At 48.4% G+C, this 57671-nt stretch carries 53 protein-coding genes (2 of these 53 cut by a window edge); 29 read left to right on the forward strand and 24 right to left on the reverse strand.

What is annotated here, in order from left to right:
- The 11 genes from ACFOET_RS19575 to ACFOET_RS19625 form a co-directional block, all read left to right on the forward strand.
- A protein-coding gene (locus ACFOET_RS19575; RefSeq protein WP_379025864.1) for a SusC/RagA family TonB-linked outer membrane protein crosses the window boundary here: on the forward strand, positions 1-3068 show its 3' portion. Its footprint begins 265 nt before the window's first position; 3068 of the gene's 3333 nt are visible here — the last part of the coding sequence; its start codon lies beyond the left edge, outside the window; its stop codon occupies positions 3066-3068.
- A gap of 12 nt (positions 3069-3080) precedes the next feature.
- On the forward strand, positions 3081-4475 hold the full coding sequence (locus ACFOET_RS19580) for a RagB/SusD family nutrient uptake outer membrane protein (protein ID WP_379025866.1): 1395 nt from the start codon (positions 3081-3083) through the stop codon (positions 4473-4475).
- Between the two features lie 3 nt (positions 4476-4478).
- The gene (locus ACFOET_RS19585) at positions 4479-5543 is read left to right on the forward strand and encodes a cyanophycinase (protein WP_379025868.1); all 1065 of its coding nucleotides are present in this window, start codon (positions 4479-4481) and stop codon (positions 5541-5543) included.
- Positions 5540-6538, forward strand: coding sequence for an isoaspartyl peptidase/L-asparaginase family protein (locus ACFOET_RS19590; protein WP_379025870.1), 999 nt, complete (start codon positions 5540-5542; stop codon positions 6536-6538). The genes ACFOET_RS19585 and ACFOET_RS19590 overlap by 4 nt, the downstream gene beginning before the upstream one ends.
- A gap of 5 nt (positions 6539-6543) precedes the next feature.
- Positions 6544-7407, forward strand: a complete 864-nt coding sequence (locus ACFOET_RS19595; protein WP_379025872.1) for a cyanophycinase — start codon at positions 6544-6546, stop codon at positions 7405-7407.
- 187 nt (positions 7408-7594) lie between these two features.
- Positions 7595-8296: a type 1 glutamine amidotransferase domain-containing protein gene (locus ACFOET_RS19600; RefSeq protein ID WP_379025874.1), complete on the forward strand. Its 702-nt coding sequence runs from the start codon at positions 7595-7597 to the stop codon at positions 8294-8296.
- Positions 8297-8443: 147 nt separating this feature from the next.
- Positions 8444-9874, forward strand: a complete 1431-nt coding sequence (locus ACFOET_RS19605) for a Gfo/Idh/MocA family protein (RefSeq protein WP_379025876.1) — start codon at positions 8444-8446, stop codon at positions 9872-9874.
- Between the two features lie 17 nt (positions 9875-9891).
- Complete coding sequence (locus ACFOET_RS19610; RefSeq protein ID WP_379025878.1) at positions 9892-10032, forward strand: hypothetical protein; 141 nt, start codon at positions 9892-9894, stop codon at positions 10030-10032.
- Between the two features lie 124 nt (positions 10033-10156).
- Positions 10157-10447 carry a Smr/MutS family protein gene (locus tag ACFOET_RS19615; RefSeq protein ID WP_379025880.1) on the forward strand — a complete coding sequence of 97 codons (291 nt, stop codon included), beginning with the start codon at positions 10157-10159 and terminating at the stop codon, positions 10445-10447.
- Between the two features lie 14 nt (positions 10448-10461).
- Positions 10462-10821 (forward strand): winged helix-turn-helix transcriptional regulator, encoded by a 360-nt coding sequence (locus ACFOET_RS19620; RefSeq protein ID WP_379025882.1) that lies wholly within the window; start codon positions 10462-10464, stop codon positions 10819-10821.
- Positions 10822-10921: 100 nt separating this feature from the next.
- A complete protein-coding gene (locus ACFOET_RS19625) occupies positions 10922-11656 on the forward strand; it encodes a VOC family protein (protein ID WP_379025884.1) in 735 nt (244 codons plus the stop codon).
- Between the two features lie 73 nt (positions 11657-11729).
- On the opposite strand, the gene ACFOET_RS19630 is transcribed toward ACFOET_RS19625, so the two are convergent.
- The 4 genes from ACFOET_RS19630 to ACFOET_RS19645 form a co-directional block, all read right to left on the reverse strand.
- Positions 11730-12290, reverse strand: a complete 561-nt coding sequence (locus tag ACFOET_RS19630) for a DinB family protein (protein ID WP_379025886.1) — start codon at positions 12288-12290, stop codon at positions 11730-11732.
- Between the two features lie 60 nt (positions 12291-12350).
- The gene (locus ACFOET_RS19635) at positions 12351-12890 is read right to left on the reverse strand and encodes a Crp/Fnr family transcriptional regulator (protein ID WP_379025888.1); all 540 of its coding nucleotides are present in this window, start codon (positions 12888-12890) and stop codon (positions 12351-12353) included.
- A 164-nt stretch (positions 12891-13054) separates the two neighbouring features.
- Positions 13055-13996, reverse strand: coding sequence for an NAD(P)-dependent alcohol dehydrogenase (locus ACFOET_RS19640; RefSeq protein WP_379025890.1), 942 nt, complete (start codon positions 13994-13996; stop codon positions 13055-13057).
- A 297-nt stretch (positions 13997-14293) separates the two neighbouring features.
- Positions 14294-14494 carry a hypothetical protein gene (locus ACFOET_RS19645; RefSeq protein ID WP_379025892.1) on the reverse strand — a complete coding sequence of 67 codons (201 nt, stop codon included), beginning with the start codon at positions 14492-14494 and terminating at the stop codon, positions 14294-14296.
- A gap of 400 nt (positions 14495-14894) precedes the next feature.
- Between ACFOET_RS19645 and ACFOET_RS19650 the strand changes: the two genes are divergently transcribed.
- The 3 genes from ACFOET_RS19650 (at position 14895) to ACFOET_RS19660 (ending at position 16435) form a co-directional block, all read left to right on the forward strand.
- Positions 14895-15650: a hypothetical protein gene (locus ACFOET_RS19650; protein WP_379025894.1), complete on the forward strand. Its 756-nt coding sequence runs from the start codon at positions 14895-14897 to the stop codon at positions 15648-15650.
- Positions 15650-16060, forward strand: coding sequence for a DUF5675 family protein (locus ACFOET_RS19655; RefSeq protein ID WP_379025896.1), 411 nt, complete (start codon positions 15650-15652; stop codon positions 16058-16060). Before ACFOET_RS19650 ends, ACFOET_RS19655 begins: the two co-directional genes overlap by 1 nt.
- Before the next feature lie 102 nt (positions 16061-16162).
- Complete coding sequence (locus tag ACFOET_RS19660) at positions 16163-16435, forward strand: hypothetical protein (protein WP_379025898.1); 273 nt, start codon at positions 16163-16165, stop codon at positions 16433-16435.
- 3 nt (positions 16436-16438) lie between these two features.
- Here the strand turns inward: ACFOET_RS19660 and ACFOET_RS19665 are convergent, their stop codons facing one another.
- The gene (locus ACFOET_RS19665) at positions 16439-17431 is read right to left on the reverse strand and encodes a hypothetical protein (RefSeq protein WP_379025900.1); all 993 of its coding nucleotides are present in this window, start codon (positions 17429-17431) and stop codon (positions 16439-16441) included.
- Between the two features lie 183 nt (positions 17432-17614).
- Between ACFOET_RS19665 and ACFOET_RS19670 the strand changes: the two genes are divergently transcribed.
- Genes ACFOET_RS19670 through ACFOET_RS19680 form a run of 3 tightly spaced genes read left to right on the forward strand, consistent with a single transcriptional unit; the run spans position 17615 to position 19270 of the window.
- Positions 17615-18016, forward strand: a complete 402-nt coding sequence (locus tag ACFOET_RS19670) for a hypothetical protein (RefSeq protein ID WP_379025902.1) — start codon at positions 17615-17617, stop codon at positions 18014-18016.
- Between the two features lie 3 nt (positions 18017-18019).
- Positions 18020-18268, forward strand: coding sequence for a hypothetical protein (locus ACFOET_RS19675; RefSeq protein ID WP_379025904.1), 249 nt, complete (start codon positions 18020-18022; stop codon positions 18266-18268).
- 24 nt (positions 18269-18292) lie between these two features.
- Positions 18293-19270 carry a helix-turn-helix transcriptional regulator gene (locus tag ACFOET_RS19680; protein ID WP_379025906.1) on the forward strand — a complete coding sequence of 326 codons (978 nt, stop codon included), beginning with the start codon at positions 18293-18295 and terminating at the stop codon, positions 19268-19270.
- A gap of 30 nt (positions 19271-19300) precedes the next feature.
- Here ACFOET_RS19680 and ACFOET_RS19685 read toward each other — a convergent pair whose 3' ends face one another.
- The 7 genes from ACFOET_RS19685 to ACFOET_RS19715 all read right to left on the reverse strand — a co-directional run bounded on the left by ACFOET_RS19685 (position 19301) and on the right by ACFOET_RS19715 (position 29750).
- Positions 19301-20413, reverse strand: coding sequence for a hypothetical protein (locus ACFOET_RS19685; protein ID WP_379025908.1), 1113 nt, complete (start codon positions 20411-20413; stop codon positions 19301-19303).
- Between the two features lie 24 nt (positions 20414-20437).
- Positions 20438-21400 (reverse strand): BT_3987 domain-containing protein, encoded by a 963-nt coding sequence (locus tag ACFOET_RS19690; RefSeq protein ID WP_379025910.1) that lies wholly within the window; start codon positions 21398-21400, stop codon positions 20438-20440.
- A gap of 15 nt (positions 21401-21415) precedes the next feature.
- Positions 21416-23101: a RagB/SusD family nutrient uptake outer membrane protein gene (locus tag ACFOET_RS19695; RefSeq protein ID WP_379025912.1), complete on the reverse strand. Its 1686-nt coding sequence runs from the start codon at positions 23099-23101 to the stop codon at positions 21416-21418.
- A 12-nt stretch (positions 23102-23113) separates the two neighbouring features.
- Positions 23114-26377: a TonB-dependent receptor gene (locus ACFOET_RS19700; RefSeq protein ID WP_379025914.1), complete on the reverse strand. Its 3264-nt coding sequence runs from the start codon at positions 26375-26377 to the stop codon at positions 23114-23116.
- Positions 26378-26639: 262 nt separating this feature from the next.
- Positions 26640-27797 carry a FecR family protein gene (locus ACFOET_RS19705; protein ID WP_379025916.1) on the reverse strand — a complete coding sequence of 386 codons (1158 nt, stop codon included), beginning with the start codon at positions 27795-27797 and terminating at the stop codon, positions 26640-26642.
- Positions 27798-27877: 80 nt separating this feature from the next.
- The gene (locus ACFOET_RS19710; RefSeq protein ID WP_379025918.1) at positions 27878-28471 is read right to left on the reverse strand and encodes a sigma-70 family RNA polymerase sigma factor; all 594 of its coding nucleotides are present in this window, start codon (positions 28469-28471) and stop codon (positions 27878-27880) included.
- A 133-nt stretch (positions 28472-28604) separates the two neighbouring features.
- Positions 28605-29750, reverse strand: a complete 1146-nt coding sequence (locus ACFOET_RS19715) for a hypothetical protein (protein ID WP_379025920.1) — start codon at positions 29748-29750, stop codon at positions 28605-28607.
- 428 nt (positions 29751-30178) lie between these two features.
- Between ACFOET_RS19715 and ACFOET_RS19720 the strand changes: the two genes are divergently transcribed.
- Entirely contained in the window at positions 30179-31000 is an 822-nt protein-coding gene (locus ACFOET_RS19720; protein WP_379025922.1) for a MauE/DoxX family redox-associated membrane protein, read from the forward strand.
- Between the two features lie 86 nt (positions 31001-31086).
- Here the strand turns inward: ACFOET_RS19720 and ACFOET_RS19725 are convergent, their stop codons facing one another.
- From ACFOET_RS19725 to ACFOET_RS19735, 3 genes are read right to left on the reverse strand one after another with little or no spacing between them, the layout of a single operon-like run.
- A complete protein-coding gene (locus ACFOET_RS19725; protein WP_379025924.1) occupies positions 31087-32433 on the reverse strand; it encodes a RagB/SusD family nutrient uptake outer membrane protein in 1347 nt (448 codons plus the stop codon).
- A gap of 12 nt (positions 32434-32445) precedes the next feature.
- Positions 32446-35658: a SusC/RagA family TonB-linked outer membrane protein gene (locus ACFOET_RS19730; RefSeq protein ID WP_379025926.1), complete on the reverse strand. Its 3213-nt coding sequence runs from the start codon at positions 35656-35658 to the stop codon at positions 32446-32448.
- Between the two features lie 47 nt (positions 35659-35705).
- Positions 35706-36944, reverse strand: a complete 1239-nt coding sequence (locus ACFOET_RS19735) for a TlpA family protein disulfide reductase (RefSeq protein ID WP_379025928.1) — start codon at positions 36942-36944, stop codon at positions 35706-35708.
- Between the two features lie 947 nt (positions 36945-37891).
- Between ACFOET_RS19735 and ACFOET_RS19740 the strand changes: the two genes are divergently transcribed.
- The 10 genes from ACFOET_RS19740 to ACFOET_RS19785 all read left to right on the forward strand — a co-directional run bounded on the left by ACFOET_RS19740 (position 37892) and on the right by ACFOET_RS19785 (position 51084).
- Complete coding sequence (locus ACFOET_RS19740) at positions 37892-38431, forward strand: helix-turn-helix domain-containing protein (RefSeq protein ID WP_379025930.1); 540 nt, start codon at positions 37892-37894, stop codon at positions 38429-38431.
- A gap of 57 nt (positions 38432-38488) precedes the next feature.
- Positions 38489-39184, forward strand: coding sequence for an HNH endonuclease (locus tag ACFOET_RS19745; RefSeq protein ID WP_379025932.1), 696 nt, complete (start codon positions 38489-38491; stop codon positions 39182-39184).
- Between the two features lie 146 nt (positions 39185-39330).
- Entirely contained in the window at positions 39331-40080 is a 750-nt protein-coding gene (locus tag ACFOET_RS19750) for an abortive infection system antitoxin AbiGi family protein (protein WP_379025934.1), read from the forward strand.
- 117 nt (positions 40081-40197) lie between these two features.
- Positions 40198-41262 (forward strand): HD domain-containing protein, encoded by a 1065-nt coding sequence (locus ACFOET_RS19755; protein WP_379025936.1) that lies wholly within the window; start codon positions 40198-40200, stop codon positions 41260-41262.
- Positions 41246-43036, forward strand: a complete 1791-nt coding sequence (locus tag ACFOET_RS19760; protein WP_379025938.1) for an ORC-CDC6 family AAA ATPase — start codon at positions 41246-41248, stop codon at positions 43034-43036. The genes ACFOET_RS19755 and ACFOET_RS19760 overlap by 17 nt, the downstream gene beginning before the upstream one ends.
- A gap of 35 nt (positions 43037-43071) precedes the next feature.
- Entirely contained in the window at positions 43072-44025 is a 954-nt protein-coding gene (locus tag ACFOET_RS19765; protein WP_379025940.1) for a hypothetical protein, read from the forward strand.
- Complete coding sequence (locus ACFOET_RS19770) at positions 44022-45446, forward strand: ATP-binding protein (protein WP_379025942.1); 1425 nt, start codon at positions 44022-44024, stop codon at positions 45444-45446. The genes ACFOET_RS19765 and ACFOET_RS19770 overlap by 4 nt, the downstream gene beginning before the upstream one ends.
- A complete protein-coding gene (locus ACFOET_RS19775; RefSeq protein ID WP_379025944.1) occupies positions 45433-48090 on the forward strand; it encodes a Z1 domain-containing protein in 2658 nt (885 codons plus the stop codon). The genes ACFOET_RS19770 and ACFOET_RS19775 overlap by 14 nt, the downstream gene beginning before the upstream one ends.
- The gene (locus ACFOET_RS19780) at positions 48083-49045 is read left to right on the forward strand and encodes a PD-(D/E)XK motif protein (protein ID WP_379025946.1); all 963 of its coding nucleotides are present in this window, start codon (positions 48083-48085) and stop codon (positions 49043-49045) included. The genes ACFOET_RS19775 and ACFOET_RS19780 overlap by 8 nt, the downstream gene beginning before the upstream one ends.
- Entirely contained in the window at positions 49042-51084 is a 2043-nt protein-coding gene (locus ACFOET_RS19785) for an AIPR family protein (RefSeq protein ID WP_379025948.1), read from the forward strand. The genes ACFOET_RS19780 and ACFOET_RS19785 overlap by 4 nt, the downstream gene beginning before the upstream one ends.
- Positions 51085-51092: 8 nt before the next feature.
- Here ACFOET_RS19785 and ACFOET_RS19790 read toward each other — a convergent pair whose 3' ends face one another.
- The 7 genes from ACFOET_RS19790 to ACFOET_RS19820 all read right to left on the reverse strand — a co-directional run bounded on the left by ACFOET_RS19790 (position 51093) and on the right by ACFOET_RS19820 (position 56148).
- Positions 51093-52214 (reverse strand): DNA cytosine methyltransferase, encoded by a 1122-nt coding sequence (locus ACFOET_RS19790; RefSeq protein ID WP_379025950.1) that lies wholly within the window; start codon positions 52212-52214, stop codon positions 51093-51095.
- A 472-nt stretch (positions 52215-52686) separates the two neighbouring features.
- Positions 52687-53136, reverse strand: a complete 450-nt coding sequence (locus tag ACFOET_RS19795) for a very short patch repair endonuclease (RefSeq protein ID WP_379025952.1) — start codon at positions 53134-53136, stop codon at positions 52687-52689.
- 143 nt (positions 53137-53279) lie between these two features.
- Positions 53280-53807 carry a DUF1016 N-terminal domain-containing protein gene (locus tag ACFOET_RS19800; RefSeq protein WP_379025954.1) on the reverse strand — a complete coding sequence of 176 codons (528 nt, stop codon included), beginning with the start codon at positions 53805-53807 and terminating at the stop codon, positions 53280-53282.
- A 427-nt stretch (positions 53808-54234) separates the two neighbouring features.
- The gene (locus ACFOET_RS19805; RefSeq protein WP_379025956.1) at positions 54235-54495 is read right to left on the reverse strand and encodes a hypothetical protein; all 261 of its coding nucleotides are present in this window, start codon (positions 54493-54495) and stop codon (positions 54235-54237) included.
- A gap of 2 nt (positions 54496-54497) precedes the next feature.
- Positions 54498-55034 carry a HipA domain-containing protein gene (locus ACFOET_RS19810; protein ID WP_379025958.1) on the reverse strand — a complete coding sequence of 179 codons (537 nt, stop codon included), beginning with the start codon at positions 55032-55034 and terminating at the stop codon, positions 54498-54500.
- Between the two features lie 19 nt (positions 55035-55053).
- A complete protein-coding gene (locus ACFOET_RS19815) occupies positions 55054-55248 on the reverse strand; it encodes a type II toxin-antitoxin system Y4mF family antitoxin (protein WP_379025960.1) in 195 nt (64 codons plus the stop codon).
- Positions 55249-55386: 138 nt separating this feature from the next.
- Positions 55387-56148, reverse strand: a complete 762-nt coding sequence (locus tag ACFOET_RS19820) for a hypothetical protein (protein WP_379025962.1) — start codon at positions 56146-56148, stop codon at positions 55387-55389.
- 233 nt (positions 56149-56381) lie between these two features.
- Between ACFOET_RS19820 and ACFOET_RS19825 the strand changes: the two genes are divergently transcribed.
- Complete coding sequence (locus ACFOET_RS19825) at positions 56382-56870, forward strand: ExbD/TolR family protein (protein ID WP_379025964.1); 489 nt, start codon at positions 56382-56384, stop codon at positions 56868-56870.
- A 166-nt stretch (positions 56871-57036) separates the two neighbouring features.
- Here ACFOET_RS19825 and ACFOET_RS19830 read toward each other — a convergent pair whose 3' ends face one another.
- Together ACFOET_RS19830 and ACFOET_RS19835 are read right to left on the reverse strand one after the other, a co-directional pair.
- Positions 57037-57159 (reverse strand): hypothetical protein, encoded by a 123-nt coding sequence (locus ACFOET_RS19830; RefSeq protein WP_379025966.1) that lies wholly within the window; start codon positions 57157-57159, stop codon positions 57037-57039.
- A gap of 17 nt (positions 57160-57176) precedes the next feature.
- A protein-coding gene (locus ACFOET_RS19835) for a hypothetical protein (RefSeq protein WP_379025968.1) crosses the window boundary here: on the reverse strand, positions 57177-57671 show its 3' portion. Its footprint extends 1290 nt past the window's final position; the window shows 495 of its 1785 coding nt (coding positions 1291-1785); its start codon lies beyond the right edge, outside the window — the gene reads right to left on this strand; its stop codon occupies positions 57177-57179.

Genomic DNA, 57671 nt, shown 5'->3' on the forward strand with positions numbered 1-57671 from the left:
GGGGCCTCAATCTCACGTATACCATCCGGCAGGATGTGCTCGTGGTCATTTATCCCAGGGAAGATCCGGCCGAAGGCGCACAGGCCACGGTATCGGGCCGCGTGGTTGACGAGTCTGGCGCGCCGCTGTCGGGCGTAACCGTGCGGGTAAGCGCCACCAGCGCCAGCACCACTACCGATGGTAATGGAGCATACGCCATCCACGGCGTCGCAACGGGCCAAACCCTCCATTTCTCGGCAATCGGCTTTGCGAGCCAGCAGGTGGTTTTCCGCAACCAACCGGTACTGGACGTTACGCTGATACGGGAAAACCGGGTGTTGGAAGAAGTAGCCGTGACCGGATATACCAGCTACCGCCGCGAACAGTCCAGCAGTGCCATTTCCACGGTGCACAGCGAGCAGATCAACCAAGTGCCTATGGGTTCGCTGGATCAGATTCTGCAGGGGCGCGTAGCTGGCCTCAATGTCTCCGCGTCGTCCGGCCAGCCCGGTGCCAGCGCCAGTGTGGTCCTACGTGGCATCGGCAGCATCAGCGGCAGCCGGGCGCCCCTATACGTCCTGGACGGGGTACCCATTGAATCGTCCTACTTCCAGACGCTCAATCCCGGCGATATCGCGCAGGTAACGGTGTTGAAAGACGCGTCGGCCAAAGCGCAGTACGGATCGCGAGGGTCCAACGGTGTAATCTTAATTACGTCAAAGAAAGGGAGTGCAGGCGGAGTCCGCGTCGACTACCAGTCGCAATACGGGTTTTCTGATCTTACCAGCACCCGGTTTACAATGATGGATACCGAGCAGCGGCTTCGGTTTGAAGAGGAGGTGGGGCTGGAAATCGGACGGAACATTGGACCCGGTTGGACCTATTCTCCGCGCAATCCCAACTATGCATCCATGAATCCCGCTGAGCAGCAGCGGGCCGACCGGATACTGGATAGCCTGCGCGCCATCAACACAGACTGGCGCGATCTCTTTTTCCAGCAGAGCCAGTTTATGGAGCAGCAGGTCAGCGTAAGCGGGGGTAACGAGCAGGTGCGTTTCTACAACTCCCTAAACTACTACAAGCAAGACGGAATTGCACGGCGCACCGGCATGGACAGGTACTCGCTGCGCAGCAACGTTGATTTCCTGTCGGGCAAATTCTCCGGGCAGGTCAACCTCGGATTGGGGTATTCACAGTCCAGTTTCACCGAGGGCGAAGGTGGCACGGGTGTAGGGACCTCCATGGCTTCGGTGTATTATGCCCTGCCGTATGAGTACCCCTATGCCCCGGATGGCACATTGATCCATCCTGGCAACGCCGGAGACGACATCCTGGACTGGCGCGAAGGCAGCCAGGGGCTGGAAAGGCTACTCAACTCGAGTGATAAAAGCAATCAATTCAAATCGGTAATCGGAGTCCAGCTGGCCTATCAGTTGCTGCCCCAGTTGAAGGTCAGCACACGCGCCGGCATCGACTACCGCAATTCTACCGACCAGGTGTACATCAATCCCGACTCCTATTACGGATCGCGCAACAATTCGAACACCGTGGGCGGACAGGGCAAGTTCGGCGAGGGAAGCCGACAAAATTTCGGTATCATCTCCACTTCGGGCCTTACCTATGCCCAGTTGTTTGACGATGTACATGACGTAGAAGTCAATGCGTTTTACGAATATGTGTATGACAACTACCGCGCGTTCAGCTATACCGGCTACGGCATCGACGGGCGGCTTCCGGAAACCCCTGCGGGCATCGCATCGCCTAGCGAAACCTTCCTTCCCGGCCTTGGCGGCGGCCGCACACGCAGCGCGCTGATCTCTTACATTGGCACGGGCCGGTATACTTACGGAGGCAAATACACTCTCACGGCGAGCTATCGGTATGACGGGTCTACCAAGGTGGCCCGCCAAAACCGCTGGCGCGGCTTCTACTCGGTTGGCGCCAACTGGAATGCAAAGGCTGAGTCGTTTCTTGAGCCCATCGAGTGGGTCAATGCGCTCAATGTGCGGAGCAGCTACGGCACTACCGCCAGCCCCTTCGGCAGCGACTTCGCATACCTGCCCACATTCAGCGTCAGCACCAGTTACGGTGGGCAGCCCGCCATTCGGCCCGGCAATCCCGGCAATCCCGAATACGATTGGGAATATGTCGAAGAGTTTGATGTAGGTATTGATTTAGGCCTTTTCGGGGGCAGCCGGCTGTCACTTTCGGTAGACTATTACAACCGGTTAACCAACAATATGTTCGTTGAGCAGTCGCTGTCGGCCACGTCAGGCTTCAGCAGCTTACAGCTCAGTACCGGCAAGATGCGCAACCGCGGCGTTGAAGTCAGCATCGCCGGCGACGTGATCCGGTCGGCCGATTTTACCTGGTCGCTTGGTGCCGATGTCGCCTACAACAAAAACACGATCCTTGCGCTGGGCAACGGTTTGGACAACCTGCCCGACGGGGATACGCGCGTACTGAAAATCGGCATGCCCTACGGCACTTATCTTGCCCCCCAGTGGGCCGGTGTAGATCCGCAAACGGGCGAGCCCCAGTACTACACGCTCGATGGGCAGATCACCAAGACCTACAATGCCGAGGCGCTCAACACCACCAGATCCGGAAGCCTGTATCCATCCTTTACGGGTGGCTTTCACACCGGCATCCGCTATAAGGGGCTGTCCATGAATGCGTTGTTCTCATTTGTGTCAGACGTTATGCGTTGGAACAACGAGGATTTCTACAACGAGAACCAGCGTTATATGACCAGCAACCAGAGCCTGCGGATGCTGGAAGACCGGTGGAAGCAACCCGGCGACCAGGCCATCCTGCAGCGCATTGACATTCCGCGGCAGTTTACCTCCAAAGACATCCAAGATGCGTCATACCTGCGCCTGCGCAACGTGAGGCTGGCCTACAGCCTGCCGGCCGGTCTGCTGGACCGCTGGCAGGTGATCAGCGGGGTACACCTGTTTGTGCAGGGCCAAAACCTGCTCACGTGGACTTCGTGGCGCGGCCTGGACCCTGAAAATAACCGGGTATATGGGCGCTTTGAATATCCTGCCGCGCGTACGTTTACAGCAGGACTGAATGTTAACTTCTAACCGATAGAGACGATGAAAATGCGATCAATCAAACAATCCATATTGGGGCTTGCGGCAGCGATGCTGGCATCATGCAACGCGCTTGACCTGGGCCCTACCGACACCATTGACCCCTCCAGGGCATTCCGCAACGTAAACGACCTGAATATGGGGCTGTTAGGTGCTTACGCCGTGCTGGACTTTACGCTCATCGGTGTCACCAGCGTTGTTAGCGATGAGGCCGTTATGCCTGAAGAAAACACAGTGAGCAACTCCGATGCCTATCGCTGGCTTTATACGTCGAGCAGCGGCTCGGTTACCAGTGCCTTCGCCGAATACTACATGGCTATTGACCGGGCCAACCGCGTACTTGCCGCTATGGATCAGGTGTCTGCAGCCAATGCCGCGGAGGAGCAGCTCAAAGCCCGTTACCGCGGCGAGCTCCTCGCCCTGCGGGCGTATGCCCACTTTGAGCTGCTCCGCGCGTATGCCTCGGCATATGAACCAGGCGCGCTCGGGGTGCCCTACATGAAGGAGTCGGCTATCGGCAGCCCCACGCGTGCTCCCTTCGAAGCCGTCGTCGCCAACCTCTATGGTGACCTGGCGACGGCCAAATCGCTCATACCTTCCGATTTTACGGACCGTACGCGGATTACCTCGGCAGCTGTCAGTGCCATGCAGGCACGGGTAGCCCTCTACGCGCGTGACTGGGAACTGGCCCATCAGTATGCCAGTGAGGCCATCGAGCGGGCCCCCTTGGCAGACCGAAGCGATTTTGCCGATATCTGGGTAGACCAAAGCCAAGCTGAAGTTATCTGGAAGCTCAGCCGCGTTGTGGGCGACAGTCGCATCGGTGGCTTTTACTTTCGCGAGGCCGGGGGGATTGCGCTGTATGCGCCCTCCCAGAAATTGATGGCCACCTATGACCGCAACAACGACATCCGGTTCAGCGCCTACGTATCGCACCAACCCGGCCGCGGGGCCGGCAAATCCGAATACCTGGTGGAGAAATACCGGGGCGGCGATCCGGATGCACCCGGGCTTACTGACATCAAGCTATTCCGCACGGGCGAGCTTTACTTGATCAAAGCCGAAGCCCTGGCTGAGGACAACCAAATCAGTGCGGCCAACGAAGCCCTGAATACCTTGCGTTCGCAGCGCATAGCCGGCTATGCCGACCGGCATTACGGCGGCAAAGACGACCTGATCCAGGCCGTTTATGAAGAGCGCTACAAAGAGCTCGCCTTTGAAGGACACCGATTCTTCGACCTCCGGCGCCGGCGTCTACCGGTCGAGCGGTCACCGTTAGACGCCGCAAACACCAGCGGGGCATTGACGCTCACGCCCAACCAGGCGCAATATGCACTGCCCATCCCCACCGATGAGCTTAGGGTCAATCCAAACATGGAGCAAAACCCCAACTACTAAGGTATGGATAAAACGTTGGGATTGGCTGGTCTGTCATTATTGCTCGCGTGTATGTGCTGCAAGGGAGCCGCTGAGGCGGGGCCGTCGCCATCGCGGGGTAGCCATGCACCGGATTTGCGGCCGGCATCGCTGGGCATCGTCGGCGATACGGCCGACGTACAGACAGTTACCCGGGGAGGCTTGGTGCTGATGGGAGGCGGCAGGGATGTCGACGCCGCCTTCCAGTGGATGATAGCCCGGGCTGGCGGTGGTGATGCCGTCATCATCCGTGCGTCCGGCACGGATGCCTACAATCCCTATGTCAGCGCATTGGGCACACTGAATTCGGTAGAAACACTCAAGATAGATTCCCGCGCGTTGGCCAACGACGAGCGCGTGGCGCAGGCCATCCGCAATGCCGAGCTGCTGTTTATTGCCGGGGGCGACCAGTCGAATTATGTCGCGTACTGGAAGGGCACCAAGGTCCAGGAGGCCATCAACTTCCTGCTCAACGAGAAGAAGGTGCCGGTTGGCGGCACCAGTGCCGGATGCGCCATCTTGGGCAGCAGTTATTTCACCGGAGCGCAGGGCAGTGTCACCTCGGATGAGGCGCTGTCCAACCCGATGGGGGGCAGGGTGGCCATCGGCCATGACGATTTCCTGCACGCACCGTTTTTGTCGCGGCTCATTACCGACCAGCACTATCTAGCACGGTCGCGTCAGGGCCGCTCCATGGTATTCCTTAGTGCGTTGCAGGCTGCCGGGGCAGGCGAAGCCCGCGCTATTGCCGTGGATGAGCGGACTGCCGTCTGCATTGACGAAGCCGGGCTGGCCCAGGTCGTCGGCGAGAGCAGCGCCTTTTTTCTGCGTGCGGCTCCGGATAAACCCCCCGAAGTATACACCGCCGGTGAGCCGCTGGAATGGAACCACGGCCAGCAGGCGGTGGCCGTCTATGAAATCGCCGGCAGCTTGCAGGGAGCGGGGGCCTTCAACGTATCCGACTTCAGGCATGGCCAGCCTCAGGGCGGCCTATGGCAGTGGTGGTGGGTCGAAAACGGAAAACTATATCAAAAACAACAACAACCATGAAGAAAACAAACCTACGGAACCTGGCTGCCGTCATGGTGGCAACTGTTGGCATCGCCTGCACAGCCACGCCTACCGCTCAGGAAGATCGCTACGTGTTGGTGATCCACGGCGGTGCCGGAACAATACAGAAATCAGACATGACACCGGAGCGGGAGCAAGCCTATCGTGCCACGCTGGAGGAGGCACTGCGCACGGGGCATAAGCTCCTCCAGCAGGGCAGCAGCAGCCTGGATGCCGTGGAAGCGACCATCCACGTGCTGGAAGACTCGCCGCTGTTCAACGCCGGCAAGGGGGCGGTATTTACCCACGATGGGCACAACGAGCTCGACGCCTCAATTATGGACGGCCATAGCGGTCAGGCCGGAGCGATAGCCGGCGTGCGGACTGTACGCCATCCCATCAGTGCGGCAAGGGCGGTTATGGAAAAAACCGAGCATGTACTGCTCAGTGGCGCGGGCGCCGACCGGTTTGCAGCTGAAAACGGCCTTGAAATCGTAGAGCCTTCGTACTTTCATACCCCTGAGCGTTGGCAATCACTGCAGGAGGTGCTGAAGCAAGATTCGCTCAAGGCGACGGGCAACGACTCCAAATTCGGTACCGTCGGCTGCGTAGCCCTTGACCAAAAAGGGCGCCTGGCGGCCGGTACGTCTACGGGCGGGATGACCAACAAGCGGTATGGCCGCGTCGGCGATTCACCTATCATCGGGGCGGGCACCTACGCCAACGAATCGGTTGGCGTGTCCTGCACGGGTTGGGGCGAATTCTACATCCGCCATGTCGTGGCGCATGATGTAGCCGCTCTGATGGCGTACAAGGGCCTTGGAGTTGCCGAAGCCACCGAGGCCGTGATCGCCAAGGTAGACAAGGCAGGTGGCGACGGCGGTATCATCGCGTTGGATCGCGAAGGGCGTATGTCCATGTCATTCAACACGGCAGGCATGTACCGCGGAGCCATCACGTCATCCGGCGAGGTCATTGTCGGCATTTACCAATAAGCGATATGTGTACGTTGAAAACCAATCGAGCGATCTATGCAGCGGTTTTGGCCGTTGCGTTGCTGTTATCTCTGATGGCGAGAGGAGTGGAATCTACGCCACCCAGGGGCACGCTTTTCATTATCGGCGGCGGCGCGCGCCCACTCTCGCTGGTGCGGAGCATGGTTGCCACCGCCCCGTTGAGCAGTGGGCGCCCTGTCGTGGTGCTCACGATGGCCAGTGAAGTCCCGCGGGAAAGTTTCGAAGGAATTTCGGAGCAGTTGCAACAGGTAAGCGATGCGCCAATTTACCACCTGCACTTTTCGGAGCCCGCGGCCCCGTCAGACCCCCGGCTAGACACGCTGCTGCAAGCCGGGCTAATCTACATGACCGGAGGCGACCAAAACCGGCTCATGGAAGCTATCGGCTCGGGGCCGGTGTACCGTACCATTCATCAGGCTTACCGGCAGGGCGCCACCATTGCTGGCACCAGCGCCGGTGCCGCGGTCATGTGCCAGCACATGATTACTGGCCAGCAGCTCCTGGGTGATACCGCCTATCAGGCCACTTTTGATAAGGTTTGGCACGGCAATATTGAGTTCGCACCGGGGCTGGGATTGATCAAAGGGGTGATTATCGACCAGCATTTTATCAAGCGAAGCCGGTACAACCGGCTGATCTCAGCCTTGGCCGCTTATCCAGACCACACGTGCGTGGGAATTGACGAGAGCACTGCGCTGGTAATCCAGCCGCATGGGGTTACCGTGGCAGGCATCGGACAGGTTGTTGTCATGTCAGCACCCAAACGCATTGGTGCCGATGGGGCGTTGATTACGGCAGAACACATCCAACTCAGTCTGTATGCCGCCGGGGCCGAATTTTCACTATAGCAGTACTTCAAATTGCAAGCGTCCATGTCGTGGGCGGGGCGCCGCGCACGACAGCCAAATGCGCAAAACTGGCGGCCGAGCCCTGCCATTTTTTCGGCACCGTTAACGATTCTTCATGGAATTGTTAAAAAACGCTAAAACTTATGCCACCACAAAAACACTGCATCAGTTTTGTCGTTTACAGGGTATGAAAAAACTGTTGATGATCCTGACATCCCACGCTGATCTGGCGGATGAAAAAGAGCAGACCGGCGTATGGCTAAGCACCTTTACCGATGCATACTATGCGTTTATCAAAGCCGGATTCGAAGTTACCGTCGCCAGCCCCCTTGGCGGCAGGCCACCTATCGACTCGTTGAGTGAACAAAACGATCATCTAACGGATGAGGTAAAAACCTATCGTGATGATTTCATGGCCCAGATGGAAATGGGCAATACATGGAGGCTCGAGGAAGTAAGATCGACGGTTTTTGATGCGGTTTATATCGCCGATGGGCATGGCGCGTTGTGGGATTTGGCGGACAACCCGCAGCTCGGCAAACTGTTGTATGAATGCCTGTTGAATGAAACCCCCGTAGCGATGGTAGGGCATGGCGTGGCGGCGGTGTTTTCGTTAGCTCAGCTTCGCCCAACGGTATTAAATGAGCTTCGCATCACCGGCTTTACCAGTACGGAGGAGGCCCTGTTGAAAAGGCATCCCTATGTGCCGTTCAGCCTCACGGACCGGCTCAAGACATCCGGCGCCCAATTCAGCCATGCGATTATCCCTTTTACGCCGCATGTCGAAACAGATGGCATTTTTATCACCGGGCAGAATCCGGCATCGGCAGGGATGGCAGCGCAAGCGCTGGTAGAGCGGATCGGAATGGGGCAGCTTCAGTGCGGTTAAGGCCGGAGGCGTGAGCCATTGCGGCGCCATCCGGTGCTTGAGTAAGCAAGTAATTCGCGGGCACTACGCAAGAAAAATAACCGGAGACTTGGAACAAACCGGCAATAGTTTTACTTTCGGCTACGATTATTGAATCAACACCAAGTCATGAACAAACGCGAGTTTATAAAAAATAGTGCAATAGGTGCACTGGGAGTCATGCTGGCTCCCTCCTGGCTGAGAGCTTTCCCCACCGGGAAGCGTTTACGGACGGCCCACATCGGCGTAGGAAACATGGGAATGGAAGACCTCAAAGCCATCGCTTCCCATCCCCGTGTTGATGTCGTAGCCCTTTGCGATGTGGATGCGCTGAATTTATCCACCGCGCACAAGCTCCACCCCGGAGCCCGCGTGTTCTTTGATTACCGCGCCATGTTGGGCGAGCTTGGCGATGAAATTGACGCCGTGATCGTATCCACGCCGGATCATACCCACGCCCCGGCGTCCATGCTTGCCATGCAGCTAAACAAACCGGTTTACTGCCAGAAACCGCTGAGCCACTATGTGTCTGAGTCGCGGGCGATGAATAAGATGGCTGCCGAGAAGGGACTGGTCACCCAGATGGGTATTCAGGTGCACTCATTTTATGACTACAAGCTGGCCACACTTTTGATTCAATCCGGTATTATCGGCAAAGTACATACCGTACACGCCTGGTCGCCCAAAAACCATGGGTATGATGGCCCGCCCCCGGAGGGCGAAGATCCCATCCCGGCGCAGCTGCACTGGAACCTTTGGGCCGGCACCTCGACCAAGCGCCCTTATAAAGAAGGCGTATATCATCCAGGCGCCTGGCGGAAATTGATGGACTACGGCTGCGGTACGCTGGGCGATATGGGCGTACATATCTTTGATACCCCCTACAATGCGCTCAAGTTGGATGTGCCGCGAACCATCACCAACCAATGCCGGCCCACCAACGGATTCGGCTTTCCCGAACACAATACGGTGACCTATGAGTTTCCAGGTACCGAGTACACTACCAAGTCGTTGAAATGGATCTGGTATGACGGCCCCGGCGCACCGGCCAAGCACGAAGATCTGATGCTGCCGGGCATGGATGCCGAAGCAGGCAGCAAGAAGACGGTCGCTGCAGCCGATAGCACAGGCAAAGTTTCGCTCGATCCGATGGTAGCAGGGGAGCACGAATTGCCGGATCAGGGCGCCATGTTTGTGGGCAATAGGGGCCGGTTATTGTTGCCCCACTTCATGCAGTTGCCCCGGAAAATTGTCAGGGGCAAATACGTCGATATTTCGGATGAAATAGAAAAGGTGAGTAAGGCGCACGGTCTGGGTGTACCTATTCGCAACTACGATACCGAAGGGCCTAAGCACTACCACCAGTTTGTGGATGCCTGTTTAGGCAACGGCGAATGTTCAGCTCCGTTTGCATATGCCTCCCGGCTCACGGAGACGATTCTCTTGGGTACCATTGCGGGGCGTTTCCCCGGCGAGACCCTGCACTGGGATGCCGAAGCAGCCAAATTCAAAGAAGAAAAAGCCAATCAATATCTGAGCGGCGAATATCGGGAGTTCTGAGCGCTCGCTGCGCCTGTTTGATGCACCACTCGCCTTGGCTCGACTCGCTGCTGGATGATCCCGATCAGGCCATAGCTGCCGAGGTACATTCAAGTAACAGTATCGATGCCGAATACCGGAAGCGATATAACAAGGAAGCATTGCCCGATCAGCTATAACGGAATTGAGAAAACACCCCCACGCTCCGCCGCCAACAATCCTTTACGCATAGCGCGTAATTCCCTTGTGGCTGTTCGGGTTTTAAAATGGCGTATGCATCCGAATTATCCGTAACTTTGTACAATGGCCCCGGTACAGGAAGTAGATTTGCACCTCAAGGCGTTCATGCGCAACACTTCGGGGCTCAGCGGCGAAGATATGATGCAGCTGAGCATCGAGCGCATGCGCGCCGCGCTGGATAACGCCATCAAGCTCGGCCAGCGCGAAATCCGCTTTATCCACGGCCAGGGAACAGGCGCACTGCGCGAGCGAGTATACCACGAATTGCGCGCATACGAGAAAGAAGGCTTGATCGATTCATTCGAACCGTCATTTTTTAACGCAGGGGCGGTCAATGTGATTATCCGGTTTTAAAACAGCCACCAGCCATGATGAACGAATTTACCTACGACAATAGGTTATACTACCATCCCATTGAGTTTGCCATGGCCCATATCGGCGGCACCTGGAAAATCCCCATTCTGCTGTGCCTCCGCAACGGCCCCATGCGCTATGGCGATTTGAAGACAGCCATTCCCCGCATTTCCCACAAGATGCTGATCACCCAGTTGCGCGAATTGGAAGAGAAGAAGATGCTTACCAGGCACACTTTTCAAGAAAAGCCACCACGGGTAGAATACCAGCTCACGGCCTTGGCCCAGGGTGCGTTGCCGGTTGTTGACCAATTGGCCGAATATGGAATTTCCCTCATGAAGCAAGTCGGAATCGATTGCCCTACAGTGCTTTAACTACCTATCGCGCCGCTTTCCTTTATATACAAAAAAGTATATAAACATGGCGCTGCGGGCCAAAGTCCTTAGGTTTGCAGTCAGCAAAAAAACGAAAAAAATGGCAGATAACATGGTTCAAAGCGCATGGGTTACCGTGCCGACCCTACCTTGCGTAGCTATCGAAGAAACGCTATCCTTTTGGGAGATGCTGGGATTTGAGATTACCTACAAACAAACCCGTCCATATCAATACGGGATAGTGACACGGGGCGGTTCCGAATTGCATTTCGGACGTGTAAAGGGGATGGAAGCCAGCAGTAACCTGTACAATGGGTGCTTGGTTATGGTGCCCGATGCGGCGGAGGTATATCAGGAGTTCACGGCAGTGTTTAAGAAGAGGCTGGGCAAAATTCCGCACACCGGCATACCGCGCATATCCCGGATGAAACCCGGCACCACCCGGTTTACGCTGACAGATGTTTCCGGCAACTCCATTATCTTCATTGATTCCAGTGCTGAGGAAAAAGACCAGGAGACCTGGGAGAAAGCGGACGATAAAAACCAAAGCCCGCTGCAAAGAGCTGTGGCCATGGCCATCCGGTTCCGGGATTACAAAGAGGACGAACAGGCGGCAGCGAAAACCCTGGATGTTGCCTTGCGGAAGGCGAAAAATGAAGAAAATACCACCATTGCAGAAGCGTTGATTATCCGGATGGACCTGGCGGTTTTTATGGACAACTCCGCCCGTGCCAGCGAATGCAGCAAGCTATTGAGCCAATTGGACCTTCCGGAGGGCGAAGTGGGGCGCTTGATGCAGAAGCATGGAATCGACCCCCCTAAGGACGCATCATGATGCCCCGCTCCGTTGTTCTGTTAACCGGGGCGCTCACAGGGTTCAAGGCGAGGAATGGGGTATAGCGCGAAGTTTAGCCGTGATCACCAGCACGCTCCACTGCACGCTGCGCCTGTTGGATGTGGCGCTCGTTGTGGTAGATGACTATCCGTAGCGTATCTCCCAGCCGGAGTTTGATGAGCGGGGTAATGCTGATGGCGGTCTTTACCTTGCCCAGGTGCACCCGCCTTGCACGAGCCAGCAGCGTCAATAGCTGCTGCTGTTGCTGGATGAACCGCGAGACGACACTTATATCGAGCGTACTGTTTGCCGGATTCATACTTTTGAACGTCTTCATACGGTTCAGTTTCGGCTTCGGCTTCATGCTTTCCGCAAAATACTGCCCCAGCCAGCCACTGCGGTAAACGCTACCGGGCGCGGCCTTAGCGGTATCCAGGCGCTTGGCGATTTCCGGCAGGTAAAAATCGCCATAGCGATTGAGGTGCTCCAGGCAATCCAGTGCGCTCCACCCGCCAGCATCCGGCTTAGCATTTAGCATGGCATTGGGCAGGCCGGCGAGCCGCTCGGCTTCCCGCAGGTTTTTCCACGTCAATTCTTCCAGTTCAGTTATTAGCGCTTCAGCGTGCAGTTTCATTGTTCCTGTTTTTGTTACCGCAAAGAACCGTATTTTCCATCATCCAACCGTTGATTCAAATCAAGACTTTTTCAATCGCGACAGCGTCTCAGGCGTCATACGCAAGTAGTTGGCAATATACTTATGCGGTATGTGCTGGAACAGCTGAGGGCTTCTTTCCAATACCCGCTGGTACCGTTGGCTGGGCGAGCTGGTGAGCAGGTCTTTTTCACGTTCCAGCTGCTGAATCACCAGTGCTTCGAGTGCGGAGTTCCAGAGCAGCAGGTGGCGCAGGTCTGCCTGCACAAACTGCATCAGCACGTGTTTGGGCAGTACCTGAAGCCTGGTCTTTTTTAAGGCTTGTATGGCAAAGTCGGAAGCCACGCCGGTGAGCAGGGAATCCAGTGCCACGATGAGGTCTTTTTCATAGCCAAACCGCACGATGCGCTGCTCCTGCCCATCCCATACAAAGACGCGGAGGCTCCCCGCTTCCACCAGGTAAAGGTTGGTATCGACGCTTCCTGCCTCTTTGAGGTAAGCATTGCGCGGCAAGGTGATGGTTTTTTCGAATAAGTTGGCCTCACGTATGGCCTCTGCCAGGGTTAAGTTTGAATGATGCATATGGAAATAGCTTAACGTCATGCACAGGCTACTAAGATACGCAACATTAGCTTCACTGATAAGCTGGAACTTTTCAAATGCGCTAAAAACAATGTCGTCGAAATTGCAAAAACTCGGCAAATGAAAGGGTATCATGTTGCCGCCGCAAGGGTTTGAACCGCCGTTTACATCGTAATCGCGATTTTTCCGGTGAATCCGCCTTTTTCCTGCATGCGGTGGGCATCTGCCAGCTGTTCCAGCGGAAATGTAGCGGCAATATGAGGCATGAGTGCTCCGGTCTCGGCCATCGCGCGGATCCTTTCAAGGTCTGCGTGATTGGCGCTTACCTGCACGATTTTCATGCGTTTCTTGAAGGTAAGATCAAGTAATGCTTCCGCTACGCCAGTGAGGTTGTCTGTACCGCCACGTGTGGATACGAACATCGCCTCGTCAGTGAGGTTGGTTTTCATGTCGCTTATGGTGAAATGCCCGCTGGCATCGAATATCAGGTCAAACTTTTCATCCCCAAGCATATCCATCTGGTGGTAGTCAACCACATGATGAATACCAAGGTTTTTTGCGAATGGAATGTGCTTACCGCTACACGTGCCTGTGATCGTTGCATGAAAGGTGTGCGCGATTTGCACGGCCGGAATGCCGACGCCTCCCGTACAGCCCATAATCAACACTCGGTCGCCACTGCCGATCTTGCCTTCATCCACCAGCGACTGCCAAGCGGTAAGCGCTACCAACGGCAGCACCGCGGCTTGCGCAAACGAAAGATTTGCCGGCTTCAATGCGGTAGCATCCTCGTTAGCAACGATCTGCTCCGCATAAGCGCCGTAGCCAGTGACGGCATTGTTCATCCCGAAAACCTCATCGCCGATCTTAAAGCGATCGCTTTTTGAGCTGATTACCGTCCCGGAAAAGTCGCTGCCGATCAGGTGCTCGCCCATCAGGCCTGTCAACAATTTAGTCTTTCCCTTGCGTACCAGTACATCTACCGGATTGACTGATGAAGCTTTATTGGCAATCAGTACCTGCCCCGGGTTGATTTCGGGGGTTTGGATATCTTTTATTGTAAATGCTTCCGGTTCGCCGTATTGTTCCAATAATGCTGCTCTCATTGTTCTGGCATTTAAGGTTTGCAGGTGGTGCCCACCATATGCTAACGCTCTACACGGCGAATGGTTTTCTTTAGCCACAAAGCGGCTCAATCACCGCCTACCGCTCCGCGGCCACCTGCACCTCCTTCGCTTTGGAGAGGTGTTCGTACCCACGGTAAAGTATCACTATTTCGATCACTACCGCGGGAACCATGATCACACAGCTCACGTTAGCAATATATACTTTTTACTCCAGGTCCACATTGATCGTTCCGAAGCCCGCGTGTACGGCGCACCTGCTGGAGCGGTGCCCATCGGTTAGCGTCCCAAGCACGCCTTCAGCACCACCTCAAGCGGGATACCCGAATACTCTGAAAATTCCTCATAGGTAACCACTTGATGGTTTTTCTTACCCAATTCGTTCAATATCTGCCGGCGGTGGCGTTGTGCCTGGCGCAGGCTTACTCCCAGTATAATACTTATTTCATTGGCGTTTATGACCAGTTTGGTGTTGTTCATGGTTAGAAGATTTTATCGCCCAGGCCGCAGGCCGGAGCAATGTTGATCACATGCCGCGCCGGTGTCTAAGGTGCCTCCCACCCCCGTTTAGCCGCCTACCCTACGCTTATGTATCGCCATCCTACCGCTTTTGGCGCGTTTTAGCGGATATATAGCGACGCATATGCGACGCATGGGCGGATAGGGGGCGGGTGGGCTACGGCCAAGGGGGGCTTATTCCCCGGATATACGACGGTTTACTATTCACAAATATAAGTGTGCCATCCAAACCATCCAAGAGACAAAAGCGACAATTGGGTATCATCGCGGCAATAGCGCCAATTGCGCCAGATGCGGCGCGGGGCGACATGCGCCAAATCCACAGTCCGGAACTTTGTCCTGTTGTTAAAAAAGTCATATTATGGCACAACAAGACAGTTTCTTAAAATTAAAAGGAAGAATCGGGGATTTGACCTTTTACAAAACCAAGAATGGGCATCAGGTACGCGAAAAAGGCGGCGTAAGCGCCCAACGCATTGCCACAGATCCGAAGTACCAGCGCACACGCGAGAACAATGCGGACTTCCGCACGGCCTCGCTGGCGGCCAAGCATCTGCGCGATGCGCTGCGCCCGCTCATCCTCTTTACCTATGATCCGGGTATGCCCAATCGCCTCGGGAGCAGGATGGTGCGGGTGGTACGGGCCGATGCGGAGCATGTACGTGGCGAGCGGCAGGTGTTGCCCGCAAACCTGGCCATCCTGCGGCGCTTCAACTTCAACGCAGCGGCTACGTTGGCCAACACGCTGTTTGCCACGGTACGCACCGCGGTAGACGCCGATGAAGGCATCGTGCGGATCACGGTACCGGCCATCAAGCCAGCCACGCAGCTGTCCAAGCCGCGGGAGGCCACGCATTTCCAGTTTGTGGCAGGGGCGGCTATGCTGGATTTCAGCGAGGAGGGTGAGTCTACGCTGGCCTTAGCACAGACGGAAGAACATTCCCTTAGCCAGCTCACCGTTGATGAGACCATGTTGGAGCTCGCGCTGCCTGCTGATGCCGGCCTGCCCATCGTCACCGTCTTCGGTGTAGCCTTCTACAAAGAAGACGAAGGGCGCAGCTACGGTCTCAACAACGGGGCGTACAACCCGATGTCCATGGTCAACATCACCGTATGATGACGGAGCTGCGACTCATCAGGACCTATGATCCTGACGGCACCAACGGTGTACTCCATCACGGAGGAAAGCAGGTCTGCCAGACCATCGAGCTCCCTTGGCGCAACAACCGGCGGATGATCAGCTGCATCCCCGAGGGGCGCTACCGGCTTATACGCCGCATGCACTTCAAGCACGGCGATCAGCTGGCCGTAGCCGGAGTACCGGGGCGCGAGGCCATCCTCATCCACCCGGCCAATTTTGCCCTTGCAGAGCTGCAGGGGTGCATTGCGCCCGTTACCAAGGCCGTGGCCCCGGGCAAGGGGGTGTTCAGCCGCGTGGCGTTGGATCGCCTCAAGGCCATTGCCTATCCGGCTTTGGAAGCGGGTGAGGAGGTGTGGCTCACTATTGTGCAGGAGGGCGTACTATGAGCCGGCCGCTCACGTGGTACCGGCGGGTCAAGCACGGCCTTTCGGTCGCGGCCGGGGCGGTCCTCGCCGCACCGCTGAAGCTGCCGCCCAAGGTTGTAGCCGGTGCACGGTACGTGGCTTTGCTCATCGGCCTGCTGGACGCCGTCGAGGCCAGCGAACCGGGCAGGCAGCCCGAGGGCAAAAAGGAGGAGCCGCCCGATGAATAGCCATGGCAAGGTGCTTGCCGGCATCATGGGCGGTACGCTGCTCAGTGCCTCCGCCTTTCCGCCGTGGGCGGATGTGCTGCACACCGCTATGCTGGCGGCGGTAGGTGCCACGGTCAGCTTCCTCACCGCGTGGCTGCTGCAGCACATTGTGCGTAGGCGCAGGCGTTAGCCCTCAAGGCCGCTCCGAGTCGGGGCGGCCTTTTGGTGCCACAAGCTCTTTGTACCGACTGCGTACTTTACTGGCGTTATTTTTGTGGATTTTAATGGAAAATTGTTGATCTTCTCCATTTTCTCCGCTGGGTGGCACCACTTGTTTTTGAGGTACCGGTTCGATACCCAATTTAAGCGCGATAAGCAAGGAGCCGTCTCTTTTCGGCGCAAGAAATGAGATGGCATCAATCGCAAAGCCGTAGAAAGGCGACAGCCAATGAAACCCGTATCTCTTCGAAAAGTGTCGAAGTTCAACCTTCGTCGTAGGCAACCGGTATTTTTCGCCATTGTAAGTGTATAAGACGGTCTTAGCGTTTCGATGTTCAATCATGCCGATTTCGTGAATCGGTACGCGATGAAGCTCGTTTTTGTAATAGTGCTGTACTTGAATAGCCGACGTCACTACGTCTGCAAGTACCGTTGGTTCTACTTTTGCTTGTTGTTCGCTGATAACCTGTGCTTTGAAGGCTTCAAAAGCGCTCCGCTCCTCAGCTTCGCTAACGACAAAGCAAAGCACTTCAAAACTGCTATACAACACTACAAGGCAGAAAATTCCAATGACTACGAATGCAAATTCATTGGTGAAATAGCCCCGATGGAGGAGGCTCGTATTATGGGCTGCATAGTAGACGGCCACGGCAAGTAACACAAAAGCCACCGGCGGTAGGAAATTCCATAACCATTGTTTTTCCAAACGTCTAAATACGCTGTCGTGTATACCGTGCTGTTTATCGAAGCGGCGGTTGTTTGATTTGATGTAACCCACCACCACCAACGCACAGATCCATGTAAACCCCAATGCCGTCCAATAGGGTTTTGTCTGCATGAGTTCCCATGTAGGCTCACGGCGGTGGAAGATAACGATGGCATGCGAGTAAATTGGAAGCAGGGCCAAGATGAATACATCGAAAAAGATAGGTTTTTGACACAAGAATTTTATCAGATAACGAATCATACGGCTTAAAGTGTTTGGTTATATCAGTTCAAAACAGGTACGTATTCGATGAGGGGATTCTCAAAATTGCCGTCAAGATTCTCAAAATCTGGCAGATTGTGATTGCGCGCTTGACGGTTCAGACAGGCTAATATAGCTTTAATTCCTGAAAAATATATTCACTTACTAAAAAGTAAATCAATTATGGCAAAACCAACGTTAACGCCTACGGGCGTTCAGACCCTTTTGAACGAGTTGTATGCACTTCCGGACGTGCAGTTGCAGCAGGAAGCGCAGGCACTCGCGCTGGATTTTGGCGAATGGCTTTCCCGGCATTTTGAACTAACCGCCGATCAGCTATCCTACATCGAAAATGAGCTGTCGGTAGCCTTCATTTCCTTTGTTTCTCTGCGAGTTCCCTTCGCGATGGAACACCGATTGCCAATTACTTACAGTGTATTTAACCAACCACCTCCGGAAGAAGAGGAGGAGTGGGGCAAGATCATCACAACTACGGACAATGTATCGCAGTCGTCTCCGAGCGAAGCGTTTACGAACAATGCATCCGGTTCTTTCCAGTTCATCTCACAGTACTATAAGAAGTAAGGGATGTTCTTACGTGTCATGACCGAAGTATCCATGCTCCCACCCGGCAAAGGCAGCCCAGTGCCTCCGGCTTGCCTGCCGGGCGGTGCCAATGGGCGCGGGCCACCCTTCCGGCGGGCCGGACGGTTGGCCCACCATTCCGTTAAACCGTTGATCAGCAAACACATTATGCAAACCTTTATCCACTTCTGGACCACCCGTGTACCACACATCCCCGATGCCGCCATCGCGTTTGCGCTACCTTGCCTTTAATATTAACGTTTCAGTTTTTTCGAGATGGAACCTGCCATCCATATCGCTCAACTCCAATCCCTTGTGCACCGAAAGGATTCCATCCGCGCTGCAGTGGCACGCAGCGCTTACCCCTTGCCGGGCGCTGAGGTGCGATATTGGGCAGCGCAAGGATGGAAGGTGCTAGAGCAAGGCTATGACCTGCCCGATGTGTATGTATGTAGCATAGAAGTGGAGGCGATGGGGGATACCGTCATCCCCATCCGCTGCCCCCGGCATGATCTGTATGGGGTTTACGTGCTGGCTGGCGGCGTTCGCATCAGCGGTGCCGATGAGCAGACTCCGGTGCTGCACACTGAGGCGGGGCATTACCGGCTCAGTTACCTTCCGGCAGCAGCCTACAGCTGCCATTTCGCGGCCGGTTCGCATCATGTTTTCTATTTCGTTCCCAAAGCTGCGCTGCTATTCCGCGAGCCGAGCCCCGAGCTGGGCGAAAGCATCGCACCTGTAGAGGCGCTGCGGGCTAAGCTCGGCACACCGGCGGTGAGCGCCCGCCTCTCCTCGGCCGGCTTGGTAGCCGATACCATCCGGCGGTTCCTGCGCCATCCCGGCGCCACCTACCTTCGGCGTTACATCGGCGTTCAGGTGCTCGCGATCACCTTGTTGTTAGCCGCCTGTGAGGCGTTGCGTGTGCAGTCTGCCAGTGACCAGGTAGGCCTAGCGCTTGCCGCGCGCATGCACGCGTACATCGATGAACAGGTCAGCGATGGGCAGGATGTCGACGTTGCGTCCGTGGCGCGGCGATTTACGATATCCTACGCGTATGCCAAGCTGGTTTTCCGTGCCCATGTAGGCCAGCCCATCGGCGGTTATATCCGGACGCGCAAGCTAGAGCAAGCCCGGAGCATGCTTAAAGCAGGCGTACCGCCCGCACAGGCGGCGCGGTACGTGTGCTGGACGTATGGGCATTTCAATAAGACATTTAAGGCCAGGTATGGGGTGTCACCGAAAGACTATCGGTGATGTACCAATCGGGCAGCGCCTATGCCGTTATTACAACGGCTTTTTATGAAATGAGAACGTCTTATAGTTACCCACCCGTTCGCCAGCTTCAAGGCCGGTGGTATATATTCGGAAATCCTTTCCTGTTTTGAATGGATTTTTACTGGCTGGATCGAATGGCCAGAAATACCAGATTCGTATATCATCAGCCATGGCAAAATCCTTGCGGCTCCAATTTTGTTGTTCCATATCATCGCAAAACGACACGTACGAATGATGGGCGACAGAACCGCCGAACAGCACGAATTTCTCGAGGTATGTGTTATAGGTAATACACACCAGATCGGTTTCCGTAAAGATGTAATCTTCCCGGCCATTGATACCCGGCTCCTGGAACGCACCGTTGTAAAACTTGGTCCACGACCCCGGTTCGAATTTGGCACTAAGGGGCGAGCGTGCCACGGAAATGTTCTGGATGTCTCTCACCAGCGAGGTGTTGTCGTAAAATCCGGTTTTATAATAGATGTAGGCATACCCATCATCGGCGATAAAAAACGAGATGTCACCAGCGCCGTTATATGTTTTGTTGGCTGGGGGCGGATCCTGCTTATTCTGGGTAATGATGTCGCCATAATAACTCCACGTTTTGCCCTTGTCAAACGATTTGGCCAGTCCGAGGCGCCGTTCCTTAGCCTCAGACCGCCATTCATTCTTAAAGTTGTATTCGGTATACGCGATGGTATAAAACACACCGGCTTCGTCAATATACAGCCCCATCGGCCAGAAAAACTGCCATTCGCACCAATATTCATCGTCAGATCCGCACGATTGGGTGATGTAATTCGGGAAATCTTCATTGAACGTGGGCGTTGGTTGCTTGGTCATGTTGTCAATGTCGGTACCAACCCACAGTTCCCACTGGTAGGAGGTACGGTTCCAGGTAGAACCGTTGCCTCCGATCAGATAGATCGTATCCTGGTAGTAGGCCGTACCACCGTTTACATCGAAATGGATAAACGGATGCGCTTGCGGGGTGCCGATTTCCCAGCAGTGGCCTGCATCACCGCAGACCACGCCTTCGTCTTGTTTATTCGTTTCGTTAGCCGGTTTTTCACACTGCGCGAACAGCAACAATGCAATCGTATGGAGCAATAAGATAATCATTGGTTTCATGCTTTTAAGGTTATTTTAAAATAGGGATAAGCAGGCAAGATTGAACTCGCCCGAATAAATCGTATGCACATCGGTAGCGGTAAACCTGAAGTAGCGACCACTGGCGAAGGCTTGCGAAAAATGGCTTACCCAAACGTCTTTCACTTCACCTACCGGAAACGGGATATCCTCTACCACCAGCACTTGCTCCCAGTTTTCGCCATCATCGCTCAACTCCAGCGAAATTCCTTTCGGGAATCCCTGCGGCTCGGGATGCCATGGGTAATATTTCCGGTTCATGTAGGTAACGCCATGCACTTCTTTCCGTTCTTTCATGTCTACCACCACCCAGTGCGGGCCGGGCACCCCGAACTGGGTGATCCAATAGTTATCACCGTTTTCATTCAGCAGCGAATGGACATTGCCATCCGGGCCGCCTTCCCACGGGTCGTGCGATGAAAAATCCATAACCGCCCACTGTGTATTGTCGTACCGGGTATAATCTTCCACATTGGGGATCAGGTCAAATAGAAAATACGCCGTACTGTTTTCGTCCGCCTGGCCGTAGCTTCCGTCTAGCGGGCTGACGGTTATCGGCAACAGGTACTGCGCAAACGGCTCCAACTGCGAGACATCCACCACCAGCGATAGTGCTTCCGTGGTGTTTCTGCCCTTGCTGATCGTAGCGCGATCTGCCATGGTATAAGACGCTTCCGGAAGCAGCCGAAAACTTACTCCATTTTGGTCATTGTAATCATCAACCAATGCCTCGTCAACAGAAAAAGCGACGTTTACGTCCGACTTCGGTGGGGCAAAACCATTTACGCTGGCGCCATAGTACGACGTGTCGGAAGTCACATTGGCTGCGAGGACCTTTCTGGACAGCTGGTTGGCCTGCGGCATGTAGACAAACGTGTTTAAATCGACGTCGGCCAGCTCTTTTTCTTGGCAAGATGCCAACAGGCATACCACCATTATTGAATATAAAATGCGTATCATAATGTGTAGAAATGTTTACCAGCCAGGGTTTTGTTGCCACTGGCCATTCAATTTGTCTATTTCGCCCTGAGGAATAGGAAGCAAATGGTGTTTCTCTTCAAACACCCTGTTTTGCCATACCGGATACGTAAAAACTCCGCTTGCGCTCACATTGACCTTGCGCACAATGCCGCTGTTCACGGCAGGCCCTATTTCCCACCTTCGGATATCCCAGAACCTGTGCGACTCAAAGGCAAACTCCACCTTTTTTTCGTTTCTGATCCGCTCGCGCATCTCGCGCTGGGTAAGGTTGCCGGGCAGATCAATCATGCCTACGCGTTGCCGGATCTTGTTTAGGGATTCGTACACAGCTGCCGGAGGATGGTCGCCACTTTCGTTCAATGCCTCTGCGTAGTTCAGGTAAAGCTCAGCCAACCGGAACAACGCATATCGCTTGGTGTAACCGCCTGTTTCGTTGATCAGGTCTCGATCGGGGATAGCGTATTTTTTCCAAAAGTAGTTGATCCTGGGCCTATCCGTGGCATAATCCAATCCACCGGGAGCGAAATTAACCATCCTTCCCTTATAGGTGTCGCCATGGAAGCCGATGGTCTGGTAAAACCGCGGGTCCCTGTCTTCATAAGGCGATGCCGGATCAAAGCCGGAATTTGGATTCGGAATCGGTTGGTTGTTGTCGTTGTAGCCCAATACGGGAAGTTCTCCATTTCGCATTTCATACGAATCAACCAATCCCTGCAACGGCGACTCGCCATACCAGCCACCGTACCCCAATGTGCCCGTGTAAAAATCCCAATACCCTCCGTCATAATCAAAACTCGTGCGCCCGGACGACCAAATGACTTCTTCGTTACTTTCTTCGAGAAAAATACGTTCATAAGATTTCAGGCCGTCTACCTCGCCCATTGAAAGGCGATACCCGTTTGCTTCGGCAAAGTCAATGGCTTCTTTGCTTACGGTTGCCGCCAGTGCGTAGCGCTGTTTATCGCCCGTCGGGTTGAACAGCGGCGAGGCATGGTACAGGCAGAGGCGCGAGAGCAGCGCTTTCATCGCCAGCGAAGTTGCCCGGCCATATTCGGATGGCTCGTGCCGGGCTGGCAGCAACGGGATAGCCCGTTCGATATCGGCTTTGATAAACGCAACGACATCATCTACGGCACTGCGTTGGAAGAAGATCTCCTCGCCGCCCGGATCGAGGGACCGTTCGATGAGCGGCAGTTCGCCATGCATCCTAAACAGTTCGAAGTAGTAGTAGGCCCTTAAGGCAAAAGCTTCACCGATAATACGGTTTTTCCGTGTGGGGTTCGTGGCAGGAATCAGCTCCTGGTTTTCAATAAGGATATTTGTACGCCGGATGGCATTGAAGTAGTCCGTCCAACGATAGGATAGCGGTGAGAAACTGGCACTCCAGTTACCGATGGTCATATCGATCGAAGAGCCGGGCCACTCCGTCCACATGTTTGCAGAAAGGTCGCTGGCGGCATCCAGGCTGTAAAACCCTTGGTTGTTCAATGTCGGCGTGAGCAGCGATGGCAGTTGTACATAAATATTGTTTAGGAAGGCCTCGGTATTGTCGATGTTGCTAAACACCTCCTCCTTTGAGATAAAATCACTGGGCGCCCGGTCCAGAAAGTCTTTCTGGCAGGCCCCAAAGCATACCGTTGCGATCAATAGCATGGCATACATGTATTTTAGCATATTCATTGTTGCAGTTTTTTAAATTCCCAGATTCAATCCAAAATTGATGACCCGCTGTACGGGGTATACGAATGCGCCGCCGTTGGTTTCAGGGTCTCTGTCTTTCACCCACGCGTTATCCCACATGGCCAGGTTCTGGCCGTTCAGGAAGAAGCGGACATGTTTCAGCTTTACCCTGTTGACAAGCGCTGACGGCAGCGTGTAGCCGATTTCCGCATTTCTGAGCTTCATGTAGTCCGATGGGCGCACCCAAAAATCCGAAAGCAGCTCGTTGTTGGATGATGTTTTGGCCACGGGCATCAGCGCGCCGTCGCCCAATTCTTCGGTCCAGGTGTAGTTGGCCAGCGGATCTGCCGTGCGCGGCCTGCTGAATTTCAGCGTCCCCAAGGCGCCGTTCAGCAGCAGGCTGGCATCAAACCCCTTGTAATCGAAGCCCAAGGATAAGCCCATCATGTAGTTCGGTATGTTATGCACCTGGATCGGCACGCGGTCAAAAGGATCGACCACGCCATCGCCGTTGATATCCATGAACTTCAGGTCGCCCGGAATATTTTTATTATCGAAGTTTTGTTTTGGGCTGATCAGCACATCATGCTCGTCTTTAAAAAATCCGATGGCTCGGTATCCCAGCTGATACCCTACCGGATAGCCGATGAGGTTTTGGTAGGGGTAAGCGGGGTTCGGCTGGTCGTTTTTCAACACCTCGTTCTGAGTATAGGTAAAGGTAAAATTGGAGAATACCCTTAGGTCGCCCAACCGCTTTTGGTACCTCAGCTCCATATCCATGCCGCGGTTTCTGACCTCGCCGCTGTTTCGGGGCGCAAGGTTGGCGATACCCACGTAAGCCGGTATTGTGCCGGGGTAGGTGAGTATGTCGGTGCGGTGTTCTTGAAACACGTCAAAAACGAGGTAGAGCGAATTGCGCAGCACCGCGGTCTCGAATCCGATATTCGCTTTCCGCGCCTTTTCCCACGTCACGAAACCATTGCCTACCCGCCCTTCCGTAAAGCCCGGCTTTGTTGCATTGTTGACGCCGATCCGGTATCCCCCTGCGTTGGCATAGTCAGATAGGTACAACCACCGGTCGTTGCCGCTTTTGTCATTTCCCACTATACCGAAGGATCCGCGTATTTTTAGGTAATCGACGAAGCTTTCCGCTGGAAAAAACGCTTCATCACTGACAATCCATCCTGCAGAAGCGCTCGGAAAGAAGCCATACCTGCGATCGGGCGGGAAATTTTCCGACCCGTTATAGGCAAAGTTCAACTCTGCGTAATACCTCGACTTGAAATTGTACGTTGTCCGCGCGCTTATCCCCTGGTAAGCATAAGGGAGTTCGTCATTCAACACGCGGAGCGTCCTGTTGCCCATCAACTGAGCTCCCAGCGTATGGTCGCCAAGCTGTGTATCATACACGAGGCGCAGGTCGAGGTAGTTGGTGCGCTCAATGGAGCTTGTACCGCTGGTATTGATCCGGCTTTCCCGCATCTGCCGTTGATAAACTTCATTGCCCACATTGTCATACCCGCGATACCAGTAGGTGTCAAAATCTTGTATCCGCGAAGTGCCCTTGAAATTATTGTTTTCGAAGCTAAAATTGCCCCTTGCGCTCAACCCCGGTACAATGAAATCCAGTTTGTGCTGTGCGGACAGCGTGCCGTACATCACGTTGGTGAAATTGCTGTAGTAGCCGTGCTGGGTAACCGCACCATAGGGATTTGTCCAGAACGGGATTTCCACGTTGCTCGCGGCGCCCAAGGTACCATCGGGATTAAAAACCGGCATGGCATAAGGCAGCATGCCACTCAAGTCGGAAAAGACCTTGTTAAACCCTTGGCCGGGGCCTACCCGTTTCTCCAGGCGCCCCGCCAGATCGACCTGCACGGTAAGCAGCTTGGTGGCCTCTATATCTACATTCGACCGGAAGTTGTACCGATCGTACGTGGATTTTACGCCGTAGTTCTCGAAAAAGATATCGTCGTACTTCAACAGGGTGCCCTGGTTGAGGTATGACCCCGAAACAAAATAGCGTACCCTGCTTGTGCTGCCGCTGATATTGAGGTTTTGCATGAACTGCGGCGTGTTTGAACGCAAAATTTCGTCAAACCAATTCACGTTGGGGTAGAGGTAAGGCGATAAGTTGTTCTGTACAATGTGGAGCGCCTCATCATCAAACCGCGGGCTATTTCCATTATTTATATCCACCTTATTTGAGTACAACGCCAGCTCGTAAGAAGTCATATTCTTAGGCAGCCGCACGGGCGCTTGCAGGGCATACTGAGAAGTGGCGTTTATCTGCGGTGTTTCGTTCACCTTGCCGCGTTTGGTCGTGACCACCACCACCCCATTGGCTCCCTGTATGCCATACAGCGCAGATGAGGTTGCATCTTTGAGTATGCTGATAGATTCGACTTCATTAGGGTCGATGTTGCTGAAACTTTCGGCGCTCCTCGGCAGGCCATCTATCACAATCAGCGGGGCGGTATTGCCGCCGTACGTGCTGATGCCGCGAATATAAAGCTGTGCCGCATCATTGCCGGGCTGGCCCGAATTCTGAACGGAGATCAACCCCGGCAACCTGCCGGCCAATGCATTATTGAGGTTGGCAACCGGGCTTTGTTTCAATTCCTTGGTTTGGATTGTCGCCACCGATCCGGTAACCGATCGCTTGGACTGGGTGATGTTCATCCCTACGACCACCACCTCGTCCAGATCGCTGATGGCGAAATCCATGCGGATGTCGAGCGTCGTTTGGTTGCTGACGGGTTGTTCTACGGTTTCAAATCCGATATTGGTAAAAACCAGCACTGCGCTATCGTCGGAAACGCTGATTTGGTATCGGCCATCTTCATTGGTGGTTACTGCCGCCGCTTTTCCCTTCACGGTAACGGTTACCCCCGCTACCGGGTTACCTGCCTCATCGACTACCTGCCCGGAAACGATCCGGTCCTGACTTCGCGATCTGCTTTCGGGCACTCTCGGTGTGGGCAGGGCTTTGATTACAATGGTCTTTCCTTTTTTGGTGTAATTGAATGGTGTGGCTGCGAATAGCTTTTTCAACGCCTCATCCAATGCGGCGTCTTTTATTTCGATGGTGACGGGTTCAGCCTGTTGTATGCTCTCGTCATCGTACAAAAAATAAAAGCCACTCTGCCCGGCTATTTTATCAAGCACGTGGATTAATGCGCTACGCTTTTCTGACAACGTGATGGTTTGGGCAGCAGCACCTACAGCAAGCACCTGAAAGACACTGGTTAAAAGCGAAAATACGCTTAAGTTCATCAACAAAAAGGTTTTTTTTATGCCGTGCGATGGCGGGCATAAAATTTTAGTAATAAAAATTTTATACATTTGACAGTCTTTGGATAGTTCTCTCTACATGTGATAAGCACTTGGGGTGAGCCAAAGCAATCCGGAATCCTGATCACGACTCAGGGTTCCGCTTTTGCGCTCGGCCGCCCGTCAAGGTACTGAACAGTCTTTCTTGGGGTTTTCTCTCTTCATGGTTTTCTAATTAATTATCTGATTATTTTGGTTAAGCAACCTATTTCGATTTAACGACTATGGTTTTTCCATTTAGCACGAACCGCACCCTGTCGGTCAGTGCCAGTGTTTCCAACATTTCATGTATATGGGCATACCGGGATACTGTGCCGCTGAAGCTTCGGTTAGCAATATCCCCTTCAAACACCACCTCCACGTCGTACCACCGGGCTACCTGGCGCATAATATCGCCGAGTTTTTCGCTTCGGAATGCGAAAAGCCCGTCGCGCCATGCCACATCCGTAGTTACATCGGCCATGTTCTTTGTCAATCGCCCGCCCACCAAACGGGCCTGTTCCGACGGTGAAAGCACCACGGATACCGGCTCGCCGAATAGATTCGACGAGACGCTCACCTTCCCTTCTACCAACGTTGTTCTTGTCTCCTCTTCATCGCGGTAGCTAGCGATGTTGAATGCCGTACCCAGTACGACCACCTCTTGCCGCTCGTTTACTACCCGAAAGGGTCTACGGCTGTCTTTTTCCACCTCAAAATACCCTTCGCCATCCAGCTCTACCACACGCTCTGCACCGTCAAACCGCGACGGGTACTTCAACGTTGAAGCCGCGTTGAGCCATACCCGGCTACCATCGGGCAGGGTTACCTGATAGGTACCACCCCGTGGCGTAGCCAACGACATCCAAACGGTGCCCCCACCTTTTTGCGCTATTGCCCCGGCTCCCTCAACAGCCGTACCGTCTGTATAAACAACCTCGTTACCCACCTTTATTCCGTTTTGCGCCTCACTTAGGGCTACCGTGCGCCCATCGGCCAAGGTAAGGGTGGCACGGTTGCCACCGGGGGCGATTGTTGTCACTGCAAGTTCTTGGTGGTTGCCCTCATTAAGCCATGGCCAGCCCCATATGCCCACTGCCAGGGCAAGTACCACTGCCGCCGCATAAGGCCACAGCCGATAGACTATGGGCTTGCGTTTCGGCGCCCCGATCATACCGCGGAGTTTTTCGAGGTTATCTGTCGTAGCAAACGGCACCTTGCTTCCTTTCCGCCCGCCCTGGAGCGAATCAAGTTCCTGTTCAATCAACCGCACGATCTCCGCATCCCCTTCCGGGCCGGAAAAAAAGTCGATCAAGCGTTCGGCCTCTTCGGGGGAACAATGCCCCGTCAAGAATTTTCGGAAAAGTGCGTCAATACGTTGCATGTTGATGGTCTATTACCATGGTCCTTTATTAACGTATTCGATAGCCAAGTGGAAAGTCTATGCTGAGGTAGCTTTTTTTTTCAAAATTTCTCAGAAAGCTGGTTTATCAACAACACGAATAAGCCAATTTTCAAGATGTCCCCCTTCAGCTCCGCCTTCAGGGAGCGCATTGCCTTGGCCATGTGGTCTTTTACGGTGCCGACGGTTATGCCCAACTCTTCCGCCACGGCTAGGTAACTTTTGCCTTCCAGCTTGCACCGCCGGAAGATCGCTTGTCGCTGGGGAGGCAGTTTGGCGATGGCTGCTTCCACAGCCGCCTGCGCTTCTTTGTAATCCAACAGGTCGTTTATCGGATCGTAATGTGCGGTGGCGTGTTGCATAAGTTGCTCACGGAGCCGGCCATCGCGCAGGCTTTTGCGGTAATAATCAATAGCCGCGCTCCTCGCTTTCCGCAACAAAACCGCCTCGACCGGCACCGATGTATCCATCGTTTCCCGTTGTTGCCAAAGCTGTAGGAAAATATCGTTTACGAGCTCTTCGGCCGCCGCCGCATCGTGCACCAGCACCAGTATGCGGTTGAAAATCAACTCGGCATAGCGCACATAGAGCTGCTCCAACGCCAGTTGGCTGCCATTTTGTAACGCAACAAGGATATTGGGCGGCAGTTCATGCATCAGGCTATTCGTCTTTATAATCAGCGGCCACAAAGCTACATCTTTTTCGGGAAACGCGCTTGGCTACCAGCCGGGCAGGAAGCCCCGGAAATCAAAGCCCCCCACAATCTGCTGACCCTTATCCGCCATTCGGTTAGCTCGATGAGCCATTAAAACTGAGCCCCAATTTGAAAAGTTCTAATGCCGCATCCTTCGTCTTTTGATCCGGTTGTTTCCCCGCTTGGTAGTTTCGATCCACACGGCCGAAATAGAGGTCCATTTTTTTCAAACCATATTCCGCTTCCAGCTCTCGCCATTGGGCAGGCTGCAGGCACACCATCCATTGGTAAGCATGGTGAGGCTCGCTCAACAATTTGCAATGGCGGAGTTGATAATCCGGCATCAGCAACAAGGATAGCTCGCCCATCATCTCATTAATTGTCGCTATGGCTTCCGGGTGCCGAACGCGGACTTTGCGAGACTTGTACGCCATTTCCAGGTAGGTGCCGTCTTCGAAATCAGGGACATCACGGATTGTGATATGCCCTGTCTTTACCAATGAATTTACGCGTGCCAGCATCGCCTCGTAGCCATAGGGCGGCAATACCCGAAAGATGTAGGGATCCGGAATTTGATGGATCGGCCGTGAGAACGCGTCTGGCGCTATCCCGAGATATTTTTCCATCCCCTCTTTCCACAAGAGCGGCAATGCCTCGCGGAAGCGGCTGAGGAAGGACTCATCGGAAAACTTCTTCCTGAAATGCTCCAACTCCACCATGTCTTTTTGAATTGACGATAGCATTTCGTCAATTTTTTCTTCGGTCACCAGCGGTTTTACAGTCTTGGCTAATAGGAACAGCATTACCGAAAATAAGAGCAACACCGGAAAATACACGTATGCCCAATGTGTCGCGGCGATTTCGATAGGCAAATCCGGTCGTTCTTCAAAAGACAGCATCAGCGGGAAAATAAGCATGTGGAAGCAAACTCCAGATATCAGCAATGGGATAGCTGTTTGGAGCCAGAGCTTGCGGTACCACGCCATATCGATCATCTGATAGATTTTTGCGTACCGGTAAATCTTTTCATTCGCCCATACCAAGCCTGCATAAGCCACGGCCCCCACGCCATAGAACCAATTGTCCGGAACATACGGCTTTGGCGAAACAGTCCACACCAGCCATGCAAAAAGAAAGAATAAGAAAGTGGTGAATGCTATCGTAAACGGGAAACGCGGAGATAGTACTGAGCCCGGCATAAAGGAGAGCCAGAAATTCTTGAAATACGGTTTACTTCTCACAGGTTAGTCAGTGATTAGATGAAAAAAATGGTTATCGATAAGCGATTATATAAAAAAAATTTGATTTGGCAACGTATCGCTCACGCACATACCCACAGCGCCGCCGTTTGTTAGCCACGGAATGCTGTAGCCAAAATAACCAACTATGCCGTAGCCAAAATCACCTAACTGCCCCTCAGGCTTGCCCTACATTTGCCTGTATGAAGCAGGCAATACATACCAACGAAGTTATGGCACAAGAAAAACACGAGTGGTTCTATGTTGAGCTACCATGCGATAGTCATTTGCCAGAAGAAGATTTTCAAACGGCTAAACAGGAAGGAGGTGAGACTATGGGACCATGATCTGAAAGCGCAACACTTCCGGTTAAACACCGGGATGCGCAATCAAATCGGTGAGGAATCAATGATTAAGTCAAAGCAATAGCAATGGAACATTTCATCAGTTATAAACGAATACCACGCATCCGGCTCAGCACCGCCGCCAAGGAAACGCTGGCCTACGGATTGTCGTTATCTTTCATCATACTCTTTCTCTACACGGTTTATCACAAGGCCGTAGGCATCGATGCTTTTAAAGCGGGCATCGCGAATATACCCTTGTTGGGTACTTATCCCGTATGGACAGCATGGGGCGTGTTGGGAGCTGAGGTGCTGGTATCGTTGTTGCTGATCTGGCCGGATACCAACCGGCTGGGGCTCTGGGGAGCCTTGGTGCTGATGATAGCGTTTACACTATATATCAGTACAATGATGCTCTTTTCGGAAACGCTTCCATGCCATTGCGGCGGTGCCATTGAAAAGCTCACTTGGGGGCAGCACCTGTTATTCAATTGCGGTTTTATAGCCTTGGCCGCGGGGTTGCTGCTGTATCATTACAAGGTAAATGTTAAACACAAAATTTTTACAGCTATGAAAGCTATAAATTCAAAAATCAAGAAAGCCATCTTCGGAATGATGATGGCTGCGTTAACAATAGGATTCAGTGCGTTTACGGTCAAGCTCGACCAGCAATGGATTTTTATGGGAGAGAATGACACCGATGTCACGGATGGGTTTCAGTACGAAAAGACGGGTACTCCCCCTACAGCGTGCGACTCCGGTACGCAATTGCCATGTGTGCTGAGTACGCCCGATCATATCGATGAGCAAAGCGAATTGGATGCGTATATTCTCAGCGAATTCAACGATAATCCAAATTTGGTACGTGCAGCGGCTGAGTCTACCCGTGCACCTTCTGCGTCCGAATAGGTTGGTTAGTCGTGTTGATGGCAGAGGCTGGTGTGGTGGCGAACCGCCAACACGCCACCTCTTTTTTTACTGACCGTGTAAACTTGCTATCGGTTATTCTGTGGCATTCCCGAAATATTAACGACGTCTTCGGGTATCGGCAATGCGTACCGGCTGTCATTGGGAGGAAGCACATACCGATCGTCGCCCAAGTTCCGCCGGATTTCTATGCCAAAGCCCTCGTTATTCAAGCGTTTCAGGTCCACCCACCGCAATCCGCGCATCAGCAACTCTTTCCTTCTCTCAAGCAGTATGGTTTGCAGCACATCGCCGGTAAGTGCCTGTCCGTCAAACGGCTCGAAATAAGTTTCATCATATCGGGCGTTAAGCAACGTATTCAGATCAGCCAATGCCCCTTCCGCATCACCGAGCCTTGCCGCACATTCCGCACGGATTAGGTAAACCTCACCCACGGTAGTCCCCGTAAATAAAGCCGGCCCACCGGTAAAATTACCCTTAAACCCATGGCTACCATCTTCGTTTTCTACAAAAAATATTACTTTCCTTAAATCGTTCTCTGCGTACTGGCTATATAGCAAGGTGTCTATCTTGGCTACCCTAGCGCTTAAAGTGGAGGGAGGAGGAGTATAGCTTTCGAAGATAATTTCGTTATTAGATTGGGGAATGGGATAGTTTGCCGAAGCATCAAGTTCGTTAAAATCCAAAAGATCATTTTTTATAGTTAAGCAAGAATCCGCAAATCGCTTTGCTTCGGAAAAGTTACCCATGCTAAGAAATGTATTTGCAAGCAGTGCAAATGCGGCAGCTTTCGCTGGACGCCTCGGATGAACACTCCGGTCGGGCAGCAATGACGATGACAAGGTCAAGTCTTCAATAATCCGGTTATACGTGTCATGCAATGAACTACGGATTGAAACCTCATTGAAGTCGGTAGTTAATCGTAACGGAATGCCAAGGGAGGAACGAGCACTTTCATCATAGCTATGGCACCATATCCAAGCTGCCTGCAGAAAGGCTTTGCTTCGAAAAAACAGGGCTTGTCCCTTTACATTGTCAAATTGCAGATCAGCGGGATTCATGTTCTCCAATTGTTCCAATACGGTGTTACTGAAATACACAATCTGGTAAAGATTAGACCAATCGTTGGGAAACTCGGGAAAAATGAAGTCTTTTTCCCAGGTATACATCCGTCGGTCACTCTCGTAGTACAGCGTGTTCCAGTCATTCTGGGTTAGGTAGTAGTTATCTGCGCTGACCTCACCGGCAGCTGGGTCTCGCGTATTAAGAAAAGACGAATTATTAAGAAGTGCCTGCAAATCCTCAATAGAGGCTGGCGTAGCCAGCTTTTGATTCGGCTTTACGTTGAGAAAGCTTTCACAACCGGTGAGCAGCACCATGGCTGCGAGAAAATACAATTTGCTATTGGTAGTCATTTTTTCAAGAGATTAAAGGTTAGCCCGTAGTCCGAGTGAGATGGTCCGAGACGGCGGCATGGAGAAACCGCTTGATTGGTACTCCGGGTCGATCCCTTTTTTATTTGCGCGCCATAGGATACCCACATTATTAATGTTCAGCTGAAGGGAAAGGCTATTCAGCCGGAGCTCTTCCGCCAGTCGGTTGCCGAGCGTATAGCTCAGGGCAACGTACTGCAGCCGCACATAGTCACCACGTTCAACCAGTACCTCGGAAAACCGGTAAAATGCATCTCGATTGGTTATGGCCGGGTAGGCCATGGATGGCACTTCTGTCGTAAGCTCATCACCCGGTTCCATCCAACGGTTAGCAAAATCGGCATGCCCATCCCATGACGAGAAAAGGACGCTGTAGTTGATACTCTGCCTTCTGAAGCTATAATTCATTTTATATTGTATCCGTGCGGTCAGCGATACATTCTTCCAGGTAAACGTATTGCCCATCGATCCGAAAAGCAACGGCAATGCCGAGCCGTGGTGATTGAGCGAATCGACGAGCACGTTGGGCCCGGTAAGTGCGTTGTAGTTGTTGGTGGGCCTTCCTGCTGCATCGTAGCCGAGCGGATCACCGGTGGTAGGGTCAAGTCCGGCCCATTTATACGAGTATACCGAATAGACAGGATGGCCCGCTATGCCAGATACCGTGGCACTGCCGAGCATAAACCGGCTGCCCACCCGCGAGGAGAGGTAATAGTCTACTACGCGGTCACGGTTGTAGCTAAAATTGAGGTTGGTTTGCCAGCGTACGGCACCTTTCGTATTTAAGCTGTTCAGCTCAATGTCTACCCCACTGCCCTTAATGCTTGCCACATTCCTTGTTACCTCCATTCCAATTCCGGTTGTGTAATCTATCGGATAGCTCCCGAACAGGTTTTTCCCGTCCTTGCGGTAGAATTCGATGCTGCCACTTACCCGGCTGTCCCACAAACCGAAATCAACGCCCGCGTTGATCATCCGTACGGTTTCCCACCGCAGCTCCGGATTTGCGTAATTATCGAAGCGGGCCGTGGGTTCCAGTACAAATGGCGAAAGGCTGCCATAGCGGATGGTTGTTAGTGCCGTTTGAGCCGGGTCGATGTTACCGCTGAACCCATATGTGGCCCGAATTTTCAAAAAATCTATCACTTTGCTGTGCCAGAACTCCTCGTTTGAAACGTTCCAGCTTACCCCCATAGACCACAGCGGGTTCCATTTGTCGTTGGTCTTCAGGCCAAACAAGTTGGAGGCGTCGCGCCGTGCGCTGACGGTAGCCGTATACCTGTCCGAAAATGTATAAGCAGCATTACCGTATAGCGATACAAACCGGGTATCAGCCCTATTGAGGTTTATCGAGTTGGGAATGAAGCTGCTCGACCCCGTTACCAACGTCGGGTACGGAACGGTGTAGTTTACATGTCCAAACGTAAGTGTATTTGCATCGTAGCCATAAAAGGTATTATTGCGGTTATCCGTTTTTGCCAAGCGGACTTCGCCACCCACAATGGCGGTAAGGGCATGGCGAGCCCATGTGCGGTCGAAGTTGAGCTGGCCCCGTGCATTATGGGCGGTGAGCTCGGTATCCTGCAGGTCGTAGATGCCGCCAATCGGGATGGCATAGAAAGGCGATTCGCTCAGCTGCGTGTAATTGTTGATCATGCTGCGGGTGTAATAGCTGCCTAAGCCACGCAGGTTGCGGTCGTTTGTAAACTGACGTTCGAATTTATATTTAAGGTCGATGCCGAATCCGGCCGGCAACTGGTGCCTAACGCCGAAATCAAGCAGCAAATCATTCACAGCTACCGTCTGGTCGATATGCGCATCGTCCGAACCGGGGTAGTACTTCCAATCCAGCAGCCTGCCGCCTCCCAGCGTATCAATAAAACCGATGCCATAGTCCTTAGCGATGGGGAGCGCTTGGCCTTGCTCATCATATAGGCGGGCGTACGGATACAGGTTGCTGTTTTTTGATGAGACCTGCCCATAGCCCATCCGCCCGTTGTGATCCCGCTTGTTGGTGTAATAAAAAGCCGTAGACACGGTGAGGTTATCCGTTGGCTTAAACAGGTGCGATAGGCCCAGGTTCAGCCGATCATGCACCGCCTCAAGCACCGATTTGTTGCGGTCGTAGCCCGCCGAAAGCCGCCAAGCCGAGTTTTCCCGGCCTCCGCTCATGGCCAGTGCGTACTGTTGGTTAAAGCCCCTGCTGTAGACTTGCCGCAAAAACTCATCCCGTACATCCACGCTGCGCAGCCGGTCAATTTCCGCCTTCAGCGCTGCCTGTTCGGCTGCCGGAGCATCTTCCATTTTCAGCAGCATTTCTACAACGGGCGAGAGCACCGGCCGGTTGCGGGCATCAACCTGGTTGTTGTAATACCCATTTTGAAACAAAAACTGTTCTACATCGATGAAATCGCCCGTTGATATGGGATTGAGGTAATACAGGTCTGGCTTATTCTCCACGGTTACGTTAGTCGTAATGTCTATGGAAAGCGGCGTGTTGAGCTTCCCCTTTTTCGTCGTGATCACAATCACCCCGTTACCTGCCTTCGCCCCCCATATCGAGGCCGCCGCCGCGTCCCTGAGGATGGTGATATCCTGCACGTCATTCGGGTTTATGTTGGAGATATCTCCGTCATAAGGAAAGTTATCCACCACGATCAACGGATCCCGCGGACCGTTGATGGAGCTGAGGCCGCGTATCATCAAACGCCCTGCAGAAGATGTGGTACGGTCAAACGCCAGTCCGTTTGCGACCGCTTCCAATCGTTCCAAGATGTTGGTTGATATCTGCTCGTTAAGCACCTTGTTGCCGATTTTAGAGAACGAGCCCGTCTGTCTATCTTTCGGGATTTCCTGGTAGCCTGTGGAGACCATTACCTCCTGCAGCATGTTATTTCCCTCCACCAAATGGATGATGAATGGATTGGGCAAGGGGAAGGCGAGGTGAACCGTTTTGTTTTCGAAACCCACGGAAGAGATTGTAAGTAGAGCACCGGCCGTGTCTACCGTAAGGGTAAAATTTCCACGTTCATCCGATGTGGTAGCAGCACCGCCATTTTCCAATACAATGGTGGCATTGGCCACAGGCCTGTTGGATTCCGCGGACAATATTTTTCCTTCGATCGCTCTTTGCTGCGCCAATAAGCCAAAGGCGAATAGTTGAAAGAAAACAGTCAGTGCGATGCGCAGCTGGTTTATGGTTATCATGTCTGTAATGTGTATTAAGTGAGTAGTTGTCGGTTAGCAGGCACAGCCTAGTTCTTTGAAAGCACGAACACATCAAGTGGTATTTGCTGTTCGACGAGATCGAGATCATAGCGATTGAGGTCTTTTCTTAGCGAAGGGATATCCAGCCCGCCGGATAGTCTGAGGTCTACCATACCTTGATAGCCCGTCGAATCGATGATCGGCAAGTCGATTTCCCTTCGGTTGTTGAGCAGATTGACGATGTGTAGCAAGCTGTTGTTTTTCATAGCGATAGGCCCACCATCGAAATTCACGCCCACACTCGGCCCGCCCTTTGCTTTCAGCTTATCGGCATCGCTGGTCCGTACCAACATGAGGCATCGTGTTGTTCGTTTTTCGATGCGGCCGTAGTATCCTGTCTTGGCATTCAGGTCTTCCAGCATTTGGCGATAAAGTGCGTCCGCACGGTCTATCGGCAAGTTGAACTCATAAGTATACAAATTGGCATCGTTCCACGCATCTTTCTCTGCTTCGGATAAGTTTTCGGGCAGATCGATAAGGGCGTTATCGATACCTTGATTAATTAAGCGCTTACGATTGTACTCGGGTGCCAACTTTCCTACGATTACCTCATACATCATCAAGAGCGGAAAGTTCATTATCGCTCTGCCGTACGTTATACCTGCCGTTTTGCGCTGTATATTTCCGGATGGAAGGCCGGGAATGCGACCCTTTAAAAAAATCGAATAGTGCTGTATCTGGTTTAGGGGAGCTTTGCGATCCAGAAATAGCTGCTGCTTGGTATCGATGTCGATTTTGCTGGTAGGCATCGCGTCTCCGTTGGCCAAGTAAGCCGCTACGTTGGCAGCGGTTAATTCCTGTGCGCCCGTGGTAGCTGATAGTCGGCCCGCGCTGTCTATCCATACCACATGCGGTATTAGCCGGTGCGGAAACAGGTCAGCCAGCAGCGAATCATTGACGATGGACGTCAGACCATTACACGTCAAATCGGAAACACGCTTGGCAAAGAATCCTTTAGCTTTTGCTGCCTGCTCCCGTGTGGCCAGTATCACGTTTACATCGTCATACTTGTGGTTTATGGTTGCCGCTTTCGGCATCGATTGGATGCATGCCGTACACCATGTGGCCCAAAAATCCAGAATGATCAGTTTACCGCGGTATTCATCCAGCGTAATCGTCTCTTTTCCGCCTGGATGATTCACAACCTGCAACGGCAGGTGCCAAAGGTATTCGGGGATGGTATCCCCGATTTGGAGGGGAGTGACGGAGTCAGTAATAATACCCATCGACGCAGCCCCGGACCCAGCCGGGGACTGCGCGTGGGCATACAAACACATGGTCGTTAAGACAGCTAATAGGCTGCTATATCTTGGTTTTGCGTAGCTAAAAGTACAACTAAATTGGGTAATGCAAACCCTTAAGCGTAAAACTCGCTTCATTTCTTCGTTGGTTATGAATGGTTTAAGAATTTTTTGTTTCAAAAACCGACGCCTACGCCAACGAAAAAGCTAACAAAGATTTGCAAAAGTGGAAATGACCATCTACCTTTAGGGTGAGAATTTATAGACCGAAAAGCAGACAACCGCTCCTCACGTGAAGCAAACAACGCAGTTTCCTTATGGCGCAGGGTCGGTACTACCGGGCAGCGGCCAGTGGCTTTTTGTGCCGTTGGCAGCGAAGCTTAACGCTTTTGCTTTGCTGTCCGATAGGTATCTTGGTTGTACTTTAGTCTGGTGGGCAGGTGATATTTTTTGTGATGGATTTGAATGAGGAGTTGCGCGGCCGTGAGGTAGCGTAAAGTCGTTCGCCTCCGAGGTTGCGGAAAAGGTTAGCTTTCGGGTTTGGTGTTATCGTTTTCACTTTTTAGGTGTTTTATGAAAACGATGTGCTGCTCAAGAAGTTTAAGGCATCTTTTTATTTATAATCCAAAGGTGAACCTTAATGCTTCCGACCTGGTATCGCCAAACACCAACCTAACTAAAGTTAGGGTTCCCCGAAAGACTCACATAAGGTTCACCGTTTGGTAATATGCACAAATATACAGATTACGCAATTATACGGCGAACCTATGGTCATCTCGTGGGAATTTGGCGATTTCGGTACGAGAGTGACATCGTTATGACGGAGGTGCTATCTCTGTCTTAATTGTCGCTTATCTAATTGATAACAAAGGTAAACACATTAATCGAATTATGCAAATTTTATAATTCGATTTTTTTAAATTTTGGTTTGCATGGGTGAAAACAAAGGGATAGAGAAACTATTTAAAGAGTATAGATTACATTTCGGGTTGACGCAAAATGCGGTTGAGCAATTAGCTAAACTTAAGAAAAGTCAGTATTCAAGGCTTGAATCGGGGAGACAAAAGCCTCGGCCTCATGAGACCAAGGCCGTCGCTAGTATTTACGGTCTTGAAGATTATCAGTTAATGAATCCTAATCAACGCAAACCATCCTTTAAAAGTTTACCTATAGAGACACAACAAGCAATATCGAACATTAGAAAATCTGGAACGCAACCTAGGGAAAAACATGAGAAGATAGATTTAGGGAAGGAGATAGACAAACTTATAGCCACTGGAAAATTAAGTAGGCCTATTACAGCAAAGCGCCTATTGGAATTACTGCCTATTGCTGTAAGAGAGGAAATTAATAATGAGTCTAGACGTATAACCGATTTGTTGAAACGTCCGCCGCGTTGCAATAAAGTTAAAGTAGTTGAGAAACCTGAGGGTGAGACGGGAGCGGGTAATTGGTATCAGATAAAGGAATGAAGAGATTCTTTCAATAGTAATTATGGGAGGTGTCTAGCAACCTAATTTACGAACCTAATGAAAAATCCGAATTGGCATAGAGATGAATTGATACTCGCGCTTGACTTGTACTTCAGGTTAGGACCGGGGCAAATTCATGCGCGGAATCCAGCCATTATAGAGCTTTCACAAATGCTAAACACGTTGCCTTTTTCCGAAGCGAAAACCGATGCGGAACGATATCGAAACCCCAATGGGGTAGGGCTCAAGCTAAGTAATTTTTTGGCTTTAGACCCGGGTTATAAAGGAAGAGGTATGCAGTCTTACAGCAAACTGGACGAACAAGTTTTTAATGAGTTTAGGAGGAACCGAACCTTGCTCGGAAAGCTTGCAAGTAATATCAAAGCTACGCTCGCGCAAGAGGAGCTGGTCGAAGAATTGAAAGCGCCTATAGTAGGGGATGAGGAGGAAGACCAATATTCGGCACCTGAAGGGAGACTGCTTTATAAGCTGCACCGCTATCGCGAGCGGAACCGGATTCTTGTCGACAAAAAGAAAAAGGAATATTGGAAGAAGCATCGTTCACTTGCTTGCGAATTATGCACATTCGATTTCGAAAAGACCTACGGTGATGTAGGGAGAGGGTTCATTGAATGCCATCACCGCACCCCGCTATCGGAATTAACACCGGATACAAAAACAACATTAAATGACCTTATGCTCATCTGCTCGAATTGTCATCGAATGGTGCATAGGGGGTGGGATAAATACTGAAGGATTATGGAAAACCTTAATGTGAATTAAAGAAATATAGGCAAATTTGATAGTGTGTCAATTGGTGTTTAACTCAAACAGGATGTAAATTTCTTTACACATTATTATTTAAGTTGTACCGCAAATCGACTTGTAATTATTTAAGCATGGCAATTAGCACAACATCAGTTATTCACTATACAAAAGAATTTTCGATTCTAAAGAAGATATTAAAGGAGGGAGGATTCAAATACAAATATTGTGTTGAAAAAGTCAATACTCGAGGGAAAAAGAATTACCGATTTGCCATTGCAATGGTATCCTTTTGTGATATCCCCTTATCCGAGTACAAGAAGCATTTTTACAAAAAAACCAAAAAGAATACTTTGGGGTATTACGGTGACTATGGTATTGGTCTGAATTATAAATGGGTGAGTTCTCAGGGGCTCAATCCTGTTATTTATATAGAATCGAACTCTGTACTTAGCACTTCAGTCAGGCATAGTGCTGAAAGATTGCTAAGTAACTTATCTGATGATATTATTAACGACGAAAATTTATATCCATTCTATACAAAAAACTTTAAAGGTTTACTGGAGAGGGACAATATCAAAGTGGACGGTTATAGGTTTTATGATGAAAGAGAATGGAGATTTGTTCCAACTGCGAAGTTACTGAATAATAAGCCAAATATATTAGATGCAGCTACGTATGAAAATAACAAAGATTATTTTAATGAGGCAATCGAACGTCAACGATTGCAATTCTCCGTAGAGGATATATCGTACATTATTATAAAAGAAGAAGCAGAATTAGAGGAGTTGTCAAAGCATCTTGAGGAAACATATCCAAAAAAGGATTTCCTTCGGCTTATGCCAAAAATAATAACATCTAAGCAAATAATTGACGACTTCTAATAATTGTATTTACTTCTTACCGTCTGACAGTACCTTGATACGAAAACCGTGGAGAAGGAAATGGAAACACGGCAAACAACAATCTAAAATCATATTAAAAACACAGTTTGAGTAATTATGAATATAGAGAAGGAATTTTTAAAAATTCATTCGGACTCCTTTGAAGCTTTTCCGGACGAACGGGATTACGTTGGCATATATAAAACTCTTAAGGAGAAATTTGACAGAGAGATTCATCCTGAAATTAAAACAAAAATATTAGAAATAGAAAAGGACGGTTATTATAATGATCATGGAGTAGATCATATAAAGATGGTTATAGATCGTGCGTCAAAATTATTAAACAATTTGACCCCTCTCTCTACAAAGGAGAAGGAGGTTTTTTTTATTAGTCCTTATGAAATTTTTATATTGTTAATGTCTATTAACCTACATGATACGGGCCATTTGATTGGATCTAGAAAAGAACATGCATCAAAGGGGAAGCAACTTCTGTCTAAATTTGATTCGGGGGATTTACTAAGCCGTTCTGAAAAATTAATTATCGGAAAAATAGCACAAGCCCATAGCGGAAAGAATGATCCGATCGGACAGCTTGAAGCGGAAATGTACGTCTCACATAAAAGTATTCGGCCACAATTACTCGCGGCAATTTTGAGATTAGCAGATGAGCTTGCAGAAGATAAAACAAGGGCCTCAAAATTTCTTTTAGATATAGATCAAATGATTCCTTCAAGTGAAATATTTCATAGATATTCCGAGAGTTTGGACAGTTTAAATATTAATCATGAGGAAATAAAAATAGAGTTTTATATTGAGCAACAGTTAACTCAAAAAAAATTCCCAAAGTTCGCGAAAGATCAATTCCTTATTGACGAAATATATGAGCGCACCTTGAAGACTTTTACCGAATCATTGTATTGTAACAGATTTCTTCCAGAAAGGGGACGTTTGACAACTGTAAAAGTGAAAATACACTTTTTTGACAAAGAAAATAATGATGACGTTATTGACCCAATTTCCTATACAATTAAGGAAAGTGGTTATCCGTCATTTCCTTTCGAAGATATATATAAGTTGTGTCCAGATCTGGTAAACAATAAGGTTCACATGGACGGAAAGTTTTTTTTAGAAAAGATAGGTTCTATTGTAAAACCGAAAGAATATGAAGAATCCATTTGAGGTTAGCACACCAGAAGGCATTAGCGCTCAAGATGCGCACGAACTTTTTGTGGATGTATTTACTGATTTTCATCAGGTTCCGAAAATTGGACATACATTTTTAAATGGGCATAGAGGATCCGGGAAAAGTATGATGTTTCGCTACATGTTGCCAGATTGTCAAACAATATCAAGAAATTGTAGTATTGCAGAATTAGAGTATTATGCCTTTTACGTACCGATTAAACTCACCGACATAAATTATCCAGAGTTAGAAAGGTTGCATGATAGCTCGAATACATTTTTTAACGAGCATCTTCTCGTGACCCATATAGCATCGAAATGCTTCAAACAGCTCTTGACTCACAAAGGTGACTTAAATAAATACTCTGAAGATTTATCCACTTTCTATAACGATATATTCTTGTGGCATGTTGACCTATCGGGAGGTGATATTGACAACTGTATAGACGGTGAAAATCTAACAACTGAAAGGATCATTAAAAGTATTATAAAAATAATAGATGGGATGGTTTTGCAATGCAAAATGTATTGTAAAAAAATTGCCATGAATAAAAATATACCAAATACTTATAGCGGTCCCTTATGCAACTATTTGGATTTTCTATACCCGATTTTAAATGAGCTCAAGGAAATAAGTTTATTCCCCAGGAAAAATCCTTTTTATATATTAATTGATGATGGAGGTTATTTAAATTATACTCAAACAAAAATTTTAAACACATGGGTTTCTTATCGAACATCAAGTGATGTGAGCCTTAAAATATCTACCCAATTAGACTACAAAACCTTTTCTACAATTAATAATAAAACAATTGATTATCCACATGACTATACCCAGGTGAATATCGCATCCGTTTATACTAGTGAAAAAAACAACTATTATAGGCGGATAGAGAAAATAGTCTCCAAAAGAATTTCAAAATATTTAGGTAAAGAAATTCGACCCGAAGATTTTTTTCCTACGGATAAAAAACAGGAAGGGGAGTTAGAGAAAATCCGAAAGCAATTAAAGAAGGATAACTATTCTAAAGAGAGAGAATATTCGTCGTCGGATGCAGCAAGAAGATACGCTACTTCAGAATATTTAAAAAGACTTAAGAGGTCTCGATCGGGAGCAACTTTAAGTTATGCCGGATTCGGCAAATTGGTGGATATTTCCTCTGGAATTATAAGACATTTTTTGGAACCTGCTTCAAAAATGTTCAACGAATGTCTCTCAAAAAGCAATATCTCAATTGCTGAAGTAATAGAAATTCCTGTAGGAATACAAGATTATGTAATAAAAGAATATTCTTCTGATTTTTTGGAGCATGAATTTAAAAAAGTAATCCAAGAACATGGTGATGTCCAAGTGGGAGAAAGATTAAGTAAAGCTGACAAATTATATAATTTGATAAACGGTCTCGGCCAAATGTTCCATCGAATCTTTGTGTCTGATAAAGCAGAAAGAATAGTTTTCTCAATTGCACTAAACAACCTTCCTGATAAAGAATTAAGTGAAATTATCGATTTGGCAGAACATTATGGATACTTGCATAAAAGTACGATTGGAAATAAACAAGGTACTGGAAGGAATAAGTTGTATATTTTGAGTAGAATATTGGCTCCGTACTTTAAGCTTGATCCCTCTGGGTTTAAAGGTTATCGTTTCATGAATAGTGAATTACTGAAACTTAGTTTGACAGACCCCAGTCGCTTTGAGAAAGAGGCTAATAGACTATTGTTTGACGAGGATTCATCTCAGTTAACTATATATGATCAATTATCATAGGCATTGAATTAAGTATTAAACGCAAAATCGGCCAAATGAAAATCGCTCTTAGAGATTTGCAAAAAGAAGTTAAAGATATTGATTTCTTTATATGTTCCGCAGGATTTGAAGAACGGTCCACGGTGGTAGCGAAACACCTTAATCTTTCCGATATTAGGCACAAAGCTGTTTTTCATATAAATAATAGCTATCAACTTAGTGAAGAAAACTTAAAGGCAATACAAGCGTTAGGAGGCTTTAAAACAATTAATTACTCTAAAAATGAGCCAATCTTAACGTATGATGCTATTTACGACTTTTTAGAATCGATTGAACACAATAAAATTGTCAATGTTTTATTGGATGTAACAACCTTCACACGAGAGGTTTTATTGATTATGTTAAAGATATTCGAATCTGAAAAGATGAAATCGAAATACTCGGTTAGTTTTATTTATACCCCAGCGTCGGAGTACGAACATTCAGAAGACTTCAGTGAAAGATGGTTAACAAAGGGTGTGAGGGAAATTCGGTCTATATTTGGATATTCGGGGCTACATACGCCTTCAAAAAAATTGATGTTGATTGTTTTAGCCGGTTTAGAGGACGAGAGAACTGAAATAATAATTGAAAGTTTTGAGCCCAATGCTCTACTGATAGGCAGACCAAGTTTATCTTCATCCAATCATCCGAAATTAGATGAAAAAGCCGGGTACACGATAAAGAGGTTTAAAGCGAAGTTTCCGTCTTTTTTAAATGAGTTTCAATTTTCATGCAATAGCATTCGAGACACGCAATGCGCAATCGAAGTCCTCTGTAATAATTATGGAAAGGAATACAATATATGCATTGCTCCCTTGAATAACAAGGTGTCAACTTTAGGCGTTGCTAAAGCATGCATAAATAATGAAAATATTCAAGTTTGCTACGCAAGTGCAAACCAATATAACATCAACGGTTATTCTAAGCCTTCTGACTACATCATTTATTTCCCAACCGAGATCCAATGAAACCGCAGACGGAAACGGTCAATCCCAATGTAGGAAATTTTATTGACTCCTTGAGAGAAATTGGCTATTCTCCTGAAATTGCAATAGCGGATCTTATTGATAACAGTATTTCTGCCGGTGCTACTTCTATTGAAATTTATTCAGTAGCCACTCCGACTCTAATATTTGCCATGCTTGACAATGGGATAGGCATGACGGAATCGGAATTGATTGAAGCCATGCGTCTTGCCAGTAAAAGCCCCAATGAGATAAGAGATAAATTGGATCTGGGGAGGTTCGGATTAGGATTAAAAACAGCTTCTTTTTCTCAATGCAAGAAACTGACAGTAATCAGTAAAAGAAATGGTCAGCTATCGGCTAGACAATGGGATCTTGCTTTTATTGCATCAAAAAATGAATGGCTACTAATCACTCCCAACAACCTTTCATGTGCTCCGATGTTTGAACAATTCGAAAAATTGGAAAGCGGAACCTTGGTTGTGTGGGAGGAGATAGATAGAATTTCCGTGTCTAATTTTTCAGAAGTAATAGATAAGGTAAGAAAACACACTTCTCTCGTATTTCATAAATTTCTTGAAGGAACAGGCTCGTCAAAAAAAATAAGCATTTCACTGAACAATAATCCGATAAAGCCATTTAATCCATTTAATTTAAATCATCCTGCGACTCAACAAATAGCTCCTGAAAAGATTAATGTTTTCGGATCTACCGTCACGATCCAACCCTTTATACTCCCCCATCATTCAAAACTTTCTAAACAGGAATATGATTTGTATGCTACAGAAGAGGGTTACATCAAATCACAAGGATTCTATTTGTACCGCCAAAATAGAATTATAATTTATGGGACATGGTGGGGTATGCACAAGGCAGCAGACGCTCATAAATTAGTACGTATTAAAATTGATATCCCAAATTCGATGGACACACATTGGGGTATCGATGTAAAGAAGTCTATAGCAAGGCCGTCTGAAACTATAAGAAATGACCTTAAGCGTATTATCTCCCTGGTGATCGAAAAAGGAACGAGACCTTACTCTGTAAGAGGGAAAAAGATCGAAGACAAAACGGTAACACAGTTTTGGGAGATTGTAGTATCACACAACAAAATTAGGTTTGCACTAAATGAATCTCACCCGATGTATAGGAGGCTAAATGAAACCTTGGATGTATCAAAAAGAGAAGATTTGTTATATTATCTTAAGGGATTGCAGGCATACCTTCCCCTCGATGCAATTCAAGCGAGGTTGCAGCTGGATCCCCTCGCCGTAGATCAGCATGAAGCCTTGTCTGAGGATGAAGTACGGAATCTGGCAAAAAAATTATCAGAGACCAACATCAATCAAGAGTTTCTTCAAGAATTATTGAAAACGGAAATTTTTAAGAATAGAAAGGAAATTCTAACCAATGAACAGCACTAGTTACTTGGCGATCAAATCGCATATATTTGATAATCTTCGGAAAATCGAAGGAACATTGCCGCAGCAAAAAATTGAAGAAGAGATCCAGAATAATAGAGCTGTAATAGACAAAATCGGTTATGAATACTATGCCAAAGTAATCTCTGCAGACGTACTTGAACCGCTGAACGAGCAGGACTGGGTAAGAATGAAACGAGAACTAGAAACCCATTTCGATGTGAAAATGGCTACTGGGGTTCTTATACAAGGAGAGGATCAACAACAACGAGACAATAGTTGGTGGACAAGCATAGAAAAACAGAAAAACAGAAAATATTACTGGGAGCGTTACAAGAATTATCTGCAAGAATCTCTTCCGGGTGAGGTTATAAAGACCTTAGACGATGATACCGACGTGGTGATGAACAATATTGAAGATCCGCGAAGAGACCATTTTTCTAGGTACGGAATGGTAGTCGGGCACGTACAGTCCGGAAAAACAGGAAATTATGCAGGTCTAGTTTGCAAAGCTGCCGACGCCGGTTACAAATTTATAGTTGTAATTGCTGGAAGCATGAATAACCTCCGGAACCAGACCCAAGAACGCCTTAATGAGGCCTTTGTGGGGCGCACTAACGGTGTGCAAGTGGGGGCGGGAAAAGGTAATATTGATAAAAATAAAATTCCATATAGTCTCACAACGATCGAACGGGATTTCAACACACAAGATGCTGACAGAGCGTCCCAAAGTGCAAGCTTTGAAAGCATAAACGTTCCCGTTCTACTAGTCATCAAAAAAAACACCAATACCTTCAAAAGTGTGATAACATGGCTGAATAAACAATATAAAAATAAGATTTCTGATCATGCAATGTTGGTGATTGATGACGAATCCGATTATGCTTCGGTAAATACGAAAAAGAAGGATGAGGATCCGACCGCTATTAATAGAGGCATTAGAAAACTGCTAAAATTGTTTTCTAAATATGCTTATGTAGCATATACAGCGACACCTTATGCCAATATTTTCATAGACCATAAAGTAGATAACGAAAACTACGGTCTTGATTTATTTCCTAAAGATTTCATTTACGCCCTCGAAGCTCCGACGAATTATTTCGGTGCGCGCAAAATTTTCCTTGACACCGAGGAGAGACACTTAGTGGCAGTCAACGATTTTCAGGACCATATTCCAACAACGCATAAAAAAGATCACACAGTAGATTCATTACCAGACAGTCTATTGGAAGCCGTCCGGGTGTTCATTTTAAATATTGCAGTCAGGTGCCTCAGAGGCTATGGAAAAAATCACAATAGCATGCTCGTTCACGCTACACGTTTTACCTTGGTTCATCAACGAATATCAGGCCGACTAGCTGACTATTTGGAAAATATTAAAAAAGAAATTGCTACTTATGGCCGATTAACCAACCCAGAATATCATAGTGCTGATATTCTAGAACTGAACGTTACATATATTAACAATTTCAACAACGACGAATTTAAATGGAACACAGTGCTTAAAAAAATGACCGAAACTATTGAATCGATCGTCATAAGGGATGTACATCAAAAAACCACAATTCAGCTAGAATACAGAAAAGACATTGCTACAAATGCAATTGTAGTTGGAGGAACGAGTGTTGCGAGGGGGTTTACATTAGAAGGGTTAAGTGTCAGCTACTTTCTTCGAAACACCATCTTCTATGATACCTTGATGCAAATGGGCCGTTGGTTTGGTTATCGTATGGGATACGAAGACCTTTGCCACATTTATATGCCACATGAGAAAATAAATGAGTTTGCAGAAATTATTCAGGCGACGGAGGGGTTGATGAGGGACTTTCGATTGATGTCTGAAAACAAATGGACACCCTCGCAGTTTGGTTTGGCGGTACAACAAGATCCCGCCAGCGCGTTGCAGATTACCGCAAGAAATAAGCTAAGAAATGCTACGGATTTCGAATATTCGATGCGATTGGATGGCAAGGCAAAAGAGACTAGTGTATTAAGTTCGGAAACTGAAGATATTGACCATAACATTGATGTCATTAAAGATTTTGTCACCAAACTGATTATTCCTGAGTCGTCCTCGAACTCGGTTACATTATGGAAAGATGTAAAGCGTGAAACCATTAATGATTTTTTGAACAAATTCAGGGTGTATAAAGATCAGGATGTATTAGGAATAACTTCACGGATGCCAATTGGGTTTGTGAAAAAATATCTCACTGAGCGAAATACGAATTGGGACGTCGCTTTATATAGTGGAGATGGAGAACCATATTTTATTAGTCCGACTTTTTCTGTAAAAAAAGAAAAAAGAAAAATGACTGTAAAAACGGAGGGTCAGTACGAGTTTAACAATCGGCAAGTATCATCTGGCAGTGCAGAAGCTGTGTCTTTACCTGAGGATTTAAAAAATCAAGTTAGAGGAAACAGAGGTAAGGCACGAAAGTTAATGGAGCGCCCGCTCTTGATGTTGCATTTTATTCAACCGGAATTTCAGAACTCCGATGTGAAACTTGAAACTTTAGCAGCATTCGGGCTCAGTTTCCCTGGTGATGTACTTAGCACCGAAGACACGATTAAACTAAAAATTAACACTGTATACTACAGTAATCTTTTACAAGAATTAGAAGCTGGCGAAGAGAGTGATGATTAAAGGAAATAATAACCCATGGGAACCAATGAATATCGGTTCAAGCCGAAGAATCAACTCAGAAATTCCGCATGATGTATTTTGGATAAAGGATGAGCAAGGGAATTATGGATTTTTCTTGCAATCCGCAGAGAAATTTAAGTCTCCAGAAACGGATATTCGTCTAAAAGGGGTTACGCTTATAAAGCGAAATACGATCAGTTGTGGTGAATTATTCTTGATCCTAAACAAAAGGTCAGATTGGGAATTGTTCTTGTCTCTTTGTAAAGACATTCTTTCTGTTTGCATAGCGTATAGTTCCAATTCAAAAATGGTGCATGCGGTCGAAGCGCGTCTGAAACGATGGCAAGTATTTCTTATGCAAAACAATGATCCTTTTATGTCTGTGGAATTACAAATGGGGCTTTTTACTGAGCTCACATGCCTTAGAAATTTAATGCCGATTTATGGTGTAAAAGATAGTATAATTGCTTGGTGTGGGCCAGAAAGGGATAGGAAAGATTTCAATTTCCCAAATGTAATGTTCGAAGTGAAATCATTCAAGACCAGTAAAGGTCCTGAAATAATCATCTCATCCGCCCATCAACTACTCAAGGGATCTAAACCGCTTTATATCGTTTCTTACGGACTTACACCGTCTGAAAAAGGCTCTTCAGTCAAAAACATTGTATCTGAATTAGATAATTTATTGAAGGATGAATCGCTCCTTACGCGACAGCTATTTGAAAATAAAGTTATTAGTTATGGCTATATGCCGGATATGAATGATAACACATTGATCAAATTTACAATCGACAATCTGAGAGTTTTCGAAATAACCGATGATTTCCCACGATTAGTGCCTCAACATGTTCCTTCGGAAATCATAAAGTTAAATTACACTCTGGATCTCGAACTTTGCAAAAAACATGAAAGATTGACATCTGCAATATTTAAGGAGCACCCAAAACGATTATGATAAGTTTAGAAGATTTCCATCAGTATTTTACGCAATCCATACTTTCTGATGCTGAAAGTCGGGGATTGTTGAAAGCACAGTCTTTCTTTGAGATAGTATGTGAAGATCTAACAACTATCGGAGATTTGACTAACAACTATACTTATGCAGAATACACGAAGAAAGGCATTGAAGTTTATGGCTTTGACTACGATGAAGATCGAAAGATTTTGACACTTTTAAACCACCATTATTTCCAAGACGACGCCATCCAGACGTTAACACGAAGCCAAATCGATGTTAAGTTTTGGAGGATGACCAATTTTTTCAAAAAGTCCATCGAAGGAATCTACTTACAATTGGAAGAAACGTCCGAAGCCTACTCTATGGCATATAACCTCTTTACTTACCACAAAAAGGGACTTATAGATAAAGTCAGGTTGATGTTATTGAGCGATGGTAAAATTACAAGATCTTTAGCTGAGCTGCCCGCTGACACTGTCGACGGAATTAACTTTGATTATCGTGTTATAGACATCGAATATTTATACAAAATATATTCCTCGCAAAGAGAGGTTGGTGAATTTGAAGTGGATGTGGATTTGCCATTTCTGAAGGTGAATAATGAAAACGATCCATACCAATCTTATCTATCTGTTTTAGATGGCAATCTTCTGATTAAAATTTATGAACAACACGGTCAGAAACTGTTTGAGCAAAACGTCCGCACTTTTTTGCAATTCAGGGGCAACGTTAATAAGGGGCTTAGAAACACCATTGAAAACAAACCTGAAATGTTCTTTGCATACAACAATGGGATTACTGCCACAGCATCATCATTGGAATTTGGGCAAAATGGAAATATAAGTGTGATCAAGGATTTCCAAATCGTGAATGGGGGCCAGACTACTTCCGCTATATATGCCGCACATAAGAATTCAAAAATCGATGTATCAAGAATTTCTGTTCAGATGAAGCTTTCCGTCGTTAGAGAAGAAAAAAATCAAGATGACTTTATTTCTAAGGTGGCAGAATATGCCAACACCCAGAATAAAATCAATAACTCGGACTTCTTTTCAAATAGCCCTTTTCACAAGGATATAAAAGATTACTCAACTCGGATCTTTGCACCGGCTATCGGTGGATCACAAAAAAGAACCCGATGGTTTTACGAACGAGTCAGAGGTGAGTATCTAAATAGCCAGGCATATCTGACTGCTGATGCAAAAAGGAAATTTTTGATCGAAAACCCCAAAAGTCAACTTGTCGACAAAACATTGTTGGCTAAAGCAGAAAATACGTGGAATCAGCTACCTCATATCGTTTCCAAGGGTGCGCAGGACAGTTTTAGAAAATTTGCCGAGCGAATCACCAATATGGTGGAAAACGATAATCTGGCTATAACCGAGGTCTTTTTTAAGGAAATGATTTCGAAAGTCATTCTGTTTCGGACGGTCGAGCGTCTGATTACAAGAGCAGATTGGTATGACGGAGGGTTTCGAGCACAAACCGTGACTTATAGTATTGCCTATCTCTCCGCGTTGGTAAAAAACTCAAACTTATATCTAAACTTCAACCTAATTTGGCAGCATCAAGAAATACCGACATCATTGATTGACATCCTTAAAATAATAACAGAAAAAGTTTACTTAAATATCACCAATCCCCCGGCTGGATATGCAAACGTTAGTCAATGGACGAAGAATATCAGGTGTTGGGAAAGGGTAAAGGAAATTGACATCGAGTTTGACGAGCTTGACAGTAAGCTATTTGTAGATAAAGAAGAAAAAAAATATATTTTAAAAGAGGACAAAGAAAATAAGAAACTTGATTCTGGTATTAACAAACAGGTTGAAGTATTCAAGACAGACAAAGCACATTGGAAGAAACTCGATAAATATTTTTCGGAAAACAAATCATCGCTCCGTTTGACGACCATGCAATCTGATATTCTATCAAAGATGGCTAGTGGATTAATACCTGTCCCTTCGGAAAAGCAATCAAATATTCTCTATGATTTATTAGAAACTGCAAAAAAAGAGGGAATAGATGAAGATTAGCTGCGGAATTAATCAGCTATTGGATATTCTAATATCTTCTTGAAAATAGCCTCAGCCAGAAGAGGTGGTACCGCGTTGCCGATCTGTTGCTGGATATGCATTAGCGGTCCTCTAAACACAAAATCATCTGGAAAACTCTGTAGGCGTGCAGCTTCTCGTACGGATAATCCTCGGTCCTCATAAGGATGAATGAGCATATTCTTACGGTAATTTGAGATGACAACTGAAGGCAAAGAGGCGTCGAGGCGTTTATAGATACCACTGTGACAATTATGCTTATTTGCGTAGTTTGCCATTAATTCATCAGGGATTGCTTTCCAATTCTGCCCTTGGCCTATGTGTTTATACCGCTCTATAACGTAATCTTTATTTCTTGACACAAAGTTCTGTCTAGCAGAGCTTGAATTTTGACGCATTTTCTTCGCATACGAACTCGCTTGATCAAAGTCCTTTTTATAAGACAGCTCTTCAAAACTGTCTCCGTTTTCCAAAGAAGGTAAATCAGAAATGGCTTCATCCACGGATACCGTATAATTGTATTTATCAGGAAATTGAAAGTCGATGCCAACTTTATTGCCGACCATGATAAAGCGATTGCGGTGTTGAGGAACGCCATAATCGGATGCATAGACGACCTTTTCTTTGGTGAGGTAACCTAGTTCACCGAATAATCTCTTTATTTCCCCAACCGTATTGCCGTTATCAAATGTTGTTATGCCTTCAACATTCTCGAACAAAAACCATTTGGGCTTCAGTTCCCTCACAAATCTCAAAAATTCGTGGAATAGATAATTATTCTTGTTGTCAAGTGAGCGTGTCTTGGTGTTGGACGTGGAAAAACCTTGACAGGGAGGGCCTCCAAATACGATGAATGGGTTACCTTCGATGTGTAATGAAGGGATTATTTCACCGATATCGTCACATATAACTTTGGCTAGAGGGTGATTATGAATGAAAGTCGCGGCAGCGTTTTTATCTTTTTCAATTGCTAGGGAAATTGTTATTCCAGCCCGTTCGGCACCCAAACTCAATCCACCTGCGCCACTGAAAATATCAACAGCGGAATATATCGGCGTCTTATTCAGCTCAGTAAAACTAACATTAACTTCAGTTATTTCGGGCAATTGCATACTAAACGGCAAGGCTTATGTGATAAAAATATTAGCCAAAATTATGTCTCGAAATTTATGCAATAATAATAATTTATTGCAAGCACAAACGACAAAAGAAAATTTTTATTGTCATTTTTTTGATGACCTGCTTAGCGGAAACTAAATAATTGACATGCCTATAAACGGCTTTAACTGGAATTTCTGAATATCGGCACATTATTTTAGCAATTATAGAGCAAAAGAAGCTTGTCGGAATAGTGGCCAGCAAGTTACCGATCATTTCGAGGATAACCTCGAAATGATCGAATTAGGTAGAGGCGCCAAAACGGAAAGTTGAAAACGTAAAGCTCTCCAGCTATGCTGAGTTATTTGCCGGAACAGGAGATATCTTATGAAGCGGAAGGTTTGGCAAAGCAGGTAAAACGCGCGGCTGACGATTTGTACGAGAGGATACTAAAAAAGGGCCGTAGGACACGCGGCCAATTTTGATTTAATAGTCGGCAGGGTAGGGCACTCTCCCTTCTCCGGCTGTTTCGATATAGAGCTGTATCTGGTTTACTATTTTCTGTAGGTGCTTCCTGACGTCATCGCTCCAGAATCGGAACACGGTATATCCCATATTGATGAGCGCGGCGTTGTTATCCTTATCGCGCTGGATATTCCGTTCGATCTTAGGTATCCAGAAATCGCGGTTGCTCTTAATGATTCCTTTGGTTTTTTCCCACTGGTGGCCATGCCAGAACTCCCCATCCACAAAGATGGCCAGCCGGTATTTGCGGATCACGATATCGGGCTTACCAGGAAGATCTTTGGCATGCGTGCGATAGCGGATGCCCTTTGCCCACAGTGCCTTGCGCAGCAGTAGCTCGGGCTTGGTATTCTTGGCTCGAATGCGGCTCATAATATAGGAGCGCTGTGGGGTAGTGGGGAGACGGGGCATGAGACAAAGTTAAGATATTGTCGGAAATGCCTATATTAGCACTTTACCTAACTTAAAAACCTATGGGATTGTTTTTTATTGATGAAAAGAATATTGAGCAGTCATTTGCATCAACCGCTCAAACCCTGTTACTTAATAAATCGCTAAAAGTAAATGATGCGGAATACCGCTTTACAGAAATCGAATTTTATTATTATTGTGAGAGCCATAAAGATGGATACACGCACATCCATGAAATGGAAGCCGGGCGATGGCGTTTCCACAATCAGGGTTTTGACATTACGCTCCGCGGTTGAATTCTCATTGTCAGCTTGTAGTAATTTCGCAACAGGTTGTTGCGAAATTGAGGAAGACCTAAGCTTTTCTTCAATCTGTTTGAAAAGTATAAGGGTTTGGACGGTGTAGTCTTCTGCAAACTGCTTCATATAAAGAAGATTTCTAGGAGACAACCCTTTGATGGCAGGAAACTCTTTTTTCAAATCTGCAGATAGTCGATCGATGATCTTGGCACCCCAACCTTCTTGTTGCTGGCTGATAAGGATAGACCGGCCTAATTGCCAATAAACGAGCAGCATCTGACTGTTGGCGGCGATAGCGATTTTAACCTGGCTGAGCTTTATTTTGTACTTTATATCACTTAGGAGTGATTTATACTGTTCTTCGTTAATCATGGTTCATGATATTTGGTTTTTAGATTGATACAAAGATATGACAATATGTTAAGCTAAAAAAATTAGATTTGAATTATGCCCCCCGCACCGGAGATTGATTCATTAGATGCGACAACCACCATTGGTATAAGGTCAAAGCCCGGCCATTATGTAGTGCTGGATATAGTTGGTCTATTGAATTTCCTCGGATTGTTATATTGCATAAATCTAATCCGTAAGGGGGCTTAATGATCGGGAAGCCGAACTGGGAGTATTTGCTTCGTCAAAGGTTACCGACTTCATCACGATTTGGATACTGCCAATAGGCATCTGGTTTGTGCAACCACGGATACAGCGGGTTTTGAAAGCTTTGGGATGATGGGGTACTTCTACAAAGATGGCGGTGGGGTGGTGTCTGCATTGGCTAATCAAGAACGTCGGTTTAAAATCACAAGCCTGTCTGATTCAGTTTCTTTAATACAATTGCAGCATACTCCTCTTTATGCCCATTAGTTAAAAAGCTCCTGTCAATCCAGGCCTGGATTTCGTTGGCTCTTATAGAAAAGGCTTGATAGACGTTATCCCTAACCTTGTCCGCAATGCCCAAGCTGGTTGCAAAGTGATCAAAGTCAGCGCGCGTTATTTTGCGTTTTCGGGCATTTAAAGTCAAAGCTAGCTCTTCCTGGTCTTTGGAATAAATCAAATTCACATTCACTCAATCATACGCCGGTGAAGCAAGATACCTCTTTCGGTATGCATCAACGAAAAGTTTTTTAGATGCATATCGTTATTACCCGTTAGAAAACAGAACAGTACCATTCTAAAGTATTTAATTACGTCCAGCCCCGAATTGGTAGCATACTGTTTGATAATTTTACCGGCACGTTCGTACGAACTCTTATATTTTTGTTCGGTAAGTAGCTCGGAAAGTTGGCAGAGGTCTTCGACATGAACCTTCTTCCCTTTTACACGGTCAAAACGTTTGGTTATATAGGCTAATTCGCCACTTGAAGTTTGTATTAACGCATGCTCGGCCGTTTCAATTTTAAATAACTTCGCTAAATGCATCGTTAAATCCTCCACCCCTGGCATAGCGGGAAAGTCCGAAGATTGGGGTTTCAAAATATAATCGCCCCAAAGACCTACCAATGTCAAACGCTTGTTACCTCGCTCTCCTTCCAGACTCAAGGATAATTTAGGCTGTACACCAGTCACCGCTAACCGCTCATTGACGGTAATTCGAGCCAATTGGTTTAATGTTTCTTTATCATTTATCAGTTACCCCCACTTCTTTGCCAAACAATGCTAAAACATCGTTTACTTTATCCAGGCGTAGTGTTTTTTTTCCTTGCTCAAGATCACGCACGAATTTCAATCCCACGCCTGCATTCAGGGCAAGCTCTTCTTGCGTTAATTTGAATTCTTTTCGTTTGGCTTTTACAAAAGATCGTATCGTTGACATAGTATATCCTTTCGGGTATAAAACGGAAAATTTAGTATAAATTATATGCGATAGGGTATACCTTGGCAACTGATGCTGTAAAGGCAGGAAAGTTGCTTAACTTTTCATTCCGAACGGTGGTGTTTCGACACAGCAACGCTAATAATTAGATAGGTCCTTATAATCATCCAGCCGAGGCGGATAACCATCTGGCAATTTGCCGTACGCTTCGAAGTAAGCCTCCACCTGCATGAACGGCGGCTCAGCGACCTCCTTAAAGTACGCCTCCTCGAAGGTATCTTCAAGTCGACAGCCATGGTCTTCGGCCGATTTGACGATGCCAAGCATATCCGAACGGAATTGCCAATCATACCCATTGTTCCTCAAATAGCGGAAAATGAAAACTAGCAAACGATATAATGCCTGCCCGAGTGTTGTACCTATCGTAGCGTTGTAAAACGGTGGCGGGGTATTGGTGAAATGGGGCTGTGCGCGGCCGGCCTTCCGCTCTTTGACGACCCGCAGGATGCGCGACCACCCGACGAAAGGCCTCGCCAAGAAATGATACAGGCGATCTTCCGGATGATAGACCGTACTGTACCCGCCGACGATCAAATCGAGTGCATAAAATGTCCCAGTCAGCGCGCCTTGGTACAACTCCGATGACGGCGGCGCTGGATAGTGGGCAGCGATGTAGTCTTCGAATGAGTATCGTGCGAGATGCCGATCGCGGAAGCGCTGAAGGCGGTAGCGCTTGTAGCGACGCGCAATATTGGGTTGTCTGATGGAAGCGATAAGGCGGAGCGTGTTGCAATAGGGTTCGTTCCGTTTGTCTGAAAACCAATCGGACATCGCGTTGATAACCGACACGATCAGGTTATCGGTGGCTTCATCGGGATAGCGTGCGTAGATGTTTCTCATAGCTGGTGTGGCATCACCTTACGGGTGGCAATGCATGTTCGTCTCGGTATGTGAAATAGATCCATAACAATTCGGTTTTCACAAGCTGGTCAACTCGTTAAGAAACGCAAGATAGTGAATTACGGAATATTGTACAAACGAAGCAGGGAATATTGCTTGTATTTGCGGGTCGTATGGAAACCAATCCGGTTTTTCATCCTATTGGTAGATACAAGTATAAACCCATAAATATCATGGCTGAATTGAACACCGGACGGAGGCTGCAACCCAGGGTTGACCTCACGGCAATGGTAGACCTGGCATTTTTGCTGATCACCTTCTTCATGCTTACCACGACCCTCAACAAGGAGCAAGCGCTTGATGTGGCAATGCCAGACATCACAGATTCCACTGACTTCGCTCCGCTGGCAGACAACCGCACAGTGACACTTTTGCTGGGAGAGGATGGCCGTGTAGACTGGTATTGGGGTATGTTGGACAAACCGCTGGCAGGCCCGCACTCGACGGTAATGGGCAAAGATGGTATCCGAGAGGTGCTACTGCAGAAAAAAGACGAGGTGCCGAAATTGACCGACGACGGCAAGGGTCTTATCGTGGTGATACGGCCAAGTGCACGCGCGGCTTACGCCAGCTTGGTGGACGCATTGGACGAAATGCGGATCTGTGGCATCAACCAGTACATGATCGGCGAGATCAGCCCGGAAGAGGAGACCATGCTTTGAAGTGCGCTGCTCGGCACTGGAAAACCGGGCTTTCTTTTGACGAGAGTTGCCATGACTGGGGCAAAGTCATAACATTTTTGGATTTGAATCCCGAGTTATTATAATATTTTTGGATTTGAATCCCGAATTATTATAACATGCAAATACCAACTGGATGCCGAACGGATTATTTTGGGTGGCCTACAAATTCGTTCCGTTTGTCTAAAAACCAATCGGACATCGCGTCAATAACCGCCACGATCAGGTTATCGGTGGCTTCATCAGGATAGCGTGCGTAGATGTTTCTCATAGCTGGTGTGATTACGATTAAACGGCGTCTTCTGCCATTACCTGGTTCAGGATTTCTAAACTGGCGGCCAGTATCGGCTCGATCGTATTTACATCGTTTCCTACGGTAAGCGAGCGGTGGTCGATGGTGATCCGAAGGCGCTGAGTGACCTTGGTTATAGACGGCGGCTGCACATGGATGAACCGGTGCGTGGCGTAAGATGGATGGTGAGACCAGTCTACGCGGCGAAAATCAACGCCGTCGGATTGCGCAATCAGGATGTTATAACGCCGGTTCCGGACCGCGATGCTCTTTTCGTCCTTGACAACATCCATATCCGGATATCGCCCGGTGAGCATCCCAGCCAGCTGGCCAACAAAATCCGCTTCAATGAGCAACCGATGCTGTGCTTCAATCTTCTCCTGCACGGCTTTGTCGGAAGCGCCGATGTATTGACGCAGGCTAGGATCTTTGACACGGCACGTCCGAAAAACTTGCACAATGGCTTCGGGGTCCGTATTGCGTGTCCATAT

Origin of the sequence: Parapedobacter deserti, from assembly GCF_042646065.1 — a bacterium.
Lineage (GTDB): Bacteria > Bacteroidota > Bacteroidia > Sphingobacteriales > Sphingobacteriaceae > Parapedobacter > Parapedobacter deserti.

What these genes read in the sequence shown, in the direction of transcription:
- ACFOET_RS19595 (WP_379025872.1), top strand. Translation starts at nt 6,544, where the DNA reads ATGTGTACGTTGAAAACCAATCGAGCGATCTATGCAGCGGTTTTGGCC.
- ACFOET_RS19790 (WP_379025950.1), bottom strand. Translation starts at nt 52,214, where the DNA reads ATGCAATTGCCCGAAATAACTGAAGTTAATGTTAGTTTTACTGAGCTG.
- ACFOET_RS19590 (WP_379025870.1), top strand. Translation starts at nt 5,540, where the DNA reads ATGAAGAAAACAAACCTACGGAACCTGGCTGCCGTCATGGTGGCAACT.
- ACFOET_RS19650 (WP_379025894.1), top strand. Translation starts at nt 14,895, where the DNA reads ATGGCACAACAAGACAGTTTCTTAAAATTAAAAGGAAGAATCGGGGAT.
- ACFOET_RS19785 (WP_379025948.1), top strand. Translation starts at nt 49,042, where the DNA reads ATGATAAGTTTAGAAGATTTCCATCAGTATTTTACGCAATCCATACTT.
- ACFOET_RS19675 (WP_379025904.1), top strand. Translation starts at nt 18,020, where the DNA reads ATGTTCTTACGTGTCATGACCGAAGTATCCATGCTCCCACCCGGCAAA.
- ACFOET_RS19760 (WP_379025938.1), top strand. Translation starts at nt 41,246, where the DNA reads ATGAAGAATCCATTTGAGGTTAGCACACCAGAAGGCATTAGCGCTCAA.
- ACFOET_RS19665 (WP_379025900.1), bottom strand. Translation starts at nt 17,431, where the DNA reads ATGATTCGTTATCTGATAAAATTCTTGTGTCAAAAACCTATCTTTTTC.
- ACFOET_RS19690 (WP_379025910.1), bottom strand. Translation starts at nt 21,400, where the DNA reads ATGATACGCATTTTATATTCAATAATGGTGGTATGCCTGTTGGCATCT.
- ACFOET_RS19695 (WP_379025912.1), bottom strand. Translation starts at nt 23,101, where the DNA reads ATGAATATGCTAAAATACATGTATGCCATGCTATTGATCGCAACGGTA.
- ACFOET_RS19720 (WP_379025922.1), top strand. Translation starts at nt 30,179, where the DNA reads ATGGAACATTTCATCAGTTATAAACGAATACCACGCATCCGGCTCAGC.
- ACFOET_RS19770 (WP_379025942.1), top strand. Translation starts at nt 44,022, where the DNA reads ATGAAACCGCAGACGGAAACGGTCAATCCCAATGTAGGAAATTTTATT.
- ACFOET_RS19655 (WP_379025896.1), top strand. Translation starts at nt 15,650, where the DNA reads ATGACGGAGCTGCGACTCATCAGGACCTATGATCCTGACGGCACCAAC.
- ACFOET_RS19605 (WP_379025876.1), top strand. Translation starts at nt 8,444, where the DNA reads ATGAACAAACGCGAGTTTATAAAAAATAGTGCAATAGGTGCACTGGGA.
- ACFOET_RS19600 (WP_379025874.1), top strand. Translation starts at nt 7,595, where the DNA reads ATGAAAAAACTGTTGATGATCCTGACATCCCACGCTGATCTGGCGGAT.
- ACFOET_RS19700 (WP_379025914.1), bottom strand. Translation starts at nt 26,377, where the DNA reads ATGAACTTAAGCGTATTTTCGCTTTTAACCAGTGTCTTTCAGGTGCTT.
- ACFOET_RS19750 (WP_379025934.1), top strand. Translation starts at nt 39,331, where the DNA reads ATGGCAATTAGCACAACATCAGTTATTCACTATACAAAAGAATTTTCG.
- ACFOET_RS19755 (WP_379025936.1), top strand. Translation starts at nt 40,198, where the DNA reads ATGAATATAGAGAAGGAATTTTTAAAAATTCATTCGGACTCCTTTGAA.
- ACFOET_RS19710 (WP_379025918.1), bottom strand. Translation starts at nt 28,471, where the DNA reads ATGCATGAACTGCCGCCCAATATCCTTGTTGCGTTACAAAATGGCAGC.
- ACFOET_RS19680 (WP_379025906.1), top strand. Translation starts at nt 18,293, where the DNA reads ATGGAACCTGCCATCCATATCGCTCAACTCCAATCCCTTGTGCACCGA.
- ACFOET_RS19735 (WP_379025928.1), bottom strand. Translation starts at nt 36,944, where the DNA reads ATGGGTATTATTACTGACTCCGTCACTCCCCTCCAAATCGGGGATACC.
- ACFOET_RS19625 (WP_379025884.1), top strand. Translation starts at nt 10,922, where the DNA reads ATGGCAGATAACATGGTTCAAAGCGCATGGGTTACCGTGCCGACCCTA.
- ACFOET_RS19815 (WP_379025960.1), bottom strand. Translation starts at nt 55,248, where the DNA reads ATGTCAACGATACGATCTTTTGTAAAAGCCAAACGAAAAGAATTCAAA.
- ACFOET_RS19640 (WP_379025890.1), bottom strand. Translation starts at nt 13,996, where the DNA reads ATGAGAGCAGCATTATTGGAACAATACGGCGAACCGGAAGCATTTACA.
- ACFOET_RS19615 (WP_379025880.1), top strand. Translation starts at nt 10,157, where the DNA reads ATGGCCCCGGTACAGGAAGTAGATTTGCACCTCAAGGCGTTCATGCGC.
- ACFOET_RS19670 (WP_379025902.1), top strand. Translation starts at nt 17,615, where the DNA reads ATGGCAAAACCAACGTTAACGCCTACGGGCGTTCAGACCCTTTTGAAC.
- ACFOET_RS19775 (WP_379025944.1), top strand. Translation starts at nt 45,433, where the DNA reads ATGAACAGCACTAGTTACTTGGCGATCAAATCGCATATATTTGATAAT.
- ACFOET_RS19795 (WP_379025952.1), bottom strand. Translation starts at nt 53,136, where the DNA reads ATGCCCCGTCTCCCCACTACCCCACAGCGCTCCTATATTATGAGCCGC.
- ACFOET_RS19730 (WP_379025926.1), bottom strand. Translation starts at nt 35,658, where the DNA reads ATGATAACCATAAACCAGCTGCGCATCGCACTGACTGTTTTCTTTCAA.
- ACFOET_RS19800 (WP_379025954.1), bottom strand. Translation starts at nt 53,807, where the DNA reads ATGATTAACGAAGAACAGTATAAATCACTCCTAAGTGATATAAAGTAC.
- ACFOET_RS19740 (WP_379025930.1), top strand. Translation starts at nt 37,892, where the DNA reads ATGGGTGAAAACAAAGGGATAGAGAAACTATTTAAAGAGTATAGATTA.
- ACFOET_RS19765 (WP_379025940.1), top strand. Translation starts at nt 43,072, where the DNA reads ATGAAAATCGCTCTTAGAGATTTGCAAAAAGAAGTTAAAGATATTGAT.
- ACFOET_RS19825 (WP_379025964.1), top strand. Translation starts at nt 56,382, where the DNA reads ATGGCTGAATTGAACACCGGACGGAGGCTGCAACCCAGGGTTGACCTC.
- ACFOET_RS19830 (WP_379025966.1), bottom strand. Translation starts at nt 57,159, where the DNA reads ATGAGAAACATCTACGCACGCTATCCTGATGAAGCCACCGATAACCTG.
- ACFOET_RS19580 (WP_379025866.1), top strand. Translation starts at nt 3,081, where the DNA reads ATGAAAATGCGATCAATCAAACAATCCATATTGGGGCTTGCGGCAGCG.
- ACFOET_RS19745 (WP_379025932.1), top strand. Translation starts at nt 38,489, where the DNA reads ATGAAAAATCCGAATTGGCATAGAGATGAATTGATACTCGCGCTTGAC.
- ACFOET_RS19705 (WP_379025916.1), bottom strand. Translation starts at nt 27,797, where the DNA reads ATGCAACGTATTGACGCACTTTTCCGAAAATTCTTGACGGGGCATTGT.
- ACFOET_RS19820 (WP_379025962.1), bottom strand. Translation starts at nt 56,148, where the DNA reads ATGAGAAACATCTACGCACGCTATCCCGATGAAGCCACCGATAACCTG.
- ACFOET_RS19620 (WP_379025882.1), top strand. Translation starts at nt 10,462, where the DNA reads ATGATGAACGAATTTACCTACGACAATAGGTTATACTACCATCCCATT.
- ACFOET_RS19685 (WP_379025908.1), bottom strand. Translation starts at nt 20,413, where the DNA reads ATGATTATCTTATTGCTCCATACGATTGCATTGTTGCTGTTCGCGCAG.
- ACFOET_RS19630 (WP_379025886.1), bottom strand. Translation starts at nt 12,290, where the DNA reads ATGAAACTGCACGCTGAAGCGCTAATAACTGAACTGGAAGAATTGACG.
- ACFOET_RS19635 (WP_379025888.1), bottom strand. Translation starts at nt 12,890, where the DNA reads ATGCATCATTCAAACTTAACCCTGGCAGAGGCCATACGTGAGGCCAAC.
- ACFOET_RS19780 (WP_379025946.1), top strand. Translation starts at nt 48,083, where the DNA reads ATGATTAAAGGAAATAATAACCCATGGGAACCAATGAATATCGGTTCA.
- ACFOET_RS19585 (WP_379025868.1), top strand. Translation starts at nt 4,479, where the DNA reads ATGGATAAAACGTTGGGATTGGCTGGTCTGTCATTATTGCTCGCGTGT.
- ACFOET_RS19645 (WP_379025892.1), bottom strand. Translation starts at nt 14,494, where the DNA reads ATGAACAACACCAAACTGGTCATAAACGCCAATGAAATAAGTATTATA.
- ACFOET_RS19725 (WP_379025924.1), bottom strand. Translation starts at nt 32,433, where the DNA reads ATGACTACCAATAGCAAATTGTATTTTCTCGCAGCCATGGTGCTGCTC.